Origin of the sequence: Effusibacillus lacus, from assembly GCF_002335525.1 — a bacterium.
Lineage (GTDB): Bacteria > Bacillota > Bacilli > Tumebacillales > Effusibacillaceae > Effusibacillus > Effusibacillus lacus.
Window position 1 is genome coordinate 1 of the sequence record NZ_BDUF01000029.1, and the last position, 57,543, is coordinate 57,543.

61 protein-coding genes and 1 tRNA gene (1 of these 62 only partly in view) are annotated in these 57,543 nt (G+C 49.9%); 58 read left to right on the forward strand and 4 right to left on the reverse strand.

The annotated features are described in order from the left end of the window. The first annotated feature begins 99 nt into the window (after positions 1-99). The 4 genes from EFBL_RS06790 (at position 100) to EFBL_RS06800 (ending at position 3,960) form a co-directional block, all read left to right on the forward strand. Positions 100-1,266, forward strand: a complete 1,167-nt coding sequence (locus EFBL_RS06790; protein ID WP_096181388.1) for a trans-sulfuration enzyme family protein — start codon at positions 100-102, stop codon at positions 1,264-1,266. After that, entirely contained in the window at positions 1,256-2,392 is a 1,137-nt protein-coding gene (locus EFBL_RS06795) for a trans-sulfuration enzyme family protein (RefSeq protein ID WP_096181389.1), read from the forward strand. Before EFBL_RS06790 ends, EFBL_RS06795 begins: the two co-directional genes overlap by 11 nt. Before the next feature lie 33 nt (positions 2,393-2,425). Further along, positions 2,426-2,581 (forward strand): hypothetical protein, encoded by a 156-nt coding sequence (locus EFBL_RS20480; protein ID WP_165912511.1) that lies wholly within the window; start codon positions 2,426-2,428, stop codon positions 2,579-2,581. 107 nt (positions 2,582-2,688) lie between these two features. Beyond that, positions 2,689-3,960 carry a Glu/Leu/Phe/Val family dehydrogenase gene (locus EFBL_RS06800; protein WP_096181390.1) on the forward strand — a complete coding sequence of 424 codons (1,272 nt, stop codon included), beginning with the start codon at positions 2,689-2,691 and terminating at the stop codon, positions 3,958-3,960. A 48-nt stretch (positions 3,961-4,008) separates the two neighbouring features. Here EFBL_RS06800 and EFBL_RS06805 read toward each other — a convergent pair whose 3' ends face one another. Next, positions 4,009-4,980 (reverse strand): asparaginase, encoded by a 972-nt coding sequence (locus EFBL_RS06805; protein WP_096181391.1) that lies wholly within the window; start codon positions 4,978-4,980, stop codon positions 4,009-4,011. 115 nt (positions 4,981-5,095) lie between these two features. On the opposite strand from EFBL_RS06805, the gene EFBL_RS06810 reads away from it, so the two are divergent. From EFBL_RS06810 to EFBL_RS06915, 22 genes are all read left to right on the forward strand, one after another. Then, entirely contained in the window at positions 5,096-5,779 is a 684-nt protein-coding gene (locus EFBL_RS06810; RefSeq protein ID WP_096181392.1) for a PrsW family glutamic-type intramembrane protease, read from the forward strand. Between the two features lie 52 nt (positions 5,780-5,831). Beyond that, positions 5,832-6,038 (forward strand): hypothetical protein, encoded by a 207-nt coding sequence (locus tag EFBL_RS06815; protein WP_096181393.1) that lies wholly within the window; start codon positions 5,832-5,834, stop codon positions 6,036-6,038. A 118-nt stretch (positions 6,039-6,156) separates the two neighbouring features. Beyond that, a complete protein-coding gene (gene sleB / locus EFBL_RS06820; protein WP_096181394.1) occupies positions 6,157-6,942 on the forward strand; it encodes a spore cortex-lytic enzyme in 786 nt (261 codons plus the stop codon). A 21-nt stretch (positions 6,943-6,963) separates the two neighbouring features. Further along, positions 6,964-8,286, forward strand: coding sequence for a germination protein YpeB (ypeB, locus tag EFBL_RS06825; RefSeq protein ID WP_096181395.1), 1,323 nt, complete (start codon positions 6,964-6,966; stop codon positions 8,284-8,286). Between the two features lie 109 nt (positions 8,287-8,395). Next, positions 8,396-8,917, forward strand: coding sequence for a hypothetical protein (locus EFBL_RS06830; protein ID WP_096181396.1), 522 nt, complete (start codon positions 8,396-8,398; stop codon positions 8,915-8,917). Positions 8,918-9,006: 89 nt separating this feature from the next. Beyond that, positions 9,007-9,711 (forward strand): (d)CMP kinase, encoded by a 705-nt coding sequence (cmk, locus tag EFBL_RS06835; protein ID WP_096181397.1) that lies wholly within the window; start codon positions 9,007-9,009, stop codon positions 9,709-9,711. After that, entirely contained in the window at positions 9,701-10,318 is a 618-nt protein-coding gene (locus EFBL_RS06840; protein ID WP_096181398.1) for a lysophospholipid acyltransferase family protein, read from the forward strand. The genes cmk and EFBL_RS06840 overlap by 11 nt, the downstream gene beginning before the upstream one ends. A 107-nt stretch (positions 10,319-10,425) precedes the next feature. Continuing rightward, positions 10,426-11,577, forward strand: a complete 1,152-nt coding sequence (gene rpsA / locus EFBL_RS06845; RefSeq protein WP_096181399.1) for a 30S ribosomal protein S1 — start codon at positions 10,426-10,428, stop codon at positions 11,575-11,577. 155 nt (positions 11,578-11,732) lie between these two features. Then, positions 11,733-12,368, forward strand: coding sequence for a YphA family membrane protein (locus tag EFBL_RS06850; protein WP_096181400.1), 636 nt, complete (start codon positions 11,733-11,735; stop codon positions 12,366-12,368). Then, positions 12,365-13,258, forward strand: coding sequence for a YIEGIA family protein (locus EFBL_RS06855; RefSeq protein ID WP_096181401.1), 894 nt, complete (start codon positions 12,365-12,367; stop codon positions 13,256-13,258). The genes EFBL_RS06850 and EFBL_RS06855 overlap by 4 nt, the downstream gene beginning before the upstream one ends. A gap of 3 nt (positions 13,259-13,261) precedes the next feature. Next, the gene (locus EFBL_RS06860; protein ID WP_231705704.1) at positions 13,262-13,453 is read left to right on the forward strand and encodes a capping complex subunit for YIEGIA; all 192 of its coding nucleotides are present in this window, start codon (positions 13,262-13,264) and stop codon (positions 13,451-13,453) included. Between the two features lie 87 nt (positions 13,454-13,540). Beyond that, the gene (locus tag EFBL_RS06865; protein WP_096181402.1) at positions 13,541-14,920 is read left to right on the forward strand and encodes a DUF512 domain-containing protein; all 1,380 of its coding nucleotides are present in this window, start codon (positions 13,541-13,543) and stop codon (positions 14,918-14,920) included. Between the two features lie 44 nt (positions 14,921-14,964). Then, a complete protein-coding gene (gene der, locus EFBL_RS06870; RefSeq protein ID WP_096181403.1) occupies positions 14,965-16,284 on the forward strand; it encodes a ribosome biogenesis GTPase Der in 1,320 nt (439 codons plus the stop codon). A 26-nt stretch (positions 16,285-16,310) separates the two neighbouring features. Beyond that, positions 16,311-16,898 (forward strand): glycerol-3-phosphate 1-O-acyltransferase PlsY, encoded by a 588-nt coding sequence (gene plsY / locus EFBL_RS06875; RefSeq protein ID WP_096181404.1) that lies wholly within the window; start codon positions 16,311-16,313, stop codon positions 16,896-16,898. A 17-nt stretch (positions 16,899-16,915) separates the two neighbouring features. Beyond that, positions 16,916-17,956, forward strand: a complete 1,041-nt coding sequence (locus tag EFBL_RS06880; RefSeq protein ID WP_096181405.1) for an NAD(P)H-dependent glycerol-3-phosphate dehydrogenase — start codon at positions 16,916-16,918, stop codon at positions 17,954-17,956. A 60-nt stretch (positions 17,957-18,016) separates the two neighbouring features. Next, entirely contained in the window at positions 18,017-18,400 is a 384-nt protein-coding gene (gene gcvH / locus EFBL_RS06885; protein WP_096181406.1) for a glycine cleavage system protein GcvH, read from the forward strand. Positions 18,401-18,416: 16 nt separating this feature from the next. Next, the gene (lipM, locus tag EFBL_RS06890) at positions 18,417-19,244 is read left to right on the forward strand and encodes a lipoate--protein ligase family protein (RefSeq protein WP_096181407.1); all 828 of its coding nucleotides are present in this window, start codon (positions 18,417-18,419) and stop codon (positions 19,242-19,244) included. Between the two features lie 235 nt (positions 19,245-19,479). Continuing rightward, positions 19,480-20,958 (forward strand): stage IV sporulation protein A, encoded by a 1,479-nt coding sequence (gene spoIVA / locus EFBL_RS06895; RefSeq protein ID WP_096181408.1) that lies wholly within the window; start codon positions 19,480-19,482, stop codon positions 20,956-20,958. A 140-nt stretch (positions 20,959-21,098) separates the two neighbouring features. Then, entirely contained in the window at positions 21,099-21,371 is a 273-nt protein-coding gene (gene hbs / locus EFBL_RS06900) for a non-specific DNA-binding protein Hbs (RefSeq protein ID WP_096181409.1), read from the forward strand. A 187-nt stretch (positions 21,372-21,558) separates the two neighbouring features. Next, positions 21,559-23,166, forward strand: coding sequence for an acetate--CoA ligase (locus EFBL_RS06905; protein WP_096181410.1), 1,608 nt, complete (start codon positions 21,559-21,561; stop codon positions 23,164-23,166). Between the two features lie 270 nt (positions 23,167-23,436). Further along, the gene (locus EFBL_RS06910; protein ID WP_096181411.1) at positions 23,437-24,570 is read left to right on the forward strand and encodes a hypothetical protein; all 1,134 of its coding nucleotides are present in this window, start codon (positions 23,437-23,439) and stop codon (positions 24,568-24,570) included. Positions 24,571-24,660: 90 nt separating this feature from the next. Then, positions 24,661-24,737, forward strand: a tRNA-Pro gene (locus tag EFBL_RS06915). A 41-nt stretch (positions 24,738-24,778) separates the two neighbouring features. Here the strand turns inward: EFBL_RS06915 and EFBL_RS06920 are convergent. Both EFBL_RS06920 and EFBL_RS06925 read right to left on the reverse strand, forming a co-directional pair. After that, a complete protein-coding gene (locus EFBL_RS06920) occupies positions 24,779-25,003 on the reverse strand; it encodes a spore germination protein (RefSeq protein ID WP_096181412.1) in 225 nt (74 codons plus the stop codon). A 128-nt stretch (positions 25,004-25,131) separates the two neighbouring features. Next, complete coding sequence (locus tag EFBL_RS06925) at positions 25,132-25,317, reverse strand: DUF1540 domain-containing protein (protein ID WP_096181413.1); 186 nt, start codon at positions 25,315-25,317, stop codon at positions 25,132-25,134. Positions 25,318-25,432: 115 nt separating this feature from the next. Between EFBL_RS06925 and mtrB the strand changes: the two genes are divergently transcribed. The 19 genes from mtrB to EFBL_RS07020 all read left to right on the forward strand — a co-directional run bounded on the left by mtrB (position 25,433) and on the right by EFBL_RS07020 (position 43,261). Then, entirely contained in the window at positions 25,433-25,660 is a 228-nt protein-coding gene (mtrB, locus tag EFBL_RS06930; protein ID WP_096181414.1) for a trp RNA-binding attenuation protein MtrB, read from the forward strand. Between the two features lie 138 nt (positions 25,661-25,798). After that, positions 25,799-26,659: a heptaprenyl diphosphate synthase component 1 gene (locus tag EFBL_RS06935; protein WP_096181415.1), complete on the forward strand. Its 861-nt coding sequence runs from the start codon at positions 25,799-25,801 to the stop codon at positions 26,657-26,659. Between the two features lie 7 nt (positions 26,660-26,666). Beyond that, positions 26,667-27,386 (forward strand): demethylmenaquinone methyltransferase, encoded by a 720-nt coding sequence (locus EFBL_RS06940; RefSeq protein WP_096181416.1) that lies wholly within the window; start codon positions 26,667-26,669, stop codon positions 27,384-27,386. Positions 27,387-27,426: 40 nt separating this feature from the next. Next, the gene (locus EFBL_RS06945; RefSeq protein ID WP_096181417.1) at positions 27,427-28,884 is read left to right on the forward strand and encodes a menaquinone biosynthesis decarboxylase; all 1,458 of its coding nucleotides are present in this window, start codon (positions 27,427-27,429) and stop codon (positions 28,882-28,884) included. A gap of 33 nt (positions 28,885-28,917) precedes the next feature. Continuing rightward, a complete protein-coding gene (locus EFBL_RS06950) occupies positions 28,918-29,511 on the forward strand; it encodes a UbiX family flavin prenyltransferase (protein ID WP_096181418.1) in 594 nt (197 codons plus the stop codon). A gap of 25 nt (positions 29,512-29,536) precedes the next feature. Beyond that, positions 29,537-30,652 carry an aminofutalosine synthase MqnE gene (mqnE, locus tag EFBL_RS06955; RefSeq protein ID WP_096181419.1) on the forward strand — a complete coding sequence of 372 codons (1,116 nt, stop codon included), beginning with the start codon at positions 29,537-29,539 and terminating at the stop codon, positions 30,650-30,652. Continuing rightward, on the forward strand, positions 30,649-31,485 hold the full coding sequence (locus EFBL_RS06960) for a menaquinone biosynthetic enzyme MqnA/MqnD family protein (protein WP_096181420.1): 837 nt from the start codon (positions 30,649-30,651) through the stop codon (positions 31,483-31,485). Before mqnE ends, EFBL_RS06960 begins: the two co-directional genes overlap by 4 nt. Next, positions 31,482-32,579 (forward strand): cyclic dehypoxanthinyl futalosine synthase, encoded by a 1,098-nt coding sequence (gene mqnC / locus EFBL_RS06965; RefSeq protein ID WP_096181421.1) that lies wholly within the window; start codon positions 31,482-31,484, stop codon positions 32,577-32,579. The genes EFBL_RS06960 and mqnC overlap by 4 nt, the downstream gene beginning before the upstream one ends. A 161-nt stretch (positions 32,580-32,740) precedes the next feature. Next, complete coding sequence (locus EFBL_RS06970) at positions 32,741-33,706, forward strand: polyprenyl synthetase family protein (RefSeq protein WP_096181422.1); 966 nt, start codon at positions 32,741-32,743, stop codon at positions 33,704-33,706. 76 nt (positions 33,707-33,782) lie between these two features. After that, entirely contained in the window at positions 33,783-34,223 is a 441-nt protein-coding gene (gene ndk, locus EFBL_RS06975) for a nucleoside-diphosphate kinase (protein WP_096181423.1), read from the forward strand. Between the two features lie 134 nt (positions 34,224-34,357). Beyond that, positions 34,358-35,140 carry a CheR family methyltransferase gene (locus tag EFBL_RS06980; RefSeq protein WP_096181424.1) on the forward strand — a complete coding sequence of 261 codons (783 nt, stop codon included), beginning with the start codon at positions 34,358-34,360 and terminating at the stop codon, positions 35,138-35,140. 218 nt (positions 35,141-35,358) lie between these two features. Next, complete coding sequence (gene ppc, locus EFBL_RS06985; protein ID WP_096181425.1) at positions 35,359-38,088, forward strand: phosphoenolpyruvate carboxylase; 2,730 nt, start codon at positions 35,359-35,361, stop codon at positions 38,086-38,088. Between the two features lie 22 nt (positions 38,089-38,110). Further along, positions 38,111-38,569 (forward strand): OsmC family protein, encoded by a 459-nt coding sequence (locus EFBL_RS06990; protein WP_096181426.1) that lies wholly within the window; start codon positions 38,111-38,113, stop codon positions 38,567-38,569. Continuing rightward, on the forward strand, positions 38,550-38,729 hold the full coding sequence (locus EFBL_RS06995; RefSeq protein ID WP_096181427.1) for a hypothetical protein: 180 nt from the start codon (positions 38,550-38,552) through the stop codon (positions 38,727-38,729). The genes EFBL_RS06990 and EFBL_RS06995 overlap by 20 nt, the downstream gene beginning before the upstream one ends. Further along, positions 38,723-39,640, forward strand: a complete 918-nt coding sequence (locus EFBL_RS07000; protein WP_096181428.1) for an RluA family pseudouridine synthase — start codon at positions 38,723-38,725, stop codon at positions 39,638-39,640. Before EFBL_RS06995 ends, EFBL_RS07000 begins: the two co-directional genes overlap by 7 nt. Before the next feature lie 226 nt (positions 39,641-39,866). Beyond that, entirely contained in the window at positions 39,867-40,193 is a 327-nt protein-coding gene (locus EFBL_RS07005; RefSeq protein WP_131927688.1) for a hypothetical protein, read from the forward strand. After that, a complete protein-coding gene (locus tag EFBL_RS07010) occupies positions 40,186-41,262 on the forward strand; it encodes a M42 family metallopeptidase (RefSeq protein ID WP_096181430.1) in 1,077 nt (358 codons plus the stop codon). The genes EFBL_RS07005 and EFBL_RS07010 overlap by 8 nt, the downstream gene beginning before the upstream one ends. Beyond that, complete coding sequence (locus tag EFBL_RS07015; protein WP_096181431.1) at positions 41,244-42,272, forward strand: M42 family metallopeptidase; 1,029 nt, start codon at positions 41,244-41,246, stop codon at positions 42,270-42,272. Before EFBL_RS07010 ends, EFBL_RS07015 begins: the two co-directional genes overlap by 19 nt. Further along, positions 42,269-43,261, forward strand: coding sequence for a zinc-binding metallopeptidase family protein (locus EFBL_RS07020; RefSeq protein ID WP_096181432.1), 993 nt, complete (start codon positions 42,269-42,271; stop codon positions 43,259-43,261). The genes EFBL_RS07015 and EFBL_RS07020 overlap by 4 nt, the downstream gene beginning before the upstream one ends. Positions 43,262-43,516: 255 nt before the next feature. On the opposite strand, the gene EFBL_RS07025 is transcribed toward EFBL_RS07020, so the two are convergent. After that, the gene (locus tag EFBL_RS07025) at positions 43,517-44,182 is read right to left on the reverse strand and encodes a putative endonuclease domain-containing protein (protein ID WP_096181433.1); all 666 of its coding nucleotides are present in this window, start codon (positions 44,180-44,182) and stop codon (positions 43,517-43,519) included. Between the two features lie 393 nt (positions 44,183-44,575). On the opposite strand from EFBL_RS07025, the gene aroC reads away from it, so the two are divergent. From aroC to EFBL_RS07090, 13 genes are all read left to right on the forward strand, one after another. Then, positions 44,576-45,736, forward strand: a complete 1,161-nt coding sequence (gene aroC, locus EFBL_RS07030; protein ID WP_096181434.1) for a chorismate synthase — start codon at positions 44,576-44,578, stop codon at positions 45,734-45,736. Beyond that, positions 45,733-46,848: a 3-dehydroquinate synthase gene (gene aroB / locus EFBL_RS07035; protein WP_096181435.1), complete on the forward strand. Its 1,116-nt coding sequence runs from the start codon at positions 45,733-45,735 to the stop codon at positions 46,846-46,848. The genes aroC and aroB overlap by 4 nt, the downstream gene beginning before the upstream one ends. Continuing rightward, positions 46,845-47,213, forward strand: a complete 369-nt coding sequence (gene aroH / locus EFBL_RS07040) for a chorismate mutase (RefSeq protein WP_096181436.1) — start codon at positions 46,845-46,847, stop codon at positions 47,211-47,213. Before aroB ends, aroH begins: the two co-directional genes overlap by 4 nt. Positions 47,214-47,443: 230 nt before the next feature. Beyond that, positions 47,444-48,469, forward strand: a complete 1,026-nt coding sequence (gene trpD / locus EFBL_RS07045; RefSeq protein WP_096181437.1) for an anthranilate phosphoribosyltransferase — start codon at positions 47,444-47,446, stop codon at positions 48,467-48,469. Beyond that, on the forward strand, positions 48,470-49,261 hold the full coding sequence (trpC, locus tag EFBL_RS07050) for an indole-3-glycerol phosphate synthase TrpC (RefSeq protein ID WP_096181438.1): 792 nt from the start codon (positions 48,470-48,472) through the stop codon (positions 49,259-49,261). It abuts the gene before it with no gap. Continuing rightward, the gene (locus EFBL_RS07055) at positions 49,258-49,890 is read left to right on the forward strand and encodes a phosphoribosylanthranilate isomerase (RefSeq protein WP_096181439.1); all 633 of its coding nucleotides are present in this window, start codon (positions 49,258-49,260) and stop codon (positions 49,888-49,890) included. The genes trpC and EFBL_RS07055 overlap by 4 nt, the downstream gene beginning before the upstream one ends. Beyond that, positions 49,890-51,074 carry a tryptophan synthase subunit beta gene (gene trpB, locus EFBL_RS07060; RefSeq protein WP_096181440.1) on the forward strand — a complete coding sequence of 395 codons (1,185 nt, stop codon included), beginning with the start codon at positions 49,890-49,892 and terminating at the stop codon, positions 51,072-51,074. The genes EFBL_RS07055 and trpB overlap by 1 nt, the downstream gene beginning before the upstream one ends. Further along, positions 51,071-51,895, forward strand: a complete 825-nt coding sequence (gene trpA, locus EFBL_RS07065; protein WP_096181441.1) for a tryptophan synthase subunit alpha — start codon at positions 51,071-51,073, stop codon at positions 51,893-51,895. The genes trpB and trpA overlap by 4 nt, the downstream gene beginning before the upstream one ends. Next, entirely contained in the window at positions 51,892-53,001 is a 1,110-nt protein-coding gene (locus tag EFBL_RS07070; RefSeq protein ID WP_096181442.1) for a prephenate dehydrogenase, read from the forward strand. The genes trpA and EFBL_RS07070 overlap by 4 nt, the downstream gene beginning before the upstream one ends. 29 nt (positions 53,002-53,030) lie before the next feature. Continuing rightward, entirely contained in the window at positions 53,031-54,329 is a 1,299-nt protein-coding gene (aroA, locus tag EFBL_RS07075; RefSeq protein ID WP_096181443.1) for a 3-phosphoshikimate 1-carboxyvinyltransferase, read from the forward strand. Positions 54,330-54,637: 308 nt separating this feature from the next. Beyond that, complete coding sequence (locus EFBL_RS07080) at positions 54,638-55,153, forward strand: hypothetical protein (protein WP_096181444.1); 516 nt, start codon at positions 54,638-54,640, stop codon at positions 55,151-55,153. A gap of 112 nt (positions 55,154-55,265) precedes the next feature. Next, entirely contained in the window at positions 55,266-56,939 is a 1,674-nt protein-coding gene (locus tag EFBL_RS07085; protein ID WP_096181445.1) for a DNA repair helicase XPB, read from the forward strand. A 2-nt stretch (positions 56,940-56,941) separates the two neighbouring features. Continuing rightward, on the forward strand, positions 56,942-57,543 hold the beginning of the coding sequence (locus EFBL_RS07090) for a helicase-associated domain-containing protein (protein ID WP_096181446.1). Its footprint extends 784 nt past the window's final position; only the first 602 of its 1,386 coding nucleotides appear in the window; its start codon is at positions 56,942-56,944; its stop codon lies off the right edge, out of view.

Sequence of the window (57,543 nt, forward strand, 5' to 3'; positions counted from 1 at the left end):
CAAATATTATCCATGGGTGCTTCGTACGTCAAAGATGAAATATTGTGATAGAGCGAGAAAAACGTAGAAAACATTAATTTATTGAGGGAGGAATCAGGGATGAAGATTGAGACACGATTGGCACAAGCAGGGAACAGGCAAGATTCTGCAACCGGGGCTGTATCAATGCCCATACATCATTCAACGACCTTTTCGCATCCCGCATTGGGACAAAGTACAGGGTTTGATTATACCCGTACGCTGAATCCCACCCGGAAGGTCCTGGAGAGCACAATTGCGGATCTCGAAAACGGAACAAGCGGCTTTGCTTTTGCATCGGGAATGGCGGCTGTCAGTTGTCTGTTTGAATTGTTTGAACCAGGAGACCATATTGTGGCATCCAATGATCTGTATGGAGGCACATACCGGTTACTTGAACAGATCCTGAAACGGAAGGGACTCACGACCACCTATGTGGACACAGGAGACTTGCAGGCTGTGGAAACGGCTGTTCGCTCCAACACAAAATGCATCTTTATTGAAACACCAACCAATCCGACGATGAAAATTACCGATATCAGAGGATGCTCCGCCATTGCAAAAGAAGCAGGCGCCATCACCATTGTGGACAATACGTTTATGTCTCCCTATTTTCAACGTCCGCTTGATCTGGGGGCCGATATTGTACTTCATTCCGGCACCAAATACCTGGGAGGACATAACGACGTATTATGCGGACTTGTTGCCGTAAAGGATGAAGACCTCAGCCAAAGGCTGTATTTCCTGCAAAACTCCATCGGTTCCGTACTGGGACCACAGGATTGCTGGTTGGTGGTTCGGGGCATGAAGACCTTGGCTTTGCGTATGGAGAGACATAATGAAAATGCACAGCTGGTTGCCCGGTGGCTGGAACGGCACCCTCTGATAACCAAAGTCTATTACCCGGGGTTGGACGGACATCCGGGCAAGGAAGTGCATGAGGGTCAGTCGGGAGGCTATGGCGGCATGTTGTCCTTTGAAGTTGTTGAAGAAAGCATGATTGAACCGATTCTGGCCAACGTTAAATTGATTACCTTTGCGGAAAGCTTGGGCGGTGTCGAATCGTTAATTACCTATCCTGCAAGGCAGACCCATTTTGACATACCGAAAGAAGTGCGGGAAGCGTATGGAGTTACGGACCGGCTTCTGCGTTTCTCCGTGGGAATCGAGCATTATCAGGACATTATTGAAGATCTGGCGCAAGCAATTGAAGCGGCGAAAGTCGGGGTGAAAACAAATGAAGATTGAGACATTGGCATTGCATACGGGCGTCGAAACAGATCCGCATACGGGAGCTTCCAGTGTCCCCATTTATCAAGCATCGACGTTTCACCAGACGGATTGGGACACAGCACCCGAGTTTGATTATGCACGTTCGGGGAATCCCACCCGCAAAGCGTTGGAACATAGTATTGCCCAACTGGAGGGGGCCAAGCATGGCTTTGCATTCGCATCCGGTATGGCGGCCATAACCGGGGTGCTGCTTACTTTTTCTGCAGGAACACATATTGTTGCCTGTGAAGACATTTATGGGGGGACGTACCGGGCTCTGACCAGGGTTTTTGCCCGATTGGGGATCGAAACCACTTTCGTCGATGCAACAGATCCGGCAAGCATTGCAGCAGCCATACGTCCCAATACCAAAGCCCTGCTGTTGGAAACCCCTTCAAATCCAACCCTGCAGATCATTGACTTGAAGAAAGCGACCGAGTTGGCGAAGAGCAGGCAACTGTTGACAATTGTCGACAACACTTTCATGACTCCGTATCTGCAACGGCCCCATGAATTGGGCATAGACGTGGTCATCCACTCGGCAACCAAATTTTTGGGCGGACATTCGGACGTGGTGGCCGGTCTTGTTACTGTGTTAAATGATGACCTTGCCAGAGACATCTATCTGATTCAAAACGGATTTGGCGGAATTCTTGGACCTCAGGACTGTTGGCTGTTAATGAGGGGGATTAAGACGCTCCCCCTAAGAATGAAACAAAGCCAGGAAACGGCCAGTTTAATAGCCGGTTATCTCGCCGAACATCCGTCGGTGAAAAAGGTGTATTACCCAGGACTTCCTACGCATCCTGGCAGGGAGGTCCATCTGGGGCAGGCAAAAGGGCCAGGGGCTGTCTTGTCTTTTGACCTGGAGAATGGCGAACGGGTGAGGAAATTTGTGGAACGGCTGAAACTGCCTTTGTTTGCAGTAAGCCTGGGAGCCGTGGAAAGCATTCTTTCTTACCCAGTAAAGATGTCTCACGCATCCATGCCTGTGGAAGAGCGCAACAAGAGAGGGATAACGGACGGGTTGCTTAGGTTATCAGCGGGGTTGGAGGATCCTGAGGACTTGATTGCGGATATCGAACAAGCACTTAAGGGATGATAACGGGTAATGGTACAAAGGGGGAAACGTGCGATGAGAAAAGCTACGCCGAAACGGTTTGACAGTCTTATCCAAACGGACAATCCGGATGATTTGGACGGTCGAATACCCCAATCAGCGCAAGGGGATCCCCAATCCCTGGTGGAGAAAGACAATCCGGACGATGTAGAGATTCCTGACCAGCCTTGAACGTTTAAAGTTTTAGAAAAAGACATGCTTTTCCTGATTGCTGCCGCAGGTTATACTTATTTTGCATATCTTACCATTCATTCATCTGGTAAAAAGGTGGTCAAAGGATGAGCAATCAGGCAGGCGCCAAACATCGGGAAGAGACTTTGAACGTTCTGACCCAGACCCAGATGGTATTAAAAGAAGCTCTGAACAAGCTGGGTTACGGGGAAGATATGTTCGAACTTCTAAAGGAACCTTTGCGGGTCATGACTGTCCGTATTCCGGTTCGTATGGATGATGGCAGCATCCGGGTATTTACCGGTTATCGGGCCCAGCATAACGATGCGGTAGGTCCAACTAAAGGCGGAATCCGGTTCCATCCGGAAGTAACCGAGGATGAAGTGAAGGCCTTGGCGATTTGGATGAGTTTAAAATGTGGAATTGCCCAACTCCCTTATGGTGGGGGCAAAGGCGGCATCGTTTGCGATCCGCGGGAAATGTCCTTCCGGGAATTGGAACGGGTAAGCCGCGGCTATGTACGTGCCATTTCACAAATCGTAGGCCCCAGCAAAGACATTCCGGCGCCAGACGTATTTACCAATTCCCAAATCATGGCTTGGATGATGGATGAATACTCGAGAATTCGAGAATTTGATTCCCCCGGTTTCATAACCGGCAAACCGCTTGTCCTTGGAGGTTCACTGGGACGGGAGGCAGCGACGGCAAGGGGGGTCACCATCGCTATCCAGGAAGCCGCCAAAGTCAAAGGGATTGACTTAAAGGGTGCCCGTGTAGCAGTGCAAGGATTCGGAAATGCCGGCGGCTATCTGGCAAAGTTTATGCACGATGCGGGAGCCCTGGTCATTGGAATTTCAGATGCCTACGGGGCGCTATACGACCCCAACGGTCTTGATATAGACTATTTGCTGGATCGCCGGGACTCTTTCGGTACAGTTACAAAGCTGTTCAAGAATACCATTTCCAACGAAGAACTGCTTGAACTGGACTGTGACATCCTGGTTCCGGCAGCAATTGAAAATCAGATCACAACCCGTAATGCGTACAATATTAAAGCAAAGATCGTTGTGGAAGCGGCAAATGGACCGACCACTCTGGAAGCCACGAAAGTCCTTTCGGAAAGAGGCATTCTGCTTGTGCCCGACGTTCTGGGAAACGCAGGAGGAGTTATTGTCTCTTACTTCGAATGGGTTCAGAACAATCAAGGTTTATACTGGTCGGAAGAAGAAGTGGACAGACGGCTGAAAGAGATTATGGTCAAAGCATTTCACACTGTTTATGACACGGCCCGCATCCGCAAAATTGACATGCGTCTGGCTGCCTACATGGTAGGAGTCCGCAGAATGGCAGAAGCTTGCCAATTACGCGGTTGGGTATGAACAAAAAACAGAACCCGGTACGGGACAGTGCCGGGTTCTTTTATGGGATCAGTTCTCAAATGCCGATCGAATCTCATCAGGTGGTAACCCGTTTGCCAAAAGGACCAACAATTTGATTCTGGCTTTTTGTCCGTTCAAGCCGTTGGAAAAGATGGCGCCCAGTTCCCTCAAATGCTTTCCACCGCCTTCATACCCGTATACATCCTGAACCATACCGTTAAAGCACCGGGAAACCAGCACGACAGGAATGCCTTGTGCGGTCGCTCTTTTAATTCCGGGGACCGCCTTTGGAGGTACGTTGCCCTGGCCAAGCGTTTCAATGACAAGTCCCGAAACGCCCTTGTCTACCATAAAATCAATCAGGCTGCTGTCCACATCAATGGCCATCTTGACAAGTCCGACAGAGAATTGGGAGAGCGATTGTATGCCGTAATTCTCATGTTTGCGCGCGGAGTAGCGAAATTGAATGGACCGTTTGTCAAGGGTTCCCAGAGGCCCGATTTGAGGAGACTGAAATGTTGCCACACTGCTGGTATGCGTTTTCGTAACGTAACGGGCCCCATGGATTTCGTCGTTGAAAACCACCAGAACGCCTTGTCCTGTTGAATCGTCACAGACAGCAGTCCTGACCGAGTTTATCAGGTTGAGAGGCCCGTCAGATCCGATTTCATTTGACGATCTCATGGCTCCCGTAACGATTACCGGCTTGACAGGGGGAAGCTGCAAATCAAGGAAATAAGCAGTTTCTTCCAGAGTGTCTGTCCCGTGAGTGATTACGATTCCATCTGTGTCGGGTTCTTCCATCAGTTGAGCTACCCGGGACAACAATCTTTCCAAATGTGGAAAAGTCAGATGTGGGCTCGGCAGATTGAATACCTCTTCCATTGTAACCTCGGCATACTTCCGGAGGCTTGGAAAAACTGAATCAATGTTTTGGTTGGTGACAGGTTGAACATGCCCCCGGTCGTCTTCCGTCATGGCAATGGTTCCACCAGTTGTAAGAATGTGTATCTTTTTCATCTGTCCCATACCCCCTTGTCATTCAGTATTATATCAGCAAACCGGCAAAAAAATTGTCAAATATTGCAGGAAATTGGTATAATCTCACGAATGTATGTAGTCGGGAGGGAGTCATTTGTCTTTTTTATTGTTGGGTGTTGCTGCCGTAGCGCCGGGAATTGTACTCCTGTCCTACTTTTATCTGAAAGACCTTTATGAGATTGAACCTTTGCGTTCCGTATTGGGATCGTTCTTGCTTGGAATGATCTCGGTCTTTCCGGTTTCCTTCCTGCAGCAGCAGATGGAGCAGTATGTCGGTTCCCCTTTTCTGCATGTGCTGTTTGTAGCGGCGGGGGCTGAGGAGATCATCAAGTTTGTTGTTTTGCTCCTGTTTCTGGCAAAAAGCAAGGAAGCAAACGAAATCTATGACGGAATCTTATATGCGGTTGCCATCTCACTCGGCTTTGCCACTGTTGAAAACCTGGTCTTCGTGATTTCGCAAGGGTGGCAGACAGCAGCCATAAGAGCCTTGCTTCCCATCCCCGGACACGCACTTTTCGCGGTCGTTATGGGGTTTTATGCGGGCAAAGGCATGTTCTCAGGCAGCAGCATCAGGTACCGGTTGCTGGGACAATCTTTGCTGTATGCTTGGGGGTTGCACGCGGTCTATGACCTAATTCTGTTAGGCAGCCATTTTATCTTGGCGTCTTTTATCATTCCCTTTATGATCGGACTTTGGATCCTGGGATTGAGAAAAGTGAAAAGGGCCCAAGAAAAGTCGCCATTTAAACAAAAGATTGACATAGATGGTATGAAGTAACGAAAAGTCTGACGATAATGAGCTATGGAGTTCAAAGAAAGGGGGCATCCTATTGCGAGAGTTAGTTGAGTCAACATGGCAGGGGGATGATGCCGCTGTGGTCAGCAACAATAGGGTGAAAGTGCATATTCGCTGCAGAAAATGCGGAGAAAGTTTCATCCTTCGGGGTTCTCGTGATTTCAAGGGGCATGTCGATACCGGTTTCAAGCGTTGTTTGTGTGACAACGAGAAAGATTTTGAAATTGAAACGTTAAGGTAATTCATCCGTCTACGGGAGCCGAACGGCTCCTGTTTTTTTTTTCCATCCAAATTCAGGGCATAAACCGGTTCCTCCTTCCTCAAAATACAGGAGAGAATTCTCCTTAGGAGGGGATTAAATGAAAACAAGGTGGAGTTGGCTTGCAGCCGGTTTGTCATTGGTTATGGCCATAGCCGTTTTACAAACCGATCCGGTGTCGTGGAAACGTCATTCAGTGCCTACGTTCACCGACCGAATATTGGTCAAGGGCAGTACAGGGATTGATGTCCGTGAACTGCAGGGTCGGTTAAAGCTTCTTGGCTTTTACAAGCAGGATGTGGACGGAATCTTTGGCTGGAGCACCTATTGGGCGGTACGAAATTTTCAATACAGGTTTGGAATAAAGGTAGACGGAAAAGTGGGGGAAGACACCAGAGAGAAACTTGTCCGGGCAACCCGAAACTATAATCCCTATCAACAGCAGCAAGCTGCACCAAGGAGGACGGGAAGAAGGGGCAGGGCAACAGCAACTGCCACACCGTCGCCGATTGTTCATTCAAGCAGCCGTTTGTCCCGGGGCGATATGAACCTCTTGGCCAATGCGGTCTACGGTGAAGCCCGGGGCGAGCCTTACATCGGGCAGGTAGCCATTGCGGCAGTCATTTTCAATCGTTTGGAAGATGCTCGATTCCCAAATACGATATCGGGAATCATCTTTCAGCCGGGAGCCTTCACTGCGGTGGCAGACGGACAAATCTGGCTTACACCAAACGAAACAGCCAGAAAAGCGGTGAGCGACGCATTGAACGGCTGGGATCCATCAGGCGGCGCAATCTATTATTTTAACCCGGACACTGCCACATCCAAGTGGATCTGGTCGAGGCCCCAGATCAAGAAAATCGGAAAGCACATTTTCTGTCGATAATGTCTGTCGAGGAGGCATACCATGGTTAGAAGGTTACTTGCGATTGCTGCTGTACTTGCATTAGTTGTCACCGGTTTTTGGGGATTCCGCGAACATCAACAAAAGCAAGCTTTGCTGCTGAAAGCCGAAAACCAATACCAGCGGGCCTTTCATGACCTTTCCTCCAATCTGGATCTATTGCAGGATGAACTGGGAAAGGCTTTGGCAATGAACACACAACGTCAGCTGACTCCGTGTCTTTCAAACATATGGAGAATCTCCTATTTGGCGCAATCAGATTTGGGACAACTGCCTTTAAGTTTGATGCCCTTTAACCGGACCCAGGAATTTCTGAAGGATATCGGCGAATTCTCCTATCGGGTTGCCATCAGGGACCAGAGAAAAGAACCGCTGACTGACGGCGAATGGAAAACCCTGCAGACCCTTTATAATGAATCGATTGATATCGAGCAGGACATACAGAAATTGCAAACGGACGTATTGCAGAAGAATCTTCGCTGGATGGATGCAGAACTGGCTCTTTCCCAGACACACAAAAAAACAGACAATCAGATTGTTGACGGATTTAAAGCGGTTGAGAAGAAGGTCTCCGAATTCCCGGAGTTACAATCTCAGACATTAAGTGCCATCAAAAGCAAAAACAGGCCTAATATAAACAATGTTTCCGGGGATGAAATCTCCCAGGAGGAAGCGGCCAGGAAAGCGGCTAACTTCCTGGGCAAGGCGGATACAACAGGTATTACGGTGCAAAAGAACGGGAAGGGCACGCTGTATCCCGCCTTTTCCATAACGGTTCAGGAAGCAAACGGTCAAAAGCACTTTATGGAGATGACAGTGAAAGGCGGTCATGTTACCTGGACGGTCAAAGACCGTGAGGTTAAAGACCCTACAATGGATCTGGTTGCTGCCCAACAAAAAGGGGAACAATGGTTGTCAGCCCGTGGTTTTTCCAATCTTAGCCTGATTAAGACCGAACAATATGACAATACCGCCATCTATACTTTTGTTCCAAAACAAGACGGCGTGCTGATCTATCCCGATACTGTAACCGTCAAAGTAGCCCTGGATAACGGAGAAGTTATCGGTTTCAACGGACAGGATTATCTGTTTCATCACAAACAGCGTTCTTTGCAACAACCGAAGCTGACACAGGATCAGGCAAGAAAGTTTGTGTCCAAACATACTGAAGTTCAAGAGGCAGGGCTTGCACTGGTTGAAGACGAGATGGGCAAAGAAGTCCTGACGTATGAATTTATCGGCACCATGGACAATGACACCTACAGAATCTATATTAACGCGGACAACGGTGATGAAGAGAAGGTAGAGAAACTGAAGCAGGTTTGAATCGGGGGAGCGGAAGCCAGACTTGGGCACCGCTCCTTGTTTGCTGTTCGGGATCAATGTATGAAACGTCTCGAACAAGCATACGATGGTGAATAACGGAGGTGTTTCCATGGAATATCGTCGGCCTCAATCCTACGAAGAGCGCTTTTTGGCCGTTTCCACAAGCCTGGAACGGCTTTTGTTTCGCATCGCGATATTGGGCTTTGCAGGCATCCTTGTAAGTCAGATGATCCTTGTCGTCCCGGAGTTAAGACAAGTGTTCTCATCAGTCGATCGGATGGAAGGGCAGAAAATCTCCCAAGAACATACCAACATTGGAACTCCCCATATGTCTCCAAAAGAAATTATTATACGGCCCGTTGGAGACGAACCGTTGCCGGCAGAAGCCTGGGTTAGGATCAATGGCACTCCGGTTGCCCGGATCAGCCAGTCCCAGGCCGTCATTAAAGTCCGCCACATGGACAAAGTGGAAATCCAGACGATGTTCCAAAGAGGGATTTACCGGTTTGAAATCGATCATAACGATCCTTCGATAATCAGTCCCACGCCCGGAACGATCGTGGAAGCCAGTGGAGATCACGCTGCCGTTATCGACCAGATTCTGATTGATCGGAATTCCCTTGCACGATAAAGAAGCGTATGGTAGTATGAGGACGAGCGGGCGTTGCCTGCTCTTTGTTTTCATAGCCCCATTCGGAGGGCTCCATGGGAGGACATAGAATGACGCATCTCAGAGTGGCGATCGACGGCCCTGCGGGTGCCGGAAAAAGCACTGTGGCCAAGAAGGTAGCCGAAAAGCTCGGACTCATATACATAGATACGGGCGCCATGTATCGGGCTGTCACTTGGAAGGCCATAAAATCCGGGATTCCTCCGACTGATGAGAAAAAGATTACCCAGCTGGCTTCCTCCATTCATATTTCGTTTCAATCGAGCGATAACCAGCAAAAGGTCTATGCAGACGGTGTCGACGTTACTGAGCAAATTCGTTCGGCGGAAGTTACCGGAAATGTATCGAAGATTTCAGCAATACCTGGTGTCCGGGCAAGACTTGTCGAACTTCAACGGGAGATGGCACAGACCCGGGGGGTTGTGATGGATGGGCGTGATATTGGAACTTTCGTCCTCCCGGATGCGGAGGTAAAAATCTTCTTGACTGCTTCATTGGAAGAGCGTGCAAGGAGGAGAACGGAAGAGCTTTCAAACAAGGGAATACAAGCCGATCCTGTTGAAATCCTGAAAAGCATTGCCAGGCGGGACGAGATGGACAGCACCAGGGATCTGGCACCTTTGAAAAAAGCGGATGATGCCCGGATCATAGATACAACCGGATTGTCAATCCCGGAAGTGGTTGATCGCATTGTTACCATATGCCATGATTATATAGGCACGAATCGGCGGGGAGAAGAGTACAATGGTGTATAAACTCGTTCGAGGTCTCTTGCGTGTGTTGTACGGGATCTTTTATCCTTTGGAGATTCATGGCGCCGAAAACATTCCCAGAGAAGGGCCCGTCCTGATCTGCGCAAACCATATCAGCTTGTTGGATCCTCCTGCCGTGGGAATTTGGGTGGAAAGGCAAATCTCTTTCTTCGCCAAAGAGGAATTGTTTCGAATTCCTCTTCTGGGCACAATCATCCGAAAGGTTGGCGCCATACCTGTACGCAGGGGGGCTGGTGACCGGAAAGCGCTGGCGGCGACCTTGGAAGTTTTGAAAAATGGTGGAACTGTCGCAATCTTTCCGGAAGGAACCCGGATCAAATCGGGTGTAATTGAACAGGGAAAAAAGGGGGCTGCTTTCTTTGCCCTTCGCAGTGATGCGGTTGTGATACCCGCTGCCATATTGGGTCCCTATCGGCTTTTTCGGAAGACCAAAATCATTTACGGCCCGCCGATAGATCTCAGCAGGTTTAAGGAGGTCAAGGCAAACTCTGCCGTCATGGAAAACGCCAGCGAAGTGATTATGCAGCACATCCGAAACTTGGCCTCATCAAGTATCGAACGTCCGAGGAATTTACATACTATCCAATAATCATGTGAAATTTTAAGATTGGAGCGGTATGAAGCTTATATAGGCTTTCATCCTTGCCAATAAATTTTTATTGTGTTGTTGGGACACAGGTTAGGGAGGAATTGTCAATGGTAGAAGAAATGAAAGAAGTGGCAGAAGTAATGACATTAAATAAAGGTGACATAGTCAAGGGACGAATCACAAAAATTGAAGAGGGTCAAGCCATTATCGATGTTGGTTATAAATACGACGGGGTGATTCCCATTGGCGAGCTGTCCCCGCTTAGAATTGAAAGTGTGGCGGATGCAGTATCTGTCGGAGATGAAGTGGAAGTCAAGGTCCTTCGGATTCATGAGGACGAGGGCAAATTAATCCTTTCCAAAAAGGCGGCAGACGCCAGCAAAGCATGGGATCTGCTGGAACAACGTTTTCAAAACGGAGAAGTGTTTGAAGTCAAAGTGGGAGATGTGGTAAAAGGCGGGCTGGTAGCAGATGTGGGGGTTCGCGCTTTCATCCCGGCTTCTCTTGTTGAACGGCATTTCGTCGAGGATTTCAGCGATTACAAAGGAAAAACATTGCGGGTAAAAGTGGTGGAGTTTGACCGCAACGAAAATAAAGTCATTCTTTCTCAGAAAGCTGTCCTGGATGAAGAATTCGAACGGCAGCAACAAAAAATCCTGTCCGAGATTCAAGCCGGTGAAGTGCTGGAAGGTACAGTCAGAAGACTTACCGATTTCGGAGCATTTGTAGATCTGGGCGGCATTGACGGTCTTGTTCACATTTCAGAGATGGCTTGGCACCGGGTCGACAATCCGTCAGAGGTTGTCAAGGAAGGGGATCGGGTGAAAGTAAAAGTGTTAAAGGTTGATCCCGACAAAGGACGAATCTCCCTTTCCATCAAGGAAGCGCAACCTGGCCCTTGGGCTGGAGTTGGCGAAAAGTTCAAACCTGGTGACATTGTTACAGGAACCGTAAAACGCTTGGTTTCCTTCGGGGCTTTTGTTGAACTGCAGCCTGGTGTAGAGGGACTTGTTCATATATCCCAGATTGCAAACAAGCATATTGCCACTCCTCAAGAAGTTCTGGAAGTTGGCCAAGAGGTAAAAGCCAAGGTATTGGACGTAAACGAAAAGGAAAAAAGAATTTCCTTGTCCATCAGGGAAGTGGAAGGCGACAATCGCCGCAAGGAAGTAGAAAAGTTTGTCGAGAAACAACAGACTACCCAAGGAACTGGTGTCACCCTGGGAGACATGTTCGGGGATCTGTTCAAAAAACAATAAGGGCAGCTCATACCGTAAATAATTACCCCCATACCACTATTACTGTGGTACGGGGGATTTTTTTGATCATTGGTTGTCTACTTTGGGAGAGACTTATGGCGTATAGAGGGGGTACTGCGGGGAAATGCTGTTTAGTTAGGGGAGGGAATGCATACATGAATCCCGGTGTTTACAGTTTTATGATCCTGACTGTAATTGGCATATTGTTCCTTACCGGTTGGGGAACCAGATTCGTCCTCGGTACCCGTCTGCGCAATCTTCATTGGGCCGGTTTGCTGTTTGGAGTCGCTATAGCCGCATTCTTTGATTTGCGGATTGCAAAGTTTCTGATAAATAGTGGCACTCTGATCATTTTTGCTTTAATGGCCCTCTACGTCATCTCCTTCAAACGCCCGGGCTACATGCTGCAGTTCCTTTTGGCCGTTGTAACATCGGCCGCCTGCAGTTTCACCATGATGTTGCTGGTTCCGCATGATCCGGCATTCTATCTGTTGGAATCCCAATACTTGTACCCGGCAGTGGCAGTTCTTGCTTCTTATCTGATTTCACGGGAGCCCCTGTTTTGCCTGAATGCATCGGTAACAGGCATCTTACTGGCGGGGATCTTTCATGACAACCGTCTTGCGGTGCATGATTCTGTCCTGCGTATAGGAGGACCGGAGTTAATGGATCTGACAGCGACAGTCCTGATGATGTCGATGGCGGCAGATGGCTTTGTATTTTTGTGGGGAATGGTTCTGGCAAGACTCTCCCGCCGGCAGCCAGGGAAATTGGAAGGGGATCCGACATGAGTCTGTACACCGAAATGATATTGGTTGGAACCCTGCTTGGCACACTCGCCCGCCTTTATATGCTGCGGACAGACTACCGCCAATATCCCACCTATCCGCACGGACGGGTGATTCATATCGCATTGGGGGTTATTGCGTCAGGTTTAGGGGCGGTGGCGGTACCGTCCCTTTTTGAGAAGAATTATACGGCTGTGACGTTTCTCGCTCTGGCGGCTCAGCAGTTCCGGGACGTAAGAAACATGGAGCGCCAGATGCTGTCCAATGTAGACCAGAATGAGTTGGTTCCCAGGGGTATAACTTACATAGAAGGGATTGCCATGGTATTCGAAGGCAGGAATTATCTTGTCATATTCACTGCGTTTGTCTCATCCCTTGCAACCTATTTCAGCGGTTGGCCGGGAGGAATCATGGCGGGGGCAGCAGCCATTGGAATCTGTAATCGTTTCATGTCCGGCAATGTAGTTGGTGACATTGCTTATATCCAAGAAGGCGACTTGCACTTTGACGGCCCCAACCTGTACGTGGATGATATCCATATCATGAATATCGGCCTGCAAGATTCCAAGAATGAAATTCTGGCTCATGGGATGGGACTGGTCTTGATCCCCAAAAATGTTAATTCAAAGACCACGTTGGCCCATTTGGGCCAGCGGCAGGCCATCATCCATGAATTGTCCACCATATTGGGGGTCTACCGGGACAGCGGCACACCATCTTTTGTACCTTTGTCAAAGAGAGATTTGGCTTCGGGCAGGTTGGCATTTTTCTTTCTCCCGATGGAGAAGGACTTTGAAACGGCGAAGCAGATTGTGGTCCGGTCGCCGGTGCTTGAAAATTCCATTCGTAAACCCCTCAAATCAAAAGCGCTCAAAAAAACAAAGGGGACATGACAGATGGGCACTACGCTGGAAAAGACCATTCTTGCGGTAATCACCACAGCAAGGGATAAAGTCGGGGGGAGCAGCCCGATTTTTTATGCCAATGACCCAAAGGAACTGCAGTCTACGGCTTTCACCCTGGAAAAAATCCTCGATGGAATTGCTCATGAAGTCACGCAAGAGACGATGATTATTGTTCGCCATTGATTGACTGTTGACTCAAGAGACTTCTCTATTAGATAATAATCAATTGAGACTGCAAAATACATGTCAGTCTGGAAAGCAGGTGATGAGATGCCGAAGATTCAAGCGGTTCGGCCCGGGTCGCTGGCAGAGGAACTGGAACTGGAGCCTGGCGACGAAATTAAGTCGATTAACGGCCAACCGATCAAAGATATTATAGATTATCAGTTTGCCATTACCGACGAGGCGATTGAGCTCGAGGTAATCAAGTCAAACGGGGAAGAATGGCTGATTGATGTGGAAAAAGGGTATGATGAAACACTGGGTGTGGACTGGGAACACCCGACTGTCGACCGCATCAAGCTCTGCCATAACAAGTGTGTATTTTGCTTTGTCGATCAAATCCCGGGCAACATGCGACAGACCCTGAACATGCGGGATGACGATTACCGGTTGTCCTTCCTGCATGGAAACTTTGTCACGCTGACAAACTTAAAACAGGCGGATCTGGAACGGATCGCCCGTTTGAAGATGTCTCCCCTGAACATTTCCGTTCATACCACCAATCCCGAATTGCGCAACTTCATGGTTGGACATAAGAAAGCGGGGGAAATCCTCAACCAGATCGCTTACCTCGCGGAACACGAGATCGAAATGAATACCCAGATCGTGCTTTGTCCTGGGATGAATGATGGAGAAGAGTTGGACCGAACCATCAGGGAACTGGCCCCTTACTGGCCTCAAGTAAGGACTTTGTCCGTGGTTCCGGTTGGTTTGACCAAACACCGGCGGGGTCTTGCAGAAATAAGGAGTGTGACCCCTGAAGAGGCCGACAGGGTGATCAGTCAGGTGGAAGCTTGGCAGGAGAAGTTCCTTCAGGAAAAAGGAGCCGCGTTCGTACATGCGGCTGACGAGTTTTATGTGATGGCCGGACGGGAGGTCCCGCCTGCCGAACGTTACGATGAGTTTGCACAAACGGAAAACGGAGTGGGTCTGATCCGGAATTTTCTGGACGAGTTGGAAGAGATCAAGGAACAGATTCCTTCCTCCTTGAAGGAAAGACGTCATGTGGCCGTTGTAACGGGAATGTCTCCTGCTGATACGATTCGCCGCGGCATTCGACTCCTGGAGAATGTGGGCAACCTCAGGGTGGATCTGCATGTGATTCGAAACGATTTTTACGGGCATATGGTGACGGTGACCGGATTGATAACAGGCTTCGACATTGTTGCCCAACTGAAAGATACTTGCACGGCGGATCTGGTCATGATACCCGACATCATGCTGAAAGATGATGCAGATATTTTCCTGGACGATTATACGGTTGACCGGTTGTCGGCCGAATTGGGAAAACCGGTGCTGGTGCTGCCGGCCAACGCTACCGGATTGATCAAAGGGGCGTTGGGGATGACAGACAAACTGCCCCCCCGCAGACGCTATGAAGCAACGCTGGCACACTCCGGAATGTTAGGCTGTGCAGGCGGTTTCTAAACGGCCTGCAGGCCCATTTTTTTACGAAAGGCGGTATCCAAACAATGCCAAAACCGGTTGTAGCTATTGTCGGACGTCCTAATGTAGGGAAATCAACTCTTTTCAACCGCTTGGCAGGAGAACGGATCGCGATTGTCGAAGATAAGCCCGGAATCACCCGGGACCGTATATACTCCAGTGCCGAATGGTTGGACAAAAAATTTCATATCATAGACACCGGCGGTATTGAAGTTGGCACCGACGATGAGATTCTGTTGAGAATCCGGGAACAAGCAGAGCTGGCGATTCAGGAAGCGCATGTCATTATCTTTTTGGTGGACGGGCAAACGGGTTTGACTGCAACCGACAAAGAAGTTGCAGACATCCTGTATCGTTCCGGGAAACCCGTTGTACTGGCGGTAAACAAACTTGACAACCCCAATATGTTAAACAACAGGTTTGATTTTTATGAGCTGGGATTTGGTGATCCAGTTCCCATTGCAGCCGGTCATGGCATAGGGCTTGGGGACATGCTGGATGAAGTGGCCAAGCATTTTCCTTCGTATGACGAAGAAGAATACAGTCCGGAGACAATCAAGTTCGCCATGATCGGCAGGCCAAACGTAGGAAAATCCTCTTTGGTCAATGCGATCCTTGGGGAAGAGCGAGTCATGGTGTCCGAAGTGGCCGGTACGACCCGGGATGCAATTGACACCCCTTTCTCTCGCGGGGAACAGGATTTTGTGATCATTGATACGGCTGGAATGAGAAAACGCGGAAAAGTTTACGAGACCACCGAAAAATATTCTGTTCTTCGGGCACTGCGGGCAATTGAAAGGTGCGATGTGGCCGTCTTGGTCATTAACGGTGAAGAGGGCATCATCGAACAGGACAAACGCATTGCCGGCTATGCATTGGAAGAAGGACGTGCTATGCTGATAGTGGTAAACAAATGGGATCTTGTGGAGAAGGACGACAAAACGGCGCATCAGTTTGAGCAGCAAATCCGCAAGGAGTTTCCGTTTATTCCTTGGGCGCCGATCCTGTTTGTGTCGGCCAAAACAAAACAACGCATTGCAAAAATCCTTGATGCTGTGGTAAAAGCTGCTGATAACCACGCATTGCGCATTTCCACTTCCACAGTCAACTCCGTTATCGAAGATGCTGTTATGATGACTCCACCACCAACTGACAAAGGAAGAAAGCTTCGGATCAATTATTCGACCCAAGTGGCAGTAAAACCGCCTTCCTTTGCTATCTTTGTGAACGACCCGGAACTAATGCATTTTTCATACGAACGGTTTTTGGAGAACAGGTTGCGGGATGCCTTCGGGTTTGAAGGAACGCCGATCCGTCTCTTTATCCGAAAAAAGACCAAAGACTGATTAGCTGATTTCTGGAGGAGATATGGGTGCCGTACATCTTCTCGGCTGTCATCGGATATTTGCTGGGTTCAATTTCATTCAGCTATCTGGTTGGAAGATACAAAGCGGGAATTGATATCAGGGAACACGGTTCGGGCAACGCAGGGGCGACCAATACGCTTCGTGTGTTGGGGAAGCAATCTGCCTTGATTGTTTTTCTGGCGGATGCCTTAAAGGGCGTGATGTCAGTGGCGGCAGGGTATTTGCTGACTGGAACGGATGCTGGAATGGCCATCGGGGGACTCTTCTCGATAATTGGCCACAATTGGCCTTTGTTTTTCAATTTTCGGGGCGGCAAAGGAGTGGCCACGACCATTGGGGTTGTAGTCAGTGTCGTTTTCCTGCCTGGTATCATTGCGGGTATTATTGCAATCATTTTATTGGTAATTTCTCGCATTGTTTCCCTTGCTTCTTTAATTTTTCTGACGATTTTGCCGATTGCAGTTTTGCTGACCGGCCAGCCTCTGGTTTATTTCTGGATGTCGCTGGCCATGGCCGTCATGGCTTACTGGAGACACAGAACCAATATAGTGCGTCTGATACAGGGCAAGGAAAATCGGCTGGGTAGAAAATAGGGTTGCAGGAGGCTTGTATGGGAAGTTCTGTTGCTGTAATTGGAGCTGGCAGTTGGGGGACTGCTCTGGCGCTTGTATTGGCCGATAATGGCTGCAAAGTGACCATGTGGGCCAGAAGGCAGGAAGTTGTTGATGAAATTCTGGCAGAACGGACAAACTCCAGGTATTTGCCGGATGTAACATTGCCGGAGACCATTTCTCCAACTTCCGATCTGGAGAGGGCTCTGGCGGATCATGACTACGTCTTGGCGGCCATGCCGTCCGTTGCTTTTCGGGATACCATGAAACAGGTCTCTCCATTTATACATAAAGACACCAGGGTCATTCATGCCACAAAGGGCTTTGACAAAGAAAAATTGAACCGTATGAGCCAAGTGATACTTGAAGAAATTCCCCAGCTGGATGCCAGGAACCTGGCAGTCTTAACAGGTCCAAGCCATGCGGAGGAAGTCTCCAGAAGATTCCCCACAACGGTTGTGGTAGCCAGCAAGTCCCGAGCAACCGCAGAAGCGTTTCAAGATCTGTTTATGAACACCTATTTTCGTGTCTATACCAATCCTGATGTGGTGGGGGCCGAGCTGGGGGGAGCCCTGAAAAATATCATTGCCTTGGGGGTAGGTCTGTCTGACGGACTGCAATTCGGGGACAATGCCAAAGCCGCTCTGATGACAAGGGGACTGACGGAAATCTCCCGGCTCGGAATCCAAATGGGGGCCGCTCAGATGACCTTTGCGGGGCTTGCGGGGATTGGGGATCTGATTGTGACTTGCACCTCCAAGCACAGCCGCAATTGGCGGGCTGGCTACCAACTGGGCCAGGGAAAAACGGTGGATGAAGTGTTGTCCTCCATGAACATGGTGGTGGAAGGTATCCATGCTACCAAAGCTGCATACGCGCTTTCCCAAAAACATGAAGTGATCATGCCGATCACCAATGCCATTTTTCATGTCCTGTTTGAAGGGAAGAACCCACGGGCGGCAGTGGAGGATCTTATGGGACGGGGAAAAACCCATGAGATGGAGGAAGTGGCCCGAATGTCCATGAGATGGGAAGAATAGCGGAGATTGTTAAAATCTGCTACAATTTAACTGGTTGAACAAAGTCGAGGAGGTAACAAAATGAGCAATTTGCCTGCTGAGCTGAAGTACTCCAAAGAACATGAGTGGGTGCGTGTGGAAGGTAACAAAGCGTACATAGGAATTACCGACTTCGCCCAATCGGAACTCGGGGATATTGTATTCGTTGAATTGCCGGAAGTTGGCGACGAAATCGCGCAAAACTCCACCTTTGGAACTGTGGAGTCTGTGAAAACCGTTTCGGACCTGTATGCACCTGTAAGCGGGACAATCCTGGAAGTAAACGAAACTTTGGCTGATTCTCCTGAAAAAGTTAACGAATCTCCATACGGAGACGGGTGGATGCTGGTTGTGGAAATGAAAGATCCGGGTGAATTGGACACACTGCTGACTGCTGCCCAGTACGCGGAGATTATTAAAGGGTAATTGCCGGGGGCCAACATTGGAAACATGGCGTTTGTTACCGACGGGCAAATACAGCCCGGCAAAAAACATGGCACTTGATGAAGCGGTTATGATTGCGCACAGCCGCGGGCTTGTTCCGCCTACGGTCCGGTTTTATGGGTGGGATCCTCCCACTTTGTCCATTGGGTATTTCCAAAGGGTTTCGGAAGTGGACTTTGACGCTCTTGCAGCCAAGGGAATCGGATTTGTCCGTCGGCCCACGGGAGGACGGGCTGTGTTGCATGATCGGGAAGTTACCTATTCCATCGTGATAACCGAGTCCCATCCAATGATGCCGCGTTCGGTCAACGAATCCTACCGGATCCTGTCAATGGGGCTGGTGAATGGATTCCGGAACCTGGGCCTGGAAGCCACCATGGTGTCATTGGCATCAGAAGCGGATAAAGAAAAATATGAATCGCTGGGGTCTTCGGCATGCTTTGATTCTCCCTCCTGGTACGAATTGGTTGTGGAAGGCCGGAAAATTACCGGCAGTGCCCAAACAAGACAACACGGGGTTATTCTCCAGCACGGATCCATTCTCTTGGATTTGGATGTTGATTTGCTGTTCTCAGTTCTGTACTTTTCGTCGGAAAAACTGCGGCAACGCGTTAAAGCCAGTTTTACGGACAAAGCGGTATCCATTCGGCAGATTGCAGGTCGTGATGTGACGTTTGAGGAAGCCGAACAAGCTTTTCGCCGGGGATTTGAGACAGGCCTGAATGTTCGGCTGGAACCAGGCGAACTGACGGATGAAGAAAGAGCCTTAACGGATGAACTGATCGAAACTAAGTATTCGACAAGTCAGTGGAATGAAAAGAGATAATACGCATATACATAGCACTCGGAAGCGTTATTCCGGGTGCTTTTTGATTTGGGCTTGTTCTAAAACTGCTTCTCCCGCATATCTATAGAGAAGAACGAATGTAAAAGCCCCTAAAGCCGCCTCGGAATAAACTCTTGGCTGTTGATAGAAATCTACAAACCATCCAAGAGCTCTGAGGAGGGATGACACGGGGAAACGGTAACTTCTACGCCGATATTTTGAGGGAGGGAAAAGCGTGGAGAAGTTTGATATTTTCAAAGACATCGCGGAGCGAACAGGAGGGGACATCTATCTCGGCGTAGTGGGCCCTGTTCGAACCGGTAAATCCACTTTTATCAAAAAATTCATGGAGTTGATTGTTCTTCCCAATATTGTGGATGATGCAGACAGAGTACGTGCTACGGACGAATTGCCGCAAAGTGCGGCAGGTCGGACCATCATGACTACTGAACCGAAATTCATCCCCAACCAGGCTGTCGAGATCCATGTGGCGGAAGGTCTGGACATCAATGTCCGACTGGTGGACTGCGTTGGTTATGCAGTCCAGGGTGCACGCGGTTATGAAGATGAAAACGGTCCCCGCATGGTTACCACCCCGTGGTTTGACGAACCGATACCCTTTCAGGAAGCTGCAGAAGTCGGAACACGCAAGGTCATTGCCGATCATTCCACAATTGGCCTTGTGATTACCACTGACGGAAGCATTGCGGAAATACCCCGGGATTCTTATCTTGCAGCGGAAGAACGGGTTGTTTCGGAGTTAAAGGAACTTGGAAAACCCTTTGTCATGGTCATCAATTCGACTCACCCGCACCATCCGGAAACGGAAGCGCTTCGGTCCGAACTGGTTGAGAAGTATGACATTCCCGTTGTAGCCTTGTCAGTTGCCACCATGAATCAGGATGACATCATGCTGGTGTTGCGGGAAGCGCTGTATGAGTTCCCTGTGCACGAGGTCAATGTAAACCTGCCTTCCTGGGTAATGGTGCTTGATCAGGATCATTGGTTGCGATCCAACTATGAGGAATGCGTTCGTAGCACAGTTCAGGATATCAGAAGACTGCGTGACATCGATCGGGTGGTAGGTGCATTCAACGACTACGACTTCATTTCCCGCGCCGCTCTGGCACGCATGGATATGGGCCATGGAATCGCCGACATTGACCTTACTGCCCCAGACGAACTGTATGATCAAGTATTGACCGAAGTTGTCGGTGTCGAAATCCGTGGAAAAGATCATTTGCTGCAACTGATGAAAGACTTTACCACCGCCAAACGGGAATATGACAAGATTGCAGAAGCTTTGCGGATGGTGAAACTGACCGGTTACGGCATTGCACCTCCGGTATTGGAAGAAATGACTCTTGACGAACCCGAACTGATTCGCCAGGGTTCCCGGTTTGGCGTCCGTCTTCGGGCAACAGCTCCTTCCATTCATATGATCCGCGTTGACGTGGAATCGGAGTTTGCACCGATTGTCGGCACCGAAAAACAAAGTGAAGAACTGGTACGATACTTGATGCAGGACTTCGAGGAGGATCCCCTTAAGATTTGGGATTCGGATATTTTCGGCAAATCCCTTTCAGCCATCGTAAGAGAAGGGATTTCGGCAAAATTGGCCATGATGCCGGAGAACGCACAATACAAGTTGAAAGAGACCCTCGAACGCATCATTAACGAAGGAAGCGGCGGGTTGATCGCAATTATCCTGTAAAGGAATTTGGTCGCTTGTTGTGAGAAAGGCTGCCTCCAGCCTTTCTTTTATTTTTTGGGAGTTTCGATGTATATTTGCATAATTTTTGGATACAAAAGTAATACTGCGTTAAGAGAACCCAGGAGAGGGGGTGTTGGAAATTGAACAAGACAGACCTGGTGAATTCGGTCGCGGAGAAATCAGAACTCACGAAGAAAGATGCGGCAAGAGCAGTGGATGCCGTATTTGAAAGCATAATGGAAGCATTGGTAAGAGGGGACAAGGTGCAGCTCATCGGTTTCGGCAACTTTGAAACAAGGGAACGGGCGGCCCGAAAGGGAAGGAATCCCCAGACCGGCGAAGAGATTGAGATTGCCGCGTCGAAAGTCCCTGCTTTTAAACCCGGCAAAGCACTCCGGGACGCAATCAAATAAAACCTGCAACTATTTTCTCAGCATAAGAGAAAGCGCCCGAGGATCCAATCCGGGCGCTTTGCTGTTTTCTTCAGAGAAATCGTCAATGATGAATGCGTTTTGACTATTCAGTTCAGAAGGAATATTTCAAAAAGAAAAAGAATATGTAGCGTTGGAAGCCAAATAGATTTCATTGGGGGGACACTGTATGGAAACAGGCCAAAACTCTTTGGGTAAGGAATTTCCATTACAAATTCCGGAGTTTTATAATTTTGCCGCGCAAGTGAGTGATTATGCGGTCAAACATCCCGATAAGAAAGCGCTTATTGTAGTCACTGAGGAAGAAACTGAGCGGACAGTCACGTATCGGGAACTGGTCGCCTATGCCAACCGAATCGGAAACGGTTTGCTTGCTTTGGGAATTAACCGGCATGACAAAGTGATAGTACTGGTTCCAAGGGGGATTGAGGCTTACGGAATTTACCTGGCTCTTAACAAGATTGGAGCCGTTATCATGCCCTGCTCTGAAATGCTTAGGGGAAAAGACATTGAGTACCGGGCCAACCATGCGGGAGCCAAAGCGGTAATCGCTTTTCCAGGCAGTGTAAAAGAGGTGGAGGAAGTAAGGGCCAACTGTCCTACCATTGAACATTTTGTCGTTATCGGGAGGCAGGACGGTTGGATCGCCTTAGAGGACATTGTGACAGCAGCAGACGATTCAATGGAGGCCCTAGACACCCCTTCCGGGGACCTGGCGTTTCTTTCCTACACTTCAGGCACCACCGGCGGACCCAAGGGGGTCATGCATGTACATGGCTGGCCCTATGCGCATCTGGCAGTGGCGGCAACCTATTGGCTGGATGTACGGGAAGATGATATAGTATGGGCTACAGCCGGCCCTGGATGGGCCAAGTGGATATGGAGTCCGTTTGTGTCGACTCTTGGCAAAGGAGCAACCGCCTTTGTCTACCAAGGCAGATTTTCTCCCGAAACCTATCTGAAATTGATGGAAAAGTATCCTGTTTCCGTGCTCTGTGCAACTCCTACGGAGTACAGGCTGATGGCCAAGGTCACCGGAATAGAGAACTACTCGTTAAAGAAGCTGCGGTCAGCCTGCTCAGCCGGGGAACCCTTGAATCGTGAAGTGATCGATACATTTAAACGGGTATTTGATATTACTGTCAGGGATGGTTACGGCCAAACGGAAAACACTCTGGTGGTGGGAACGTTTGTAGGAGTGGAACCAAAGCCGGGATCGATGGGCAAACCCTCGCCAGTTGTTAACGTCGCAATTATTGATGAGAAGGGACAGGTTGTACCGGTCGGTGAAGTTGGGGACATCGCAATCGACCGCAATATGGTGGCCCTCTTCAAAGGGTACTTGAATGATGAAGAGCGAACAGCCCGTGCGTTTCGGGGAGATTGGTACGTAACGGGAGATCAGGGCCGAATGGATGAAGACGGGTATATCTGGTTTGAGGGACGTGCCGATGATATTATAATATCAGCCGGTTATACCATTGGTCCGTTTGAAGTGGAAGACGCGTTGGTGAAGCATCCCGCAGTTGCAGAGTGCGCCGCAGTCGCCAGCCCGGATCCGGATCGCGGACACGTGGTGAAAGCTTTTATCGTCTTGAAAAAAGGGTACTCCGGTTCGGAAGAACTGGTCAGGGAATTGCAGGAACATACCAAACAGTTGACGGCTCCCTACAAATATCCAAGAAAAATCGAATTCGTAGAAGATCTTCCCAAAACCACGTCTGGCAAAATACGCAGGATTGAACTGCGGATGTTAGAGAAACAAACGTTGTCATGATGGGATTGAGGGGTGTCAGCCGACATCCCCGTAATTTTTCCTGGATTGCAGGGGTAAGGAAAGGCTGCTGAAAGAGAGGTGCAAGCGAACTTGAATAGTGTTATCGCCAGAAGCCTTGTATGGATCGTTGCCTTTTTCCTTAGTTTTATTGCTGTATCAGATAGGGCTGCGGCAGCTGTTTTCACCTCACCTGAAGGTATTCGGTTCACAAGCGAGTCTGCAGCCTGGAACTCAACGGATAGGCTGCAGCAGCTTTACCAGGAGCTGAAAATGAATGCACATGGTGAAGAATTGAAATTGTTGGCTGAAGTCAGGGTGCTTGACGGGTATCCGAAAGGGAAGTCCATCGCCGGAGAGTATTCTTTTAAAACGTCTGTCGATTTGTTCAACCGGCAGAAAATGCTTCCGGGAACCATCGACCTTTACGGCGGAAACGAGCGGACAACCGTTGAGTCATTGGCAAAAACCCTGTCTCATGAATACGGACATCATGTGACCCATTACTACTCAGTAAAGCAGGACGGATTTTCCATAACGGACAAGGATCGCTGGCGGCAGTCCACTTATGCAAAGATCAGGGGACTTGCCAATGATTTAAGGGTTAACCAACTTGCCGAACACCGGTGGGAACTGGCAGAGATTGCAGCAGAAGATTATGTTCAGCTGTTTGGATCTCCAACAGCCAAAAGAGTCTACACGTTTCCATCAAGACATGACTCCCTGCAGCAGATGAAAGAGATTGGTCCGCTGCGTTGGGACGCTTCCATGTATAACGTGGTTCCGCAGGAGAATCTGGACTTGCCGCTTGCCTCAGAGGTACCCAATCTGTACCAGTGGTATGCGACACATCTGGGAGTTCGATCCCAGCCCGATATTCCAAAGAAACCGGAACTCCGGATCAAAGAGGTAATAAAGCACGGGGATGTGGGGTATCAACTGCATTTTGTCTGGTCTGGAGAAAACGGGCAATCGAACCTTACCTATACGCTGGTGGCCTATTCGGACGGAGACCCGATTCCGGAGCCGATTGTGACAAGGCAGGGAACGGACATTCTGGACGGAAGATACGGCACCATGGTCGTCCGGACAGCTTCGTCCATATTGACTTATAAGGATCCGACCGCAACGGGTATCCGCCATTTCCGGGTATTTGCCCAGAATCAAGCCGGTTATGTAACCTCATCCCCCATCTTGACAGTCAACATGAGTCACCCCAATAAGGTGACCATTACCGAACCATCCGTTGCCTCAAACAACGCCGTTAACACCTTGGATGTTCAGGTTGACGAAAATGTATATGTGGCTGAAGTCCTTAAATGGGCGGATCTCCTGCTGCGAGGCATTATTGTCATAATGGAGGCGTTGGCAAGAATTTTGGAGGAAGTATTCAAGTTTATCAGCTAAATTGAGCATTTGTCAGATTCGAGTCGAGAAACAAGTTGCGCAGTTCCCAAAGATTCATGTATAATCTACTTCGTCGTCACCATAAGGGAACGGGATATGGCGCAGCTTGGTAGCGCGCTACCTTGGGGTGGTAGAGGTCGTGGGTTCAAATCCCGCTATCCCGACCAAAATGAAAGGCCCTTGAGTCATCAAGGGTCTTTTCTTTATATCATGTGGCTGAAGCAACATTGCTGTCTACCACATCGGGATCCACAGTGTTGGTACTGCTGATCACACTGAAAGTTGCGCCGAAGTCTCCGGTTATGCCTCCGCCTGCACCTGAATAAGATTTCGAAGCGTTTTTGGGTGCAATGAAAGCGGTATCCCCAAACAAGGCAGTCCCTCCATCTGAAATTCCAACAATTTTAATCGGTCCCAGGATCAGTGCCGGCATTGGTCGATCACCCCTTGTTCTGTGCGCTCTCCCATAATGTATGTATCTTGGGTGCCGGTAGTTCTGGGCGCAAGGTTCTTATTAATAACAGAAAAGGAACCGCGCAAGAGAATTTGCGCGGTAATCAGTTATCTGACGATCTCGCCATAATCGTTGGTGTGTCTCTCAAATTCAAATGTAGCGCAACGGGTTCCCTTGGTGGTGCCAACAATTTCGTTGCCGTTGGACATTACCTCTATGGCATCGGCGGTACAATGATTGTTGTGATCATTGTAAATGCATTCTTCTACCCCGCATTTGACGCCTCCCGGCATGAGGATCACCTCCTGCTACTACTTTTCCCCGCAGCACACTAATTATTTTGCCTGTTCCTGCCTGCAGATGATATAATCGAATCGCTCGGAAGTCTCATTGAAAGGAGGAAAGACCATGGAGATTGGACAAGAGTATTTCCTTGTCAAAGCCAAAGAAAACGGGGTTCATGTGATTGGTCTGACCCGCGGCCCGGATACACGTTTTCATCACACGGAGAAATTGGACAAGGGGGAGATTATGATCGCCCAGTTCACAGAGCACACTTCCGCCATCAAAGTCAGGGGAAAGGCTGTAGTTTGGACCAAATTCGGACGGGTGGATACATATTCCGAAGACGAATGAGCAGTTTGAAAGCGAGAACTTCCTCGCTTTTTTGTTTTTTCCTGAGATTTATTTTATACTCCTAAAGGTTCTTGTTGTGCTATACTGAAATATAGCTTACTGATTGTGACCTTCTCTGCTGCGAAGGGAGTTGATGACATGATAATTGAACAAACGGACCGCGAACACATGTCCCTTCGCATGTGTGGACAAGTTTTGTCTGAAATGCATCATTCTTATTTGACAAAATTAATCGGTTTGCCAAATCCGGAATTGTTTCAATTGAATACGGCCTTATCGATCTTGCGGACTGCCGGTTGTTCCGGAGAAGAAACCGAACTGCTGGCAACGGCCTTAATGTTGATCTACCACGGTTTGTCGGTGCATGAACAGATTGAGGAAACCCATGCGGATGCAACGCAGCAGCTCAAGGTCTTGGCCGGGGATTACTATTCAAGCAAGTACTTTTATTTACTGGCTTCCTGGGGGCAAGTTGACAAGATCGGGCTGTTTGCGGAAGCAATCGCGCGTATCAACGAAGCAAAAGCCGAGAGGTTTGCACTGTTCCAAAAGGAACGGTCCAATACCGACAAGTATTTGTTTCTGTGTGAACGGATTGAAGGAGAACTGTTGTATGTCCTCTGCAGCCAATACCTGCAGGGGAAACCGGTTGTTGCCGACCTGGTGCGCATGCTTGTCCGGACGTATGTCATGGGCAATGAGTACAATCAGTTTCTTTCAGGTGAGTATAACAGGAATTTTTCCCATGTATATCTGACAAACCGGGCGACGGAAGATGAACTTGCAAACGCATTCCTGCAAGAAACCAAAGTTATGACATTGCATGTGAAATATGGCACATCTGGCTTCATGTTCAATCAGTTGGAAGCAGGTTTAATGACTGTCAGGCAACTGTTGTCGATCCAGGAATCACCGGTTGCCGTTGAATCTTTTTCCGATGTCATTGAGTTTTTGAATGACATGTATTTGCAGCCCCGGAAAAATGTGGAAGAGGGGTGATGGATTGATGAATCATTTTAACACCAAGGAAGAGAAAGTACACTACATCTTTTCGAAAATTGCAAAACGCTACGATCTTATGAACAGTGTGCTGAGTTTTCGGCAGCATAAGCTGTGGCGATCTTATACCATGAAGCGGATGAACGTTCAGCCGGGACAATCAGCTATTGATGTGTGCACCGGTACCGGTGATTGGGCGATTTCCATTGCTGAAGCCGCAGGGCCGCAAGGCCGGGTGGTCGGAGTTGATTTCTGTGAACCAATGCTGGAAGAGGCAGATCGCAAGATTTTACAGAAGGGTCTTGCCAATCAGGTAAAAATGGTGCATGGGAACGCCATGGCATTGCCGTTTGAAAGCGACACTTTTGATTATGCCACCATCGGATTTGCATTGCGCAACGTTCCTGATGTCCAACATGTAATTGGTGAAATGGCCCGGGTGGTGAAACCGGGGGGAATGGTGGTTTCCCTTGAATTGTCCAAGCCGGAATGGCCGCCGTTTCGTGCGCTTTATTATTTTTATTTTGAGAAGATCCTTCCCAAGATCGGCAATCTTGCTTCACGGGATAATATTTCCTACAGCTGGCTTCCGGAATCGCTCAGATCTTTTCCGGATCGCAAGGGGCTGGAAGGGATTTTCCGGAATGCAGGCCTTGAAAGGGTGGAATCGAAAACCCTGACGGGCGGAATTGCCGCCATGCATATTGGTTATAAGCCGCAGTCCTGATGAACAGATTCTGTTTACTACAATCCGCAAGGAGTACAATATGGGATACAGGGACTTACGTCATTTTATCGATGCGCTTGAATCCAAAGGAATGCTGGTTCGGGTCAGGGAAGAAGTAGACCCGTACTTGGAAATTACGGAAATCACGGACAGGGTGTCCAAAGCGGCAGGCCCTGCGCTGCTGTTTGAAAATGTGAAGGGTTCCGACATGCCGGTTTTGATTAACGCCTTCGGCTCCTTTGACAGAACCAAACTGGCTTTTGAAATTGAGGATTTCGATGACATCGGCAGAGAAATCATGCGGTTTATGGAGATGCCGACCGGTTCCGCTTCCCTGCTCGGCAAACTCAAACAACTGCCTAAACTTGCGGAACTGGGTTCTTTCTTGCCCAAAACCGTTGCAAAAGCTCCTTGTCAGGAAGTTGTGCTGACCGGAGATGAAGTGGATCTGGACAAATTTCCCATTCTTACATGCTGGCCTGATGATGGCGGAAAGTTCATCACACTTCCGCTGGTATTTACAAAAGACCCGGTAACAGGCAAAAGAAACTGCGGCATGTACAGAATGCAAGTATTTGACAAGCGTACAACCGGAATGCACTGGCAGTTGCACAAAGTGGGAGCGGAACATCACCGTCGTGCCGGCGAGTTGAAGAAAGACAAACTCGAAGTGGCGGTTGCGATCGGTTCCGATCCGGCGGTTATGTATTCGGCCATTGCACCGGTTCCACCTGAGATAGACGAGATGATTCTTGCCGGGTTCCTCCGCAAGGAGGCGGTGGAGATGGTGAAGTGCAAAACGGTGGATGTGGAAGTCCCCGCCAATGCGGAGATTGTCCTGGAAGGCTATGTTATACCCGGTGAATTGCGGGACGAAGGACCGTTTGGCGATCACAACGGGTACTATACTCCTGTTGAGCCGTATCCTGTATTCCATATTACGGCCATTACCCACCGCAGAAACCCGATTTATGCAACTACCATTGTCGGGAAGCCCCCAATGGAAGATTGTTACCTTGGCAAGTTGACAGAACGCATCTTTCTGCCGCCACTTAGAATGGTGGTTCCGGAAGTGGTGGATTTGAGTCTTCCCTGGGAAGGGGTATTCCACAACTGTGCCATCGTATCCATTAGGAAGCGGTTCCCGGGGCATGCCAAGAAGGTAATGAGCGCCCTGTGGGGAATGGGACAGATGACCTGGACCAAATGCATTATAGTGGTGGATGACGACGTGGATGTCCAGAACCATTCCTATGTGGCATGGCGTGTGTTTGGAAATGTGGATGCAAAGAGGGACATCATGATCGTGGAAGGTCCCGTGGATTCCCTCGACCACGCTTCCCCGCTTCCCAATCTTGGTTCCAAGATCGGGATTGACGGAACCAGGAAGTGGAAGGAAGAAGGGTACACACGAGTTTGGCCGGATGAGATCTGGATGAACAAGGAAACTGTTGAACTGGTAGACCGAAAGTGGAACAAATACGGAATTAAATTGTAAGCCGTCTTCCTAGCGGTAAGGGGTATGCGAATTATGAGCAAAGAGTTTGTTGTCGGCATTACCGGTGCCAGCGGAGGAATCTATGGCGTTCGGCTTGTTCAGGAGCTGGCCGCAGCCGGTCATTTGGTCCATCTGCTGCTGACCAATGCATCCTGGCAAGTGTTCCGCGAAGAGCTACAGTGGAACATTACTGCGGGTGACCGTTCCTCAATCCCAATATGGTTCAAGGTGGACCCCGCCAGTGTTCAGGTTCATGACATGCACGATTATAGGGCCCCGGTAGCCAGCGGATCCCATCATACGGACGGGATGGTTATCATACCTTGTTCGATGGGGACCTTATCGGCAATTGCTCATGGCGCATCGGACAACTTGTTGGAACGGGCGGCCGACACCGCATTGAAAGAAGGACGCACCCTGGTGGTGGTTCCGCGGGAAACGCCTATGAATGCCATTCATCTGAGGAACATGCTGATGCTGGCGGAAGCAGGTGCACGCATTCTGCCTGCAATGCCCGGCTTCTATCATCTGCCGCAGACAATTGATGATTTGGTTGATTTTGTCGTTGGCAAGGTACTGGACGCTTTGCGGATTGATCACAATTTGTTCCGCCGCTGGGGTGAATAATACAAGTTTTCGGGAGGAGAGCCTAATGGAAGTTATCGGGAAAACCCATCCATTCTCCGATATTTGGGAAAAAGTCCAAGCCGGCATCCGGTTGTCAAAAGAAGACGGTTTGCGTTTGATGAAATCCAATGACATCATCGCTTTGGGACATATGGCAAACTATGTTCGCGAGAAAAAACACGGCGATTATGTTTTTTTCAATACCAACCGCCACATTAACCCGACCAATATCTGCCAGACATTGTGTTCTTTCTGCGCATTCGGCGTCCGTATGAAAGACCCGAAAGCCTATACGATGTCGATGGAAGAGATTGAACACCGTGCCGATATGGTACCGCCGGGAGTGACCGAGATTCATATTGTTGGCGGCAACAACCCCCAATTGAAAATTGACTACTATGAGGAACTGCTGCGCCGCTTGAAGAAGAAACTGCCTCACGTGCACCTCAAAGCATTTACTGCAGTTGAACTGGATCATTTCTCCCGGGTCAACAAGATGCCGGTGGAAGAGATCCTTCAGCGGTTGGTTGCTGCCGGATTGGATTCGATGCCGGGGGGCGGGGCAGAAATTTTTGCCGAGAAGCCGCGTTCCATTATTGCCGATCACAAAACTTCGGGTGAACGCTGGCTGGAGATTCATGAAATTGCCCATGAGATGGGACTTCGCTCCAACTGCACAATGTTGTACAACCATCTTGAATCGGAAGAGGATCGCATTGATCACTTGATCGCGCTCCGGGAACTGCAGGATCGTACAGGCGGTTTTCAAACTTTTATTCCTTTGTCTTGGCATCCGGAGAATACCGAGTTGATCAAGCAATATCCGGATCTGAACTGGTCAACCGGGTTTCTTGATCTGAAAGTCCTTGCCGTTGCACGATTGATGCTGGACAACATTGATCATATCAAGACGTACTGGATTCAAGTCGGAACCAAGTTGGCCCAGACCGCTTTGTGGTTTGGAGCTGATGATCTGGACGGCACCGTTGTGGAAGAGAAAATCTACCATGCGGCAGGAGCCGAGACAGAACAAGAAATGGAGAAATCGGAGTTGATCCGCCTGATTCGGGAAGCGGGACGGATACCCGTTGAGCGGGATACGCTTTATAACATTGTCAATATGGAGTTTGCCATTGCATGACCGGTCTTGTGTCAGTCGGACGGATCAATTACAGCAACGTGCTTCCCGTATTTCATTTTCTGGATCAAAAAGCCGACGAGGAACAGTTTAAATTTATTTCTGCAGTCCCAACGGAATTGAATCGGATGCTTGCTGAAGGACGGATTGTGGCTGGGCCCGTGTCCGCTTTTTCCTATGCGGAACATGCCGACCATTACTTTGCGATGGCTGACCTGTCCGTATCGTCGCGGGGTCCGGTGGGTTCAATCTTTCTCTTCTCCAAACGTCCGATGGATGATCTCGATGGCCGCAAGGTGTCATTGCCCAACACTTCGGCAACATCCGTTAACCTGTTAAAGGTGTTGCTGGAGAAGTATTGCGGATGTAAATGCAATTATTCAACTCACCCGCCAGTGCTGGACAGGATGATGGAGGAAGCGGATGCAGCTTTGCTGATCGGCGATGATGCCTTGTATTGGTCCTTGCGTGACCATCCCTATCATGTCTATGATCTGGGGGCCGAATGGCATCGACGCACCGGTCTGCCGATGACCTTTGCCATATGGGCCGTACGGCGGGATTTTGTCAATTCAAGACCGGAACAGGCTGCAAAGCTCCACCAATTGTTTCTGGAAAGCAAGAAACAGGGGCTTTCCCACATGGACCAGGTGGTTCAGCAGGCGATACGTTTACATGGCAACAATCAATCTTTCTGGGAAGAGTATTTTGGCAAATTAATACATGATTTTCACGGGGATTTGGTGAAAGGAGCGGAAGAATACTTCCGGGCTTGCCACGAAATCGGACTATTACCTCGACCTGTACAGGTAGAAATGTGGGGTGTCAATTTATGAGCATTGCCAGAGTGGACTCTGTAAAAGTCGATTCCATCCTTGACAAGGCGTTGTCCGGTGAACGATTGACGCTGGAAGACGGGCTTGCGCTTTATGAGTCCCACGACCTGATCAAATTGGGCGCGGCTGCGAAACAGGTAACGAAACGGCTTCATCCGGACAATATCGTAACCTTTACGGTAAACCGGAATATTAACTATACCAATGTATGCGACACCTATTGCCGCTTTTGCGCTTTCTATCGTCCGGAGGGGCATCCGGAGGCCTATGTTCTGTCAGATGATGTGATCCTTGACAAGATCCGTGAAACATACGAAATTGGCGGGGATGAATCGGAAATCCTGATGCAGGGCGGGACCCACCCGGGGCTTCCGTTGTCTTATTACACCGATCTGCTGCGGAAGATCAAGGCCCATTTTCCAACCATCATCATGCATTCCTTTTCCGCTGCGGAGATTTGGAAGATGGTGGAAGTGTCCGGGTTGTCCCTGAAAGAAGTGATTCGGCAATTGAAAGAAGCGGGTTTGGATTCCATTCCCGGCGGGGGAGCAGAGATCCTTGATGACAGAACCCGCATGCGCATCTCGAAGCTGAAGGAATCCTGGACGAAGTGGATGGAAGTCCACGATACCGCTCACCGGCTCGGCATGAATACAACTGCCACCATGGTGATCGGATTTGGCGAAAGCCATGAAGAACGGATCCTGCACATGCTTCGTGTGCGTGAACAACAAGACAAGACGGGCGGCTTTACGGCTTTTATTTCATGGACATACCAGCCGGACAATACCGCTTTGAAAGGAACCCGGGCCACAGCTGTTGAATATCTCAAGAATGTGGCCATCTCCCGATTGATGATCGACAATATCAAGAATTTCCAATCCTCATGGGTCACCATGGGACCGAAAATTGGCCAGGCAGCTTTGGAATTTGGCTGCAACGACATGGGGTCAACCATGATCGAGGAGAATGTGGTGAGTGCAGCAGGAGCCACTCATTCCATGAATATACGGGAATTGATCCGGCTGATCCGCGATGCGGGACTCACTCCCGCACGCAGAAACACCTATTACAAAATCCTTGAGACCTATTAAATAAAGCTTCTTCGAAGCATATTCAGGAAGTTAGGGCGCATTTTAGAGGAAGCTTTCTTTGACAGCAGGAAAGTATAAGTTTTGGTTCAGTCAGACTACCAAAACTTATACTTTCCAAGCTGTTAAATTACGCTGCATCATGAAACTAAGGTGGAACCTGAATGAAGTTGATGGACATATACCTTCATCTGAAACCGGACCTGGAGTATGTGGAAACCTGGCTTGACAAAGAGGTCCGTTCCAAACAGAAAGATCTTGAAAACGCTGCGATACATTTGCTGAAAGCGGGCGGGAAGCGAATCCGCCCTGTTTTCGTGTTGCTCAGCGGACAGTTTGGCCAGTATGACAGGGAAAAATTGGCTCGTGTGGCTGTTGCGCTTGAACTGATTCATATGGCGACTTTGGTGCATGATGACGTTATCGACGACTCCAAGACCCGAAGAGGGATTCCCACCGTTCGGTCTGAATGGGGGAACCGCATGGCGATGTATACGGGCGACTTTATCTTTGCCCGGGCGTTAAGCATGTTGTCCGAACTTCCATATGTTCAAATCCATCAACTTCTTTCCAAGTCGATTGTCAGAATGTGCGAAGGCGAGATTGAACAAATTCGTGATTTCTACAGCCTGGAACAGAACTTTCGCAGGTATTTGAGGCGAATTGAGCGAAAAACAGCCATACTGATGGAGGTATCCTGCAAATTGGGGGCCATTGTGACAGATGCGTCCCAAAGTGTCGTCAGGACCCTTGGCCGGTATGGCCATTTCCTGGGGATGGCTTTTCAGATTGTGGATGACATTCTCGACTTCACTTCCACGCAAGATAAGTTGGGGAAACCGGCGGGAGCCGACCTGCTGCAGGGAAATATTACATTGCCGGTGCTGTATGCATTGCACTGCACCCAGTCAGGACAAGCCCTAAGGGAAACGGTTCGTCCCAACATGTCTCGGACGGAAGCGGATCAGGCCATCCGGCTCGTAAAGGAATCGGGCGGAATTGAGTATGCCAAAAAAGTGGCCGGCTTGTATCTGGATAAATGCCTCAACGAATTGGCCAAACTGCCCGCCGGACAACATCGTGATTCTCTTGAACAAATAGCAAAATTCACGGCTTCCCGTGAATATTAACAGGCTTGCGGTCAACACGCCCAATTGGGTAAAATGTACAAGGTATCTGAAACATTGAGTTGAGGAGTGAGTTGTGATGGAACGCACATTCTTGATGGTGAAGCCGGACGGAGTTCAGCGCGGGCTTATCGGCGAAATCGTGTCCCGTTTTGAGAAGAAGGGATTTAAACTGGTCAACGCCAAGCTGATGACCGTTTCCCGCGAACTGGCGGAAAAACATTACGAAGAGTTGAAGGATAAGCCGTTTTTTGGCGAACTGGTGGACTTCATCACCTCCAGCCCGGTATTTGCGATGATTTGGGAAGGAGACAACGTAATCAGTACTGCGCGAACCATGATGGGCAAGACCAACCCGGCGGACGCGGCTCCCGGAACCATTCGTGCCGACTATGCGGTTTCGGTGGGAATGAACATTATCCACGGATCCGATTCTCCCGAGAACGCCAAGCGTGAAATTGACCTCTGGTTCAACGGCGAGACAATTGTTTACGACAAGGCCATATCCAAGTGGATTTAATCCTGACGGAATACATAGAAACTCTGACTGGAGCAGTCAGGGTTTTTCTTTTGGGGTGAAAGGATTTTTTCAGGCTGAATCGAATTATGTAGAAATATGTAGAAGTAGCAAGAATGTGAAGCGGGGTACCCAGAATGACAGTCCAAGACTTTGATTTGTTCATGGAGAAAGTGTTTCGCAAAACCGGTATCGATTTGACCAAATACAAGCGCCCTCAAATGGAAAGACGATTGACCGCCTTGCGGGAAAAGCATGGATACAAGGATTTTGCCGCCTATTTTCAGGCAATTGACAGGGATCAGGATCTGTTCAACGAGTTTCTCGACCGGATGACGATCAATGTGTCCGAATTTTTCCGGAACGCGAACCGTTGGGAGGTGGTTATGAACCGGATTATCCCGGAGTTACTGAAGAACAAACGCCGTCTGAAAATCTGGTCGGCCGCCTGTTCAACCGGAGAGGAACCCTATACACTGGCTCTGATTATGTCGAAACACTTGCCGTTGAATGAAGTTGAAATCTTGGCTACCGACATTGACCAAAACGCTTTGGAGAGAGCAAAACTGGGGATCTACCATTCCCGTTCCCTGGAGGCGGTACCCAAAGACTTGCTTCAAAAATATTTTGCCGGCGGCGAGAACGGAATGTACCGCATCGCGGATGAAATCAAACGGTGTGTAAAATTTCGCAGACAAAACCTGTTGGAAGACACGTTTGAAAAGGATTTTGATCTGATTGTATGCCGGAATGTAATCATCTACTTTACGGAAGAAGCGAAGGATCTCCTGTATCACAAGTTCTCTTCCGCGCTGCGTCCGGGAGGGATTCTGTTTGTAGGTTCAACGGAACAAATTTTTAACCCGCAGACCTACGGATTCCAACCGTATGATACCTTCTTCTATCAAAAAGCAAAATAAACGGCTCAGTCTTCTTCGGTGCCCGCTGTTTCAAGCGAGCCTTTTTGGATTAAATTTGATAACGGAAGTACCTTTACTATACACACGGAATTTACGAAAACTATCAATCGATTCTTGCAAAAGAAAGCTTATAAAACTTGCAGCTTGTAAAAGCTGCATATTTATGTATTCTTGAAATAAGCGTAAACAGACAACAGCCGGGTAAGGAGTGAGTGACAATGACCAGTGAGTCTGGACTTCGCAGAGATATTCGGATATTGGGCAACCTGTTGGGCAATGTTCTGATATCCCAATGCGGGGAAGAGGTGCTGCAGTCTGTTGAGGAGGTCCGGGCAGCGGCCAAGGAACTTAGGGCAGACGGGACACCGGAGAGCCGGCATGCATTTTTTCAAAAGATCAGGCAAATTCCAAAAGAACACCGGCCTCATGTGATACACGCCTTTTCACTTTACTTTCAGTTGGTTAACATAGCGGAACAAAACCACAGGATTCGCAGAAAGCGCGAATATGAACGTTCATCCGGTTCCGCTCCACAGAGAGGATCTTTGCGCAGCGCTTTTCTGCAAATGAAAGAAAACGGCCTGCAGGCAGATGACATGAAATCGCTGATTCACGATCTTGGGGTTGAATTGGTGCTGACGGCCCATCCTACGGAAGCGATGCGCAGGACCGTTCTTGACAAGCATCACGAAATTGCCGTGATTCTTGAAAAATTTGATGATCCGTTATTGAGCGCAAGGGACATCCAGAACCTGGAGAAACGGCTGAAGACGGAGATCACAGGCCTGTGGCAGACAAGGGCTGTAAGGAAAGAACGGATTACGGTGTTGGATGAGGTTCGGAACGGTCTGTATTTTCTGGATGAAATATTGTTTGATGTATTGCCGATGTTGCATTTGGAGATGGAAGAGGAGCTGCAATCGGTCTACCCGGAAGGCAATTGGGAAGTGCCAAGCTTCCTGCGGTTTGGTTCCTGGATGGGTGGAGACCGGGACGGCAATCCGAATGTAACGGCGGATCTTACCTTTCAAACCCTGATTCTTCACTTTGATCTTGCGTTGCGGAAATACGAAGAGCGGGTTAAGGAATTGGGGGTCCATCTCAGTCAGTCCTACGAGATAACGGGTGCAAGCCGGGAACTGATTGATTCTTTGCAACTGGATACCCTCCCCGACGAGCCATACAGGGAGAAGGTAAAACAGATCCAGATGCGGCTCGAGGGTACCAAGAATCTCTTCCATGGAGAAAAGCCGCCCGGGACTTACTATAACGGACCCGCAGAATTTCTTTCTGACATTAAACTGATTGAAGAGTCCCTGATTCAACACAAAGGCAAAGAGATAGCCGAAGTAAAAGTCAGACCGCTGATCAGACAAATTGAGTTGTTTGGATTTCATATGGCCACATTGGACATTCGCCAACACAGTGAAGTTCATGAACAAGCTGTTGATGAACTGCTCCGCCTGGCCAGGATCGGTTCCTACCAGTCCCTGGACGAACAGGGCAAAGTGAGCGTTCTCACCAGGTTGCTGGAAGATCCACGGCCGCTGGTCAGCCCTTTTGTCAATCTGTCGGAAACCACCCGGGAAACTTTGGATGTATTTCACACCATTCGCAAAGGGCATAAGCTGTTTGGCGAGGAGTGCATCCAGAATTATCTGATCTCTTTGTCCCAGGGAGTCAGTGATCTGCTGGAGGTACTGTTGCTGGCCAAAGAAGCGGGCCTGTTTTCATGGGAGGCGGAAGGTCGGGCAACAAGCAAGATCAATATTGTACCGTTGTTTGAAACGATCGAGGACCTGCGGGAAGCCCCTGCCATTGTCGCCCGGTTGTTTGCCAATCCGGTGTATCGCATCCATTTGCAAGGACGTGGGAACCTGCAGGAAATCATGCTCGGCTATTCGGACAGCAATAAGGACGGAGGATATCTGACAGCCAACTGGGAACTGTATAAATGCCAGAAAGCCATATTTGAGGTTGCGAGTCAGTACAACGTCCGTTTGAAGTTTTTCCATGGTCGTGGGGGAGCATTGGGACGGGGAGGCGGGCCGGTGGCGCGAAGCATTCTGGCACAACCGCCTGAGGCTCTGCACGGAAAGGTCAAGATCACCGAACAGGGTGAAGTGATTTCCCAACGGTACAGCCATCCGGAAATTGCGAAAAGGTCTTTGGAATCTGCCGTTTCCGCTGTCCTGGTGGGTTCCATGAACGTTCAGACCGAGCGGATGAAGGATACCGAGCGCAAATGGTCCTGCATTCTGGAAAAATTATCTCGGGATTCTTTTGCGACTTATCAGCAGTTTGTATATAAGAATGAGGATTTCCTTCCGTATTTTCACCAGGCCACACCGATTGACGTCTTGGCGGAGTTGAATATCGGTTCACGTCCAGCCAAACGGAGAAACTCACCTGCCATTCAGGATTTGCGGGCCATTCCCTGGGTATTCTCCTGGACCCAAAACCGCCATTTGCTGCCTGCCTGGTTCGGGTTTGGTACAGCTATCGAGAACCTGGTGAACGAGGAACCGGATGCCCGGACGGAGTTTAACCGGATGTACCGTTATTGGCCCTTTTTCAAGGCGCTGATCGACAATATTCAGATGGCATTGTCGAAAGCAGACATGTTGATTGCCATTGAATATGCCCGTCTGGTAGAGGATCAGGTGTTGGCAGACAGGGTGTTCGCGCGCATTCTTGACGAATATCAACGGACCAAGAACATGGTACTGATGATTACAGGCGAAGAGGAAATCCTGGCCAATAGCCCGGTAATCCGTGAGTCGATCCGTTTGCGCAACCCTTATGTGGATCCGTTGTCCTATTTCCAGGTGCTGCTGCTTAAAGAGCTGCGGGATAAGAAGCGGAGCGGGGAAGACGATCAGGCATTGCTGAGTGAAGTGCTTTTGACAATTAACGGAATCGCTTCCGGGTTGAGAAATACCGGTTGATGTTGACAAGGAGGCGGAATCAATGAAAGTATCTGTTGCCTGGCAAGGTAAGAAGCGCTTTGACGCAAAAGGGGACTCGGGTCACCTGGTGGTGATGGACGCAAAAAAGGAGATCGGCGGGGAGGACTCCGGGTCCCGTCCCATGGAGCTCTTGCTGATGGGACTTGGCGGGTGCACCGGGATTGACATTGTCATGATCCTGGAGAAAATGCGCCTGAACCTTGAGGAATTCCACATGGAAATCGAGGGTGACCGGCGGGAGGAACATCCGCAAAAGTTTACCGACATCCGAATCAAATACATTCTGAAAGGTGAAGGCTTGACCCGTGATAAGGTGGAACGGGCCATTCGCCTGTCGGAGGAAAAATACTGCTCGGCATCCGCTTCTTTAAACGCACGCATTCAAACAGTATATGAATTGAACGGCGTCTTGTACGAGATGGGGGAAAGGACGGATAACCATGAAGATCCGTTGCAATGATTGCCATGAAGAAAATGACCTGCAAAACGAACGGTGCAGCCGCTGCGGCAGGCTGCTGGAAGATTCCCGCAAGGATCAAACGCGGGATTACTACGAAGTGCAGCATGCGGACGCACCCAATATCGTGAAAAAGGATGCCGGCCGATCAAAGGTATGGTAAACAGCGAGTTGGAGGAAGTGCTCTCATTGGAGATCCCTCCCGAATGGGACGGCAAGATGGTCAAGGAAGTCATCCGCCAGACGCTGGGAATTTCCCGGGGATTGCTGCGGAAAATCGTTGCCGAAAATGGGGTTTTTGTAAACGGCCGGCCGGTGTATATCACATCCCGGATACAGGCTGGTGATCTGCTCCGATTGCGGACCATGCCGGAATGGTCGGAAGATATACTTCCACAGCCAATACCCTTTGAAGTGGTGTACGAGGATCGGGATGTACTCGTGGTGAACAAGCGGGCCGGATTAGTGGTTCACCCGACTAAGGGCCATTACACGGGGACCCTTGCCAATGGTGTTGTCCATTACTGGCGTGAGCAGGGGGAAACCGCCCGCTTTCGGCCGGTTCACCGGCTTGACAAGAACACCTCGGGGCTGCTCTTAATCGGCAAGAACCATTTTTCCCATCAGAGATTGTCTGAACAGATCGCACACAGACAGTTCCGGCGTGAATATTTGGCAGTCGTCCATGGGATTGTAAAGGAACCGGCTTTTGCGATTGATGCCCCGATCATGAAAAAAGCGGGCGATCCACGGGAAAGGGTTGTTTCTGAAAGCGGACAACCGGCCATCACCCATGTTGCAGTTGAGCGATTATTGCAATCCGCGACCCTCGTCAGATTACGTCTGGAAACAGGAAGGACCCACCAGATTCGTGTTCACATGAGACATATCGGCCATCCACTATTCGGTGACGATCTTTACGGAATTGGGCATCGCGATGGGATGGAAAGACAGGCGCTCCATGCCGAAGTGTTGGGATTCAGTCATCCGCGGCAGGGGAAGCGGTTGGAGTTTACCGCTCCGGTGCCGCCTGACATGCAGGAACTGATTGACCGCCTCACATTGACGTTATAATTTTGTCTGCGGTAGAATATGGATATCGCGAAAGGTGTTGCTTGGGCGGCACCTTTTTTGTTCCAGTTTTGTTTCACTTGTGGCTTTACCTATTCTTACGAGGCAACAAGAATAAGTGCTCATGGGCCCCGCCAAAATACTTTTCTATGGTGGGGGTGTAACTTTGGCATTCACCATGTATTGCACTTGGGGAATGCCAAGTTTTCTTTATAAGGGAGCGGTAGTAATGTTGGATTTTTTCCTGGTGGCGGGAAGCATGTATCTGATGTACAGATGGGGCATCCGGCAAATGATTCGGTCCAGAATTTTGAAGAGTTGGATATCGGATTCTGCGGCCAAACTCATGTTTATAGGAGCCGGATGTACGTTGTCCCTGTACTTGAGCTTCTCGTTTTTGTTTCCCTTGATCCCCGACTGGTCCATTCCGGCGAAGAGCGTAATCCCCACCGTCATTGGAATCTTCCTGGGGGAGTGGTTTTACAAACGCAACCTTGCGATTACCATGCGGATGTTTACACTTCCACGGAGCAAGGAGGATCAGCGGGATGAGTGAGAAACCGGATTATAAAAAAGTACTCCTGGATTTAATGGAAACTCCCGGCGTGTCCGGGTACGAGTTGGAAATATCGAACAAAATAGAAGTGCTGTTTCGTGAATATACGGATGACATACACAAAGACAAGATGGGGAATCTTGTGGCCAAAATACTGGGGGAAGGCCCTTTACCCCGCCCGAGAATCATGGTGGCAACCCATATGGATGAGATCGGCTTGATTGTAACCAAGATTGAAAGCGGCGGATTTGTAAGATTTTCACAGCTTGGAGGATTTGATCCCCGAACTTTGATCGGGCAGGAAGTGGTGGTTCACGGACGCGTCAATTGTCACGGCGTCATTGGATCCAAGCCTCCTCATCTGACTACTGCGGAGGAAAGAGAGAAAGCAGTCCCGATGAAAGACCTGTATGTGGATCTGGCTATGCCTGAAGACAGCGTCCGTGAACAGGTTTCGGTCGGTGACATCATCACGATTGTCCGAAACAGCATGGAACTGCAGAACGGATTTATTGCAGGCAAGTCCCTGGATAACCGGGCTGGCGTGGCAACATTGCTGGAGTGTCTGAATGAAATGAAACGCTTGCGGATCGGCGCGGACGTGTATGCAGTGGCATCCGTTCAGGAAGAAGTGGGATTGCGTGGGGCCATCACCGGTACATATGAGATCTCCCCCGATATCGGAATTGCCATTGATGTGACACATGCAAGCATGCCAGGGGTGGCGGCCGACCTGGGAATGAAGATGGATGGAGGAGCGGTCATCCATAAGGGTCCCAATATCCATCGTGATATTTATACCCGTCTGATTGAAACGGCGAAAAGCCAGAACATCCCTCATCAGGTTCGCCTGTTCCAGGGACCTTCCGCAACCGACGGCAATGCCATGCAGATTACAGCCTGGGGAATTCCCACGGGGATTCTGTCTTTGCCTCTTCGCTATATGCATACTTCTGTAGAGACTCTATGTTATCGGGATATCCAGCGAACCGGGAAGCTGTTGGCCCATTTCATAGCATCGGTTGACCGCGAGTTTGTGGAGGGATTGAGTTGTTACTTAAAAGACTGACGGAAGCAATGGGTCCTTCCGGATTTGAGGATGAAATCCGGCGGGTCATCTTTGACGAGGTTCAAGCATATGCCGACAGAGTTTATACGGACCCCTTGGGCAGTCTGATTGTTGAAAAGAAAGGAACCGGGCCCGGTCCCAAGGTAATGCTTTGTGCCCATATGGATGAGGTCAGCCTGATGATTGTGCAGATCGAGGAGAACGGATTGTTGAAATTCCGGCCGATTGGGGGTATCGATCCGCGGATACTGTTGGCCAAGCCCGTCCGTATCGGCAAAGACAAAATCTTTGGCGTCATCGGCAGCAAGGCCATCCACCTGCAAACACAGTCGGAGCGCGAGAAACCGGTGTCAATGGACCAGATGTATATCGACATCGGAGCCAAAACCAAAGAAGAAGCGGAAAAAGTGGTCAGGCCAGGCGATTGTGCCGTGTTTGCCACGGAGTATAAAGAGATCGGTTCCCGCTGCGCCAAGTCCAAGTCGTTTGATGACCGGGTTGGATGCGCCGTATTGATCGAAACTCTCAAGAAACAATTTGATATTCCTTTGGCGTTCGCCTTTACCGTTCAAGAAGAGATCGGGCTTCGGGGGGCCGGGCCGGTGGCCTATCGTGTGAATCCCGATATGGCCGTTGTAGTGGAAGGGACGATCTGTTTTGATGTGGTGGGCGCACCGGGTCACGGCCGGGGAACGGTAATGGGAGCCGGACCTGCCCTGTCGGTCATCGACTCAACCACCATTGCCAACCGGGAAATGCTGACCCATATGATTCAAGTTGCGGAAGCCGAGCAGGTCCCCTATCAACTGCGAAGAGTAAGCGGGGGAGGCAACGATGCGGGAAGAATTCACAATGTCCGGGGAGGCGTCATGACAGCGGTTGTATCTGTTCCAACCCGTTACATTCATGCTCCTTCCCAGATTATCAGCCTTGATGATTATGAGAATACAATCCGGTTAATCGAAGCATTCTTGCGAAGCGTGGAGAAAGGAGGTTTGCAAGCTCAATGAAAGAGTTGATCATGAAACTGGCTACCGCATCGGGTCCGGCTGGTGCTGAAAAGCATATCCGGGAGATTCTGACGGAACTCCTTGAGCCGTACGTTGACAGAATTGAAACGGATGTGCTGGGCAATCTGATAGCGCGCAAAAAGGGCGCAACCAATAACTCCAAAACGGTTCTGTTGGAAGCAAACATGGATGAACCGGGAATCATGTCCATACACGTAGACCCCCAAGGATTCATTCGCATCGTCCCGGTGGGGGAGCTGAGCCCGGTCCGGTTGATTGGCGAAAGAGTGCGCTTTACCAATCGGCTCTGGGGTGTTGTGGGTGTGGAAGGCAACAAGGCGCCAAAAGACATCACCTTTGCTGACTTGTATGTGGATATCGGTGCGGAATCACAAGCGGATGCCGAGCGACGGCTGCCCATCGGAACTGCGGCAGTGATTGACAAAGGTGCGTTTGAATTGGGCGAGAATAGAGTTGCGGGCAAATCCCTGGACAACCGGGTTGGTTGTGCCGTGATTGTGGATGTTATTTCCAAGTTGGGTGACTGTGAACACAACCTGATAGTTGTATTGGCTTCCCAGAAAGAAGTGGGATCTCGCGGAATCAGGACTGCCGCCTTTAACACCAACGCCGATTTTGCTTTGTCAGTCGGCACGGCAGCAGCCGGGGACATGCCCAACGCGGAACGCAGCAACCTGCAGTTGGGGAGAGGTCCTGCCATCAAAGTGATGGATCGTGGAATTGTCGTTCCGCCCGCCATCAAACAGATCCTGATTGACGCCGCCAAACGTGCCAACATTGACTTCCAATTGGAGATATCCCCGGAAGGAACCAGCGATGCCGGTCAGATCCTGCTTACCAAAGGCGGAATTCCAACGGGAGCCGTCTCGGTTCCGGTCCGTTACCGGGGAACACCGGCACAGGTAGTCGATATAAGGGATGTTGAGCAAACGTCGCGGCTTGTCCTGGAAGCGTTGAAAAAACTGTGATGAGGGAGATGCTGTCGGTTCCCGACAGCATCAAGAACCCAATAACGGCACAGGGTGCCGTTATTCCCTTCTCCCAAGGGTCTTTGGCTCGCAATAACGGCACAGGGTACCGTTATTCCTTTCACCCGGAGTTGCTTAACGGCATGGAGTGCCGTTATCATTTCACCCGGAGTTGCTTAGCGGCACAGGGTACCGTTATCATTTCAGCCGGGGCCGCTTAGCGGCAAGGAGTGCCGTTATGTCTATAGGTCAGGGCTAAAGGATTAACTCCTTGCCCTCCATATTTAATTTGAAAGATCGAATACGCACTATGCCGCTTGCGGCACTTAGCCACTTTTTATCTACGAGACTGTGCAGTAGCTTCCTCGCATGCCTGTCTTTTATCCCAAGCCCTTCGCAAACATCCAATGGTGTGATGGGGCGACCTAACCTGAAAGCCAGCCGCACTATCTCTTTTTCTCTTGCTGTGAGTCGATCGTCACTGACTTCAAAACCGAGCCATTTCCCTATGAGTTGCTGAATCGTTTGCTGGCAGTAGCGCGGTTTCTTGCTGATATCATCGTAGGAAAAGCGTAGTACCCACCAGCCATCAATGATGAGATAATTCTGCCTCATCAAATGGTCTGCAAACTGAGTCTGAGTTAAATCCCGCCAATGGGGGCCGTAGCCGTCGATTTCGATGGCAACCCGGAAAGTGGAACGGATATAAGCAAAATCAAGGTACCGATAGCCGTCTTTGAAATCCGATACCTCATATTGGGGATAGAGATTATTGAAATTCCCGAAGGCCTGCCACCAAACCTTCTTCAAAAAAAGAGTTTCTGCATGTCCAAGCCCCTCGTTTAACCGTCGAAGGCGTTCGCCTGTACTTCTTTCCAGATGAAGTTGTAAAAATTCTTTAAAATCTTGTTCAAATTGCATTCCTTTCCCTCCTCAACATTTTTAATCTCCATCAAGTAATCAAATTATGTTATTTGTAACTTGAATTAACTAACAGCAATATAATGGTATAATAATTTTGAACAAAATACAACTCACTTCCCCTGAACTGGATGCCAATAGAAATGCTGGAGGAGTTCCCAACCCTTCATCAAAAATATCTATGATTATCCTTTTGGCTCTTCAAATGGCCAAATTTGTTGTTTTCTGAAGATATCTGCATTATAATGTTTAAAATATATAAACACTGTACAGCGCGAAAGCGGTGCTAAGCGAAGCCAATCGCCTGAATAGTGACGCAGGGCAAGGCCTGCAATAGCGCGAAAGCGATGCGCATTTGGCAAACAGTGCGGAAATGCGGGGAGGAACCGAACGATGTTGAGATATTTGACTGCGGGAGAATCGCACGGCCCTCAATTAACAGCGATTGTGGAAGGGCTGCCAGCCAATCTTCCGTTCTCTGTGGAAAAAATTAACCATCAATTGTGGAGGAGGCAACAGGGGTATGGTCGCGGCGGCAGGATGCGGATTGAAACGGATCAGGTAAAGATCGGCAGCGGCGTACGTTTTGGAAAGACCATGGGAACTCCTGTCACATTGGTGATTGAAAACCGGGATTGGAAGAATTGGGAGCAGAGGATGTCAATTGAGGGGAATCCTCCGGCCGACCTTGAGGTGGTTACAAAGCCAAGACCGGGCCATGCCGACCTGGCAGGCGCCCTTAAATACGACCAAGAAGATATTCGCAATGTGCTGGAACGGGCAAGCGCCAGGAACACCGCCACACTGGTGGCTATTGGCGCAGTGGCGCGTCAACTGCTGGAACAGTTTAACATCCATGTTTACAGCCACGTCGTGGAACTGGGGCCGGTCAAAGTAGGAGCGATTTCCGGAACTATTGAAGACATTGCGGCCCGAGCCGAACAATCACAGGTACGGGTTGCCAATCCTGAGAAAGAAGAGGAAATCATTGAGCTCATTAAAAAGGTCCGGAAAGAAGGCAATTCCTTGGGGGGAATCTTTGAGGTTGTGGTCACGGGCGTTCCGGTTGGACTGGGTTCTTACTCAATGCCTGACCGCAAACTGGACAGTCGATTGGCGGGAGCCTTGATGGGGATTCAAGCGATTAAGGGAGTCGAGATCGGGTTGGGATTTGACGCTGCCAGAAGACTTGGTTCGGATGTGCATGATGAAATATTCTATTCGCAAGACAGAGGGTATTATCGCGATACAAACGGGGCGGGTGGACTGGAAGGCGGCGTCTCCAACGGTCAACCGATTGTGGTCCGGGCTGCCATGAAGCCAATTCCGACACTTTACAAGCCCCTTCGAAGCGTTGATATGGCAAGCAAAGATGCTTATGAAGCAAGCATCGAACGGTCCGATGTGTGTGCAGTGCCCGCTGCTGCAGTGGTGGGTGAAGCGGTGACCGCCTGGGTACTAGCACAATCTTTCCTTGAAAAGTTTGGCGGCGACTCCCTGGAAGAGATCAAGAATAACTACGGCAATTACCAAGCGATGGTGGCAAGAAGATGAGTCGGAAAGAGCGGAGAGTTCGGGTCGATCTTGCAGACAGGAGTTATGACATTGCCATTGGGGAGGGGTTGACAGGTCGTCTTGGAGAGCTTGCGTTGGAAGCGGGTGTGGGGACTTCGTCAAACTGCCTTGTCGTAACGGATGACAACGTCGCAAAAACAGGCCACCTGCGTAGAGCGGTTGACTCTTTGCAACGCTCGGGTTACAAGGTATTCGAGGCCATCATTCCCGCCGGGGAAGAATCCAAAAATCTCCGGAAAGCGGAACTCCTCTACGACAAGGCATTTGAAGCGGGATTGGATCGGAAGTCTGCCATCTTCGCCCTTGGCGGCGGCGTTGTTGGCGATTTGGCAGGTTTTGTGGCGGCTACCTACATGCGCGGTATAGTGTTTATCCAGGTTCCAACAACCCTGCTGGCCCACGACAGTTCTGTCGGTGGCAAGGTGGCTGTCAATCATCCCAAGGGAAAGAACGTGATTGGCGCTTTCCACCAACCCAAACTGGTTGTGTATGACATTTCCGCCTTGAACACGTTGCCGGAGAGAGAGATTCGCTCTGGATTGGCGGAAGTTATCAAGCACGGTCTGATATGGGATGCGGATTTCTATGAATGGCTCGAGTCCTCGACCGACAGAATCAAGGCGTTGGATCCGCAAATTATGGAGGACCTGCTGGCGAGATCCTGTTCCATTAAAGCGGCTGTTGTCGCTCAAGATGAGAAGGAGAACGGATTGCGGGCCATCCTGAATTTCGGTCATACACTCGGACATGCAATTGAGTCATTGTCCAAGTACGGAACTTATACCCACGGAGAAGCCATTTCCATCGGGATGGCGTTTGCCTCCGAAATGTCAGCTGAATTTGGCAGGATCAACCGTGACTCTGTGGAACGTATCTGCGGACTCCTCGAGCGGATCGGCTTGCCAACAGAAGTTCCGTTGGATCTGGATCCCAAAGAACTGTTGAACTCGATGAAACAGGACAAAAAGGCGACGGGGGGCAACCTTACATTCGTTCTTCTGTCAGAGATCGGAAGAGTGGAAGTTGTCAAGAACATAGACGAAGCGAAAGTGCTTGATTTGCTTTGTCGGTTGGGGAGGAAGTCGGTATGATCCGGGGCATCCGCGGTGCGACAACAGTGGAAGAAAATACAGAATCGGCAATCTATAAGGCAACGAGAGAACTGCTGGAGGAAATCATCTCCGTGAACCAGTTTCAACCTGAAGAGATTGCATCGGTGTTTGCAACGATGACAGAGGATCTGAATGCTGCTTTTCCCGCCATGGCGATCCGGTCCATTCCCGGATGGGAATTGGTGCCGATGATGTGTGCCAGGGAGATCCCGGTTCCCGGCAGTGTCACCATGTGTATTCGCGTAATGATTCATGTCAATTCCTCTTTGTCCCAGAGGGAAATCAAACATGTATATCTGGGGCGTGCTGCCAGTTTGCGCCCCGACCTCACGGACAAAAAGTAAATCTTGACGACCCTGCGGCCTCCGGGTACACTAGTTGTAAGATTTTGAGCGTGAGCAGAGTGAGCAAGCTTAGTTGAGCAGAGCACGAGACTGATGAGCAGAGAACTCGTTCCGGCGGGAATCAGATTTCCGTGACCGGCCATTTCGTCTGTGATTTGAGGTCAGAGCTTCGCTCTGGCCTTTTTGCTTAAACAGAATGCTGAGCACAGCGGAGAGAGGAGAGCGGAGTCATGAAAGAGATTCTGGCAAAATTGATTGAAGGAACAGATTTGACCGAGGCGGAAGCCGAGCAGGTCATGGATCAGATTATGGGAGGACAGGCAACGCATGCGCAGATCGCAGGTTTTTTAACCGCCATGCGGACGAAAGGCGAGACGGTGGAAGAGATTACAGGTCTTGTCCGCAGCATGCGAAGGCACGCCACCCCCGTTCTAACCGACTTCCAGACAGTAATTGACACCTGCGGTACGGGTGGAAGCGGCATCCCAAAATTCAATGTGTCTACCGCTGCTGCATTTGTTACGGCATCCGCCGGAGTACCCATTGCCAAACACGGCAACCGGGCGATGTCGGGCAAGTCAGGCAGTGCGGATGTTCTGCAGGCATTAAAGGTCAACATTGAATTGACCCCGCAGCAGGCTTTTACATGTTTGAAAGAAGCAGGAATCTGTTTCATGTTTGCCCCCTTGTATCATCAATCAATGAAGCATGCGGTTGGCCCGAGACGGGAGCTTGGCTTTAAGACGGTGTTCAATATTCTGGGGCCTTTGACCAATCCGGCCGGTGCCAAGCGGCAGGTTATCGGAACATTCTCCCCGTCATTGCCGGAAAAAATGGCCCGTGTGCTGCAAAGACTTGGTGCCGAACATGTACTGGTGGTCCATGGTTCAGACGGTCTGGATGAAATCACCGTTACGGGACCGACACAGGTGGCCGAGCTGAAAGAGGGCAAGATTCAACTTTTTGAAATTCATCCGGAAGAGTTCGGATTGAAAGTATATTCTCCCGAGCAAATTGCCGGCGGCACTCCTGACGTTAACGCAGATATTCTTCGCGGGGTCCTGAATGGCCGCAGAGGTGCGGCAAGGGACATCGTTGTGATAAACGCTGCAGCAAGTCTCTATGTAGCGGGACGGGCAGATTCCCTCAAGCAGGGAGTGGAGTTGGCTCAGGAACTGATTGATTCCGGCAAGGCCCGGGCAACTCTGGAGAGATTGATTGACGTTTCAAACCGGTTTGTGAAGGAGCTGGCATAAATGATTCTCGAACGCATCGTTGCAGTGAAGCGGCAGGAAGTGGCCCTTCTGAAGGAACATTTTGATCTCGCGAAAGCTGAATCAACCATTGCGAACTTACCGCCAGCCCGCGGGTTCGAAAATTCCCTCCGCTCTTCCAAAGATACAGTCGCTTTAATTGCTGAGGTTAAGAAAGCTTCCCCCTCAAAAGGGGTCATACGGGAAGATTTTGACCCGGTCCGGATTGCCTCCGAATACCAAGCTGCCGGTGCCAGCGCCATTTCGGTATTGACAGACGAACATTTTTTTCAGGGGCATAATCAGTATTTGAGCAGGATTCGCCAGTCCGTTCAGCTTCCCCTGCTGCGCAAGGACTTCATCATCGACGAACGTCAAATCTATGAAGCCCGTTTGATAGGTGCCGATGCCATTCTATTGATTGCCGGCATCTTGAACCTTGAAGAATTAAGGAAGTTTCGCCATCTTGCACAGGATTTGGGCCTGGACGCCCTTGTGGAAGTGCATGACCGGGATGAGCTTGTCAAGGCACTGGAGTCGGATGCCCGGTTCATCGGGGTCAATAACAGGGACCTGCGAACTTTCGAAGTGGATTTAAAAACTACAGAAGCACTGGCAGCCGAATTGCCCGATGATTGTTTGCTTGTCTCGGAAAGCGGGATCTTTACACATGAAGACGTTCAAGCCGTGAAGAAGGCAGGAGCGAAAGCCATACTGGTTGGCGAGTCGCTGATGCGACAGCCTGATATCCCTTTGGCCATTGATCGGCTGCTCGGCCGAAAGGTTGAAGCATGACACAGATCAAAATCTGCGGGTTAAAGACAAGGGAAGCGGTACTGGTTGCTGCGGAATCAGGGGTTGACTATATCGGTTTCGTGTTTGCACAGAGCAAGCGGCAGGTAACCGCCGAAGAAGTGCTGAAGTTTGCCGAAGGAATCCAGACTCCGAAGAGAGTCGGCGTGTTTGTGAATGAACCCTTTGACTCTTTGCTTACTGTCGGGGACATGGCTTGTTTGGATGTCTTTCAGTTACATGGTGCAGAAACGCCCGAGATCTGCAGCAGATTGAAGCGGGCATCGGGAAAACAGGTATGGAAGGCATGGCAGGTCAGGGGAAACGAACAGGATTTGGCGATTCGGGAGTATGCCGGAACCATTGATGCTTGCTTGTTGGATACTTTCCTGCCCGGAGCAGCGGGTGGAACGGGACAAACCTTCCAATGGAACGAGATAGAACGGTTTCGGAGCTTGTTGCCGGGTGTGCAATTGTTTGTTGCCGGCGGGTTGAATTCCGGGAATGTTGGAGAATTGCTGGAAAAGTATAAACCGGATGGGGTTGACGTATCGTCCGGTGTTGAGACAAACGGCGTGAAAGATATAGAGAAAATGCGGCTTTTTATTAGAAAGGTGAGGGAGAGAGACTGATGTATCCGGATGAGAAAGGACGTTTTGGCAAGTTTGGCGGGAAGTTTGTGCCCGAGACGCTGATGAACGCACTGGAACAACTGGAACAGGATTATAACCGGCTCCGTCAGGATCCTCAGTTTCAACGGGAACTGGCCAATTTGCTGACCGAATATTCCGGACGGCCCACTCCATTGTATTTTGCGGAGCGTCTGACCCGGGAACTGGGCGGTGCCAGGATTTATTTGAAACGGGAAGACTTGAATCATACGGGGGCCCATAAGATCAACAATACGCTGGGGCAGGGGCTGCTGGCGAAATACACCGGAAAAAAACGGGTAATTGCCGAAACGGGAGCCGGTCAGCATGGCGTGGCTACAGCGACGGTAGCGGCCCTGCTTGGACTGGAATGTACCGTCTTTATGGGGGAAGAGGATATCCGCCGTCAGGAACTGAATGTGTTTCGCATGAAGCTGTTAGGGGCTGAAGTGGTTCCTGCCAAGTCGGGCACCCGCACCCTGAAAGATGCTACGAATGAAGCCATTCGCCACTGGGTGGAACATGTGGAAGACACGTTCTATATCATCGGGTCGGTTGTGGGTCCTCACCCCTATCCGATGATGGTGAGAGATTTTCAACGAATCATCGGTGACGAGACGCGCCGGCAGTTTCTTGAGAAAGAGGGACGTTTGCCTGACGAGATTGTCGCTTGCGTAGGGGGCGGCTCCAACGCCATGGGCATATTTTACCCCTTCCTTAACGATCCGGTTAAGCTGACAGGAGTGGAAGCGGCAGGCCACGGCGTGGACACGGAGCAGCATGCGGCTACTATCAGCAAAGGACGCCCCGGCGTCATTCACGGGTCACTGACCATGCTGCTGCAGGATGAGTACGGGCAAGTTCTGCCTGCACACTCCATCTCTGCCGGTCTTGATTATCCCGGAATTGGACCGGAGCATGCACATCTTGCCGACAGTGGACGTGCCAACTATGTATCCATCACGGACAGAGAAGCTTTGGAAGGTTTGCAGACACTGGCGCGGGTGGAAGGAATCATACCGGCATTGGAAAGCGCCCATGCAATTGCCCATGTGCTGAAGGTTGCTCCAAAACTGCCGAAAGACTACGGGATGGTGATCTGCCTGTCAGGTCGAGGGGATAAGGATATGCACAGTGTCATGGGGTATTTGGGGGTGGAACAATGAGCCGGATTCAAAATGTTTTTGCCGACCTGAAAACAAAAGGGGAAACTGCTTTTATTCCCTTCATAACATTGGGAGACCCCGGTCTGGAATGGACGGAACGAATCGTAAGGGATCTGGAACGTGCGGGTGCGGATATCATCGAGTTGGGCATTCCTTATTCGGATCCCTTGGCGGACGGACCTGTGATTCAGGAAGCCGCTTTGCGGTCGTTAAATCAAGGCACGAAGCTTGTCGATGTCTTTCAACTGGTTGCCAAACTGCGTCAATCCGGTGTTGCCGTGCCGCTGATCCTGTTTACCTATGTCAATCCCGTCCTGCAATTTGGAGTTGAAAGGTTTTTTGCCGAGGCGGCCAAAGCGGGGGCGGATGGTGCCATCATACCGGACCTTCCTCATGAAGAAAGTGAAGAGGTGCGGATGGCTGCCGTGCGGCACGGAATTGACCTGATACCGCTGGTGGCTCCCACCAGCCGCCAACGGATTGAAAAGATCGCAAAAGATGCCGCCGGATTCGTATATTGTGTATCCTCGCTGGGCGTTACCGGGATGAGGAGCGAACTTTCCGCCGAGCTTCCGGAGTTTGTTGCCGGTGTCAGATCTGCCACTCCGCTTCCCGTTGCGGTAGGGTTTGGAGTCAGCACTCCCGAACAAGCTGCCCAAATCAAGCGGTATGCTGACGGGGTGATCGTCGGATCGGCTTTGGTCCGTAAGGTCAAACCGTTGGCGGACGCCGTTGCTGCAGGCAATCAAGCCGAAACGGAAAAAGCCTACGCGGAATTGATTCGTTTTGCGGCCTCTATGAAGGAGCCTTTGCGATCATGATTCATTTTAACAAAATTGTAATTGTGGGCTGCGGTCTGATTGGCGGATCCCTGGCCATGGCTTTTCGTTCCCATGGAATGGTCAACCGGATAGTCGGAGTGGATATAGATACGCATGGGTTGGACAAGGCGTTGACTATGGGGATTATCGATGAAGCGGCAGATTCGTTGGAAAATGCCGTTCTCATGGCGGATCTGGTAGTACTGGCGGTACCTGTTCAGCAGACCATTCGCCAATTGGAACTGTTGGCAGGCCTTCCTTTAAAAAGAGGCTGTATCATTACGGACGTATCAAGCACGAAGAAAGAGATTTGCGGCTTTGCCAACAAGTGTTTACCGAAAGATACGGTATTTGTCGGCGGGCACCCGATGGCTGGTTCCGAAAAAACCGGAATCACGGCCGCCAGCCCCCGTTTATTCGAAAATGCGGTCTATATTTTGACACCCGGCACGTCATCCGACACGATTGCTGTTGACAAGCTGCGGCAAACTTTTGAACAAATCAGGGCGCAAGTCCTGGTAATGGATCCGGCACAGCATGACCAAGTGGTAGCGGCGATCAGTCACATTCCCCACGTCGTTGCCGCATTGCTTGTAGATCAGGTGGCTGATTTGGGTCAGAACAACCCGCTATACAGCCGGCTGGCAGCAGGCGGTTTCCGGGATGTAACCCGCATTGCTTCCGGCAGCCCGGTCATGTGGCGGGATATTCTGCTGACGAACCGGGAACCCATTCTTCAGTTGCTCAGGGATTGGGTAAGGCGGACGAAAGAAGTGGCCAATTGGCTGGAAGAGGCCAATCCGCAAGACATAGAAACATTCTTCACACGAACGAGGGAGTGGCGGGATTCCTTGCCCGCCAAGGCAAAAGGCGCGGCAAGAATTTACTACGAAATGACCATCGACGTGGAGGACAAACCGGGGATCATCGGAAAAGTGGCGACGATTCTCGGGGAGCACGGAATCAACTTGCGCAACATCGGAATTTTGGAGAACAGGGAAGAAGTGAACGGCCAGCTGCTGCTCTCCTTTTCATCCTATCAGGATCAGGCGGAAGCGATGCATCTTCTTCTCGGCCACGGGTATAAGGTGCATGTCCGTGAATAGCAAGCACAGGAGCAAGGGGGATCACTGCCATGATTGAAATCTGCCCGCTGAATCGACCTTTACAGGCAGTAGTGGAGGTGCCTGGGTCAAAGAGCATTTCGAACCGGGCACTGCCCATTGCCGCATTGGCCAATGGTACAAGCATCTTGCACAATATGCTGTTTAGTGATGACAGCCGCTACTTTATGAGCTGTTTGCAGCAAATCGGCTACCGTCTGGAGATTGACGAAACGAACAGAATCGTGACTGTAGAGGGAAGAGGCGGTGTAATTCCCGAACATACAGGCCTGCTTGACCTGTTTGTCGGGAATGCGGGTACAGCGGCCCGGTTTCTTACCGCTTTTGTCTCCCTGGGCAAAGGTTCCTATCGCATTGACGGAATTCCCCGAATGAGAGAAAGACCCATACAGGATTTAATCAATGCTTTGCGTACATTGGGCGTAAACATCCGGTCCGAATTGGGAACCGGCTGCCCTCCCGTGTTGATCGAAGCAAGTGGCATTAAAGGAGGGGCTGTCTCCATCCCGGGAACCAGAAGTTCACAATATCTGTCAGCCCTTTTGCTGGCTGCCCCATACGCTCAAAGCGATGTGGACATTCAAGTGGACGGGGAACTGCTTTCCGCTCCCTACATCAACATGACCTTATCCATGATGGAGCAATTCGGAGTGCGGGTTGAAAAGCGGGGGGACGGAGCATTTCATGTGCCCGGCGGGCAAATGTATACAGCCCGGGAATATGTAATTGAACCTGATGCTTCCAGCGCTTCCTACTTTATTGCCGCACCGGCAATCGCGGGAGGCAAGGTTCGCGTAAACCATTTGTCCCGTACCTCCTTACAGGGGGATGCTCAGTTCGCCGGGCTTATGGAGAGAATGGGCTGCCAGGTGCGATGGGGACACGACTTCATTGAAGTGGAGAGACCTGCTGGACAAGAACTAAGGGGCATTGACGTGGATCTAAACGAAATGTCTGATACCACCATGACACTTGCGGTGGTGGCTCCTTTTGCTTCCACCTCTACAACCATCCGTAACATTGGCCATATACGGATCAAGGAAACGGATCGAATCCATGCAGTCGTAACGGAATTGAGAAAAATGGGCGTCAGGGTGGACGAATGGGAGGACGGGATGAGAATCGAACCGGCTGAACGGCTTCAGCCAGCTGAAATCGACACCTATGACGATCACCGGATGGCCATGGCATTTGCCCTGGTCGGTCTGAAAGTCCCCGGGATTAAAATCAAGGATCCGGAATGTGTATCCAAAACCTTTCCCGACTATTTTGACGTGTTTACCCATATGTGCAGGCAAACAACAACCTGATACCAACAGGCAACAGCTATACCCACCAAAGTTCAAGCACTTTGGTGGGGCCCCAAGTTTTTCGATAGAAGCTTTCTTTGTTTGTGAAAATGATATCAAATTTTATAATAACTTTAACCTTGACAAACCTACCGGTCGTTCGATACTATAAAGATGCAAGGCTTGAGTTCTGGTTTCTCTCCACTCCTATCATTTACCCGTTCCATGAAGGAACGGGCCTTTTTTTGTTTTTGGGTCTGTCCCTTTGCATTCGTACATACAGTAAATATAGAGAACTTGTCTGTTGAGTGTCCGGGAGGGAGAAGGGAATGCCAAACCGCAAATGGATTCTGTATGCCATAATGGCACAGGCATTAATTTGCTGTTGGATTCTGTTCAAAGTGTTCTTCCTGCCCTATTTCATCTGGAAGCTGCTTGGCACAACACCGCTTGCTTCCCGCATAAGTGATTTGTCGGTGCTGGTTCTAGGAACATTGGCCACGTTGACCATGGGAGCTGTGGGATATTGGCATGCGGAACGTTATCCGGCGAATCGGTCCAAAGTTCCTACAGCTTTGAAGTCAATGATGGTCATACACCTTCCGCTGTTTTTGTTTGTGGGGTACAAATTTTTATTTAACAGTGCGTGGGACAATTACTGGGCTGTCTACTTGTCAGGATGGCTTTCCATCGTGACACATCCCATGATTTTGGTCGGGTTTTTTGGAAAATGGGTGGATCCAATCGGCACGATTCTGTTATGCGGGAGTTATCTGGCAGGTGTTTGGATGTATTTTGATGAAAATAAGGATTTAAACATGGCAAGGGCAAGAAACAGAGAATAGGAATGTTCCCGGAGAGGGCCGTCGTTGGCGGCCCCTCTGTTTTTTTGATCCGCATGAAATCCCCCCTGAAACGAATACTAATTTTATCCAAATTGGGACAGGAGGCAGCTCGTTGACAACTGGGAGACCGCTTATTGTGCAAAGTGATTTCACCATCTTGCTTGAAGTGAAAGATCCGCTGTTTGAGAGAGTACGGGAACTGATTCTGCCATTCGCGGAACTGGTCAAGAGTCCGGAACATGTGCACACCTATCGAATCAGCCGGGTTTCTCTCTGGAATGCTTCAACATCCGGATACTCGGCAGAACGTATTTTGGAAATTCTGCGCCGTTTCAGCAAATATCCGCTTCCCGTGAATGTTCAAAAGTTTGTTGTTGAAGAGACAGGGAAATACGGACGGCTGGTCCTGGAAAAGGCGAACGGAAATCTGTTGCTGAGAGGGGACAGTGGCCTGCTTGGGGAGATTGCGGAACAAACCTCCTTTAAGCAAATCCGACTGCGCAAAACAAAAAACGGTCTGTTGTTTCGTGAGGAATTCAGGGGTGAGGTGAAGCGGGTTCTTGCCAAATTCGGATACCCCGTAAAAGACTTGGTTGGATATACGCTGGGAGACCCGCTTCCCATACGACTGCGGCAGTCCTTTTCCGAATCGGGAGGCTTGCTGCTCCGTCCTTACCAACAGGACGCAGTCCGTTCGTTTCTGGCGGGCGATACAGCAGACGGTTCCGGGGTGGTCGTCATGCCCTGCGGTTCCGGCAAGACTGTGGTGGGATTGGCTGTCATGGCATCCCTTCAAACCCATACCTTAATCCTGACACCCAACGTCATGGCCGTCCATCAGTGGCAACGTGAAATCGCAGACAAGTGCGAGGTTCCGGCGGGAGCAGTAGGTGAATATACCACCGATTGCAAGGAGGTCAAGCCGATTACGATTACCACCTATCAAATGCTCACTTATTCCAAAAACGGCTCCTATCCGCATTTTAACAAATTAAATCAAGGCCGTTGGGGGCTCATCATCTATGATGAAGTTCATCTGCTGCCAGCCCCCGTTTTCCGTTTGACGGCAGAATTGCAAAGCACAAGACGCCTGGGTTTGACCGCCACCCTGATCCGGGAAGATGGGGCCGAAACGGAAGTGTTCTCGATGATTGGCCCGAAGAAATATGATGTCCCCTGGAAACATCTGGAATATCAAGGATGGATTGCCCGGACAGTTTGTTATGAGGTTGGCGTTCCATTGGAGTCAACGGCCAGAACCCGTTACATCACCGCTTCGGATCGGCAGAAATACCGGGTGGCAGCCGAAAACCCTTTAAAATTGGACGTAATTCGCTCAATACTGAGGAAACATGCGGAGGACCGGGTACTTATCATAGGCCACTATGTGGATCAATTGAAAAAAATCGCCAGGGAACTGCAGGTGCCGTTGATTACAGGACAGGCTTTGATGCCGGCAAGAGAGGCTTTGTTTCAGCAGTTTCGGGAAGGGACAATTCCTGTTCTTGCGGTATCAAGAGTGGCCAATATTGCAGTTGATTTGCCCGACGCCAATGTTGCAATCCAAATCTCGGGAACTTTTGGATCGCGGCAGGAAGAAGCGCAACGGTTGGGAAGATTGTTGCGCCCCAATTCGGACGGACGGCCTTCCAGTTTTTATTCCCTTGTCAGCAAGGACACCTGCGAGCAGGAGAAGGCGCTGCACCGCCAGTTGTTTTTGGCTGAACAAGGATATGAATACATTTGGATCGATGCTAACGAGATGCTGCAGGAAAGGAATGTGTAACGATGCGGTTAAGCGAATGTCTGAATTCGTCAGATATCAATACGCTGAAAAAAATTGCGGAGACCCACCGGCTGGACTGTCACCGGAGTTCCAAGAACTCGTTGATGCAAGCTATCATGTCCCGGTTTAACAACCGTAAATTTGTTTATGAAAAACTGGACAGCGTAGACAGTGAACACTATAGAGAGGCTCTCCTCCAACTGGTGCTGGACAAACGCCAATCTTTTTCGAGGGAAGATCTTGCGGCCATTGCCAAGCGGGTAACCGGTTCAGCCGAGGATCTGGACAAGCGCTTGATCTCCAAATTTTTGCAGGACGGCTGGATGTATCGACTGGGGAGTGGCGGGGGCGGTACTGCCTACTACCTGCCTGAGGATCTTTCCAGAACAATGAAAGAGTATATGGCGGCCAAACTGCAAAGTCGCGTGGAAAGAACCGAATCGGCTCCGATTGTTTACAGAGACGATCAGTTTGCCATTATTCGCGACACGGTGCAATTTATTTCTTTCGTCAAAAACAACGAAGTGAAGACCACCATGGAAGGAGTCATTTACAAACGTCAACTGATGCAATTGCTGGAAAGTATGGAAGTCAAGGAGGAAGC

Coding starts and splice junctions, on each gene's coding strand:
- EFBL_RS06790 (WP_096181388.1), top strand. CDS start 100: ATGAAGATTGAGACACGATTGGCACAAGCAGGGAACAGGCAAGATTCT.
- EFBL_RS06795 (WP_096181389.1), top strand. CDS start 1,256: ATGAAGATTGAGACATTGGCATTGCATACGGGCGTCGAAACAGATCCG.
- EFBL_RS20480 (WP_165912511.1), top strand. CDS start 2,426: ATGAGAAAAGCTACGCCGAAACGGTTTGACAGTCTTATCCAAACGGAC.
- EFBL_RS06800 (WP_096181390.1), top strand. CDS start 2,689: ATGAGCAATCAGGCAGGCGCCAAACATCGGGAAGAGACTTTGAACGTT.
- EFBL_RS06805 (WP_096181391.1), bottom strand. CDS start 4,980: ATGAAAAAGATACACATTCTTACAACTGGTGGAACCATTGCCATGACG.
- sleB (WP_096181394.1), top strand. CDS start 6,157: ATGAAAACAAGGTGGAGTTGGCTTGCAGCCGGTTTGTCATTGGTTATG.
- ypeB (WP_096181395.1), top strand. CDS start 6,964: ATGGTTAGAAGGTTACTTGCGATTGCTGCTGTACTTGCATTAGTTGTC.
- EFBL_RS06830 (WP_096181396.1), top strand. CDS start 8,396: ATGGAATATCGTCGGCCTCAATCCTACGAAGAGCGCTTTTTGGCCGTT.
- cmk (WP_096181397.1), top strand. CDS start 9,007: ATGACGCATCTCAGAGTGGCGATCGACGGCCCTGCGGGTGCCGGAAAA.
- EFBL_RS06840 (WP_096181398.1), top strand. CDS start 9,701: ATGGTGTATAAACTCGTTCGAGGTCTCTTGCGTGTGTTGTACGGGATC.
- rpsA (WP_096181399.1), top strand. CDS start 10,426: ATGGTAGAAGAAATGAAAGAAGTGGCAGAAGTAATGACATTAAATAAA.
- EFBL_RS06850 (WP_096181400.1), top strand. CDS start 11,733: ATGAATCCCGGTGTTTACAGTTTTATGATCCTGACTGTAATTGGCATA.
- EFBL_RS06855 (WP_096181401.1), top strand. CDS start 12,365: ATGAGTCTGTACACCGAAATGATATTGGTTGGAACCCTGCTTGGCACA.
- EFBL_RS06860 (WP_231705704.1), top strand. CDS start 13,262: ATGGGCACTACGCTGGAAAAGACCATTCTTGCGGTAATCACCACAGCA.
- EFBL_RS06865 (WP_096181402.1), top strand. CDS start 13,541: ATGCCGAAGATTCAAGCGGTTCGGCCCGGGTCGCTGGCAGAGGAACTG.
- der (WP_096181403.1), top strand. CDS start 14,965: ATGCCAAAACCGGTTGTAGCTATTGTCGGACGTCCTAATGTAGGGAAA.
- EFBL_RS06880 (WP_096181405.1), top strand. CDS start 16,916: ATGGGAAGTTCTGTTGCTGTAATTGGAGCTGGCAGTTGGGGGACTGCT.
- gcvH (WP_096181406.1), top strand. CDS start 18,017: ATGAGCAATTTGCCTGCTGAGCTGAAGTACTCCAAAGAACATGAGTGG.
- EFBL_RS06905 (WP_096181410.1), top strand. CDS start 21,559: ATGGAAACAGGCCAAAACTCTTTGGGTAAGGAATTTCCATTACAAATT.
- EFBL_RS06910 (WP_096181411.1), top strand. CDS start 23,437: ATGAATGCACATGGTGAAGAATTGAAATTGTTGGCTGAAGTCAGGGTG.
- EFBL_RS06920 (WP_096181412.1), bottom strand. CDS start 25,003: ATGCCGGCACTGATCCTGGGACCGATTAAAATTGTTGGAATTTCAGAT.
- EFBL_RS06925 (WP_096181413.1), bottom strand. CDS start 25,317: ATGCCGGGAGGCGTCAAATGCGGGGTAGAAGAATGCATTTACAATGAT.
- mtrB (WP_096181414.1), top strand. CDS start 25,433: ATGGAGATTGGACAAGAGTATTTCCTTGTCAAAGCCAAAGAAAACGGG.
- EFBL_RS06935 (WP_096181415.1), top strand. CDS start 25,799: ATGATAATTGAACAAACGGACCGCGAACACATGTCCCTTCGCATGTGT.
- EFBL_RS06940 (WP_096181416.1), top strand. CDS start 26,667: ATGAATCATTTTAACACCAAGGAAGAGAAAGTACACTACATCTTTTCG.
- EFBL_RS06945 (WP_096181417.1), top strand. CDS start 27,427: ATGGGATACAGGGACTTACGTCATTTTATCGATGCGCTTGAATCCAAA.
- EFBL_RS06950 (WP_096181418.1), top strand. CDS start 28,918: ATGAGCAAAGAGTTTGTTGTCGGCATTACCGGTGCCAGCGGAGGAATC.
- mqnE (WP_096181419.1), top strand. CDS start 29,537: ATGGAAGTTATCGGGAAAACCCATCCATTCTCCGATATTTGGGAAAAA.
- EFBL_RS06960 (WP_096181420.1), top strand. CDS start 30,649: ATGACCGGTCTTGTGTCAGTCGGACGGATCAATTACAGCAACGTGCTT.
- mqnC (WP_096181421.1), top strand. CDS start 31,482: ATGAGCATTGCCAGAGTGGACTCTGTAAAAGTCGATTCCATCCTTGAC.
- EFBL_RS06970 (WP_096181422.1), top strand. CDS start 32,741: ATGAAGTTGATGGACATATACCTTCATCTGAAACCGGACCTGGAGTAT.
- ndk (WP_096181423.1), top strand. CDS start 33,783: ATGGAACGCACATTCTTGATGGTGAAGCCGGACGGAGTTCAGCGCGGG.
- EFBL_RS06980 (WP_096181424.1), top strand. CDS start 34,358: ATGACAGTCCAAGACTTTGATTTGTTCATGGAGAAAGTGTTTCGCAAA.
- ppc (WP_096181425.1), top strand. CDS start 35,359: ATGACCAGTGAGTCTGGACTTCGCAGAGATATTCGGATATTGGGCAAC.
- EFBL_RS06990 (WP_096181426.1), top strand. CDS start 38,111: ATGAAAGTATCTGTTGCCTGGCAAGGTAAGAAGCGCTTTGACGCAAAA.
- EFBL_RS06995 (WP_096181427.1), top strand. CDS start 38,550: ATGAAGATCCGTTGCAATGATTGCCATGAAGAAAATGACCTGCAAAAC.
- EFBL_RS07000 (WP_096181428.1), top strand. CDS start 38,723: ATGGTAAACAGCGAGTTGGAGGAAGTGCTCTCATTGGAGATCCCTCCC.
- EFBL_RS07005 (WP_131927688.1), top strand. CDS start 39,867: ATGTTGGATTTTTTCCTGGTGGCGGGAAGCATGTATCTGATGTACAGA.
- EFBL_RS07010 (WP_096181430.1), top strand. CDS start 40,186: ATGAGTGAGAAACCGGATTATAAAAAAGTACTCCTGGATTTAATGGAA.
- EFBL_RS07020 (WP_096181432.1), top strand. CDS start 42,269: ATGAAAGAGTTGATCATGAAACTGGCTACCGCATCGGGTCCGGCTGGT.
- EFBL_RS07025 (WP_096181433.1), bottom strand. CDS start 44,182: ATGCAATTTGAACAAGATTTTAAAGAATTTTTACAACTTCATCTGGAA.
- aroC (WP_096181434.1), top strand. CDS start 44,576: ATGTTGAGATATTTGACTGCGGGAGAATCGCACGGCCCTCAATTAACA.
- aroB (WP_096181435.1), top strand. CDS start 45,733: ATGAGTCGGAAAGAGCGGAGAGTTCGGGTCGATCTTGCAGACAGGAGT.
- aroH (WP_096181436.1), top strand. CDS start 46,845: ATGATCCGGGGCATCCGCGGTGCGACAACAGTGGAAGAAAATACAGAA.
- trpD (WP_096181437.1), top strand. CDS start 47,444: ATGAAAGAGATTCTGGCAAAATTGATTGAAGGAACAGATTTGACCGAG.
- trpC (WP_096181438.1), top strand. CDS start 48,470: ATGATTCTCGAACGCATCGTTGCAGTGAAGCGGCAGGAAGTGGCCCTT.
- EFBL_RS07055 (WP_096181439.1), top strand. CDS start 49,258: ATGACACAGATCAAAATCTGCGGGTTAAAGACAAGGGAAGCGGTACTG.
- trpB (WP_096181440.1), top strand. CDS start 49,890: ATGTATCCGGATGAGAAAGGACGTTTTGGCAAGTTTGGCGGGAAGTTT.
- trpA (WP_096181441.1), top strand. CDS start 51,071: ATGAGCCGGATTCAAAATGTTTTTGCCGACCTGAAAACAAAAGGGGAA.
- EFBL_RS07070 (WP_096181442.1), top strand. CDS start 51,892: ATGATTCATTTTAACAAAATTGTAATTGTGGGCTGCGGTCTGATTGGC.
- aroA (WP_096181443.1), top strand. CDS start 53,031: ATGATTGAAATCTGCCCGCTGAATCGACCTTTACAGGCAGTAGTGGAG.
- EFBL_RS07080 (WP_096181444.1), top strand. CDS start 54,638: ATGCCAAACCGCAAATGGATTCTGTATGCCATAATGGCACAGGCATTA.